The organism is Erysipelatoclostridium sp. DFI.2.3 (assembly GCF_019132535.1).
GTDB classification, from domain to species: Bacteria; Bacillota_I; Bacilli_A; order Erysipelotrichales; family Erysipelotrichaceae; genus Clostridium_AQ; species Clostridium_AQ innocuum.
In genome coordinates this window covers 1-57,671 of record NZ_JAHOOJ010000026.1, presented here as the reverse complement: position 1 = coordinate 57,671, position 57,671 = coordinate 1, and the positions used below count along the sequence as shown (strand labels likewise).

The 57,671-nt window shown below is 42.4% G+C and carries 57 protein-coding genes (1 of these 57 running past the window's edge); 46 read left to right on the top strand and 11 right to left on the bottom strand.

Going from position 1 to position 57,671, the window contains the following annotated elements; translation table 11 throughout:
• The 5 genes from KSZ58_RS19400 to KSZ58_RS19380 form a co-directional block, all read right to left on the bottom strand.
• Positions 1–232: the 5' portion of a YdcP family protein gene (locus KSZ58_RS19400; RefSeq protein ID WP_010776654.1), read on the bottom strand. 152 nt of this gene lie to the left of the window's left edge; only the first 232 of its 384 coding nucleotides appear in the window; the start codon lies at positions 230–232; the stop codon falls past the left edge of the window.
• A 14-nt stretch (positions 233–246) separates the two neighbouring features.
• Positions 247–573, bottom strand: a complete 327-nt coding sequence (locus KSZ58_RS19395) for a YdcP family protein (RefSeq protein ID WP_010776653.1) — start codon at positions 571–573, stop codon at positions 247–249.
• 235 nt (positions 574–808) lie between these two features.
• A complete protein-coding gene (locus tag KSZ58_RS19390; protein WP_217752847.1) occupies positions 809–3,853 on the bottom strand; it encodes an SrtB-anchored collagen-binding adhesin in 3,045 nt (1,014 codons plus the stop codon).
• 255 nt (positions 3,854–4,108) lie between these two features.
• Positions 4,109–4,717 carry a hypothetical protein gene (locus tag KSZ58_RS19385; RefSeq protein WP_217752846.1) on the bottom strand — a complete coding sequence of 203 codons (609 nt, stop codon included), beginning with the start codon at positions 4,715–4,717 and terminating at the stop codon, positions 4,109–4,111.
• A gap of 12 nt (positions 4,718–4,729) precedes the next feature.
• Complete coding sequence (locus tag KSZ58_RS19380) at positions 4,730–6,646, bottom strand: transcription antiterminator (protein WP_002606665.1); 1,917 nt, start codon at positions 6,644–6,646, stop codon at positions 4,730–4,732.
• 300 nt (positions 6,647–6,946) lie between these two features.
• Here KSZ58_RS19380 and KSZ58_RS19375 point away from each other — a divergent pair, with 300 nt between their 5' ends.
• The 17 genes from KSZ58_RS19375 to metK all read left to right on the top strand — a co-directional run bounded on the left by KSZ58_RS19375 (position 6,947) and on the right by metK (position 25,752).
• Positions 6,947–7,990, top strand: a complete 1,044-nt coding sequence (locus KSZ58_RS19375; RefSeq protein WP_044904298.1) for a zinc-binding dehydrogenase — start codon at positions 6,947–6,949, stop codon at positions 7,988–7,990.
• A 13-nt stretch (positions 7,991–8,003) separates the two neighbouring features.
• Entirely contained in the window at positions 8,004–8,849 is an 846-nt protein-coding gene (locus KSZ58_RS19370) for a class II aldolase (protein ID WP_009270068.1), read from the top strand.
• Between the two features lie 15 nt (positions 8,850–8,864).
• Positions 8,865–10,322 (top strand): xylulokinase, encoded by a 1,458-nt coding sequence (locus KSZ58_RS23420; protein WP_009270067.1) that lies wholly within the window; start codon positions 8,865–8,867, stop codon positions 10,320–10,322.
• 191 nt (positions 10,323–10,513) lie between these two features.
• Complete coding sequence (locus tag KSZ58_RS19360; RefSeq protein ID WP_009270066.1) at positions 10,514–10,954, top strand: PTS sugar transporter subunit IIA; 441 nt, start codon at positions 10,514–10,516, stop codon at positions 10,952–10,954.
• On the top strand, positions 10,936–11,415 hold the full coding sequence (locus KSZ58_RS19355) for a PTS sugar transporter subunit IIB (RefSeq protein WP_002606660.1): 480 nt from the start codon (positions 10,936–10,938) through the stop codon (positions 11,413–11,415). Before KSZ58_RS19360 ends, KSZ58_RS19355 begins: the two co-directional genes overlap by 19 nt.
• Before the next feature lie 46 nt (positions 11,416–11,461).
• Positions 11,462–12,247, top strand: a complete 786-nt coding sequence (locus KSZ58_RS19350) for a PTS sugar transporter subunit IIC (RefSeq protein WP_217752845.1) — start codon at positions 11,462–11,464, stop codon at positions 12,245–12,247.
• Between the two features lies 1 nt (position 12,248).
• Positions 12,249–13,088, top strand: coding sequence for a PTS system mannose/fructose/sorbose family transporter subunit IID (locus KSZ58_RS19345; protein ID WP_009589015.1), 840 nt, complete (start codon positions 12,249–12,251; stop codon positions 13,086–13,088).
• Between the two features lie 127 nt (positions 13,089–13,215).
• On the top strand, positions 13,216–14,259 hold the full coding sequence (locus tag KSZ58_RS19340) for a zinc-binding dehydrogenase (RefSeq protein ID WP_009588939.1): 1,044 nt from the start codon (positions 13,216–13,218) through the stop codon (positions 14,257–14,259).
• A 102-nt stretch (positions 14,260–14,361) separates the two neighbouring features.
• Positions 14,362–15,216: a class II fructose-bisphosphate aldolase gene (locus KSZ58_RS19335; protein ID WP_009270064.1), complete on the top strand. Its 855-nt coding sequence runs from the start codon at positions 14,362–14,364 to the stop codon at positions 15,214–15,216.
• Positions 15,217–15,225: 9 nt separating this feature from the next.
• A complete protein-coding gene (locus tag KSZ58_RS19330) occupies positions 15,226–16,587 on the top strand; it encodes a sn-glycerol-1-phosphate dehydrogenase (RefSeq protein WP_009270063.1) in 1,362 nt (453 codons plus the stop codon).
• Positions 16,588–16,603: 16 nt separating this feature from the next.
• A complete protein-coding gene (locus tag KSZ58_RS19325; RefSeq protein ID WP_002606654.1) occupies positions 16,604–17,410 on the top strand; it encodes an HAD-IIA family hydrolase in 807 nt (268 codons plus the stop codon).
• A 379-nt stretch (positions 17,411–17,789) separates the two neighbouring features.
• Complete coding sequence (locus KSZ58_RS19320; protein ID WP_161128924.1) at positions 17,790–19,145, top strand: hypothetical protein; 1,356 nt, start codon at positions 17,790–17,792, stop codon at positions 19,143–19,145.
• Positions 19,146–19,185: 40 nt separating this feature from the next.
• Positions 19,186–19,350: a hypothetical protein gene (locus tag KSZ58_RS19315; protein WP_009270061.1), complete on the top strand. Its 165-nt coding sequence runs from the start codon at positions 19,186–19,188 to the stop codon at positions 19,348–19,350.
• Between the two features lie 195 nt (positions 19,351–19,545).
• Positions 19,546–20,106, top strand: coding sequence for an aminoacyl-tRNA hydrolase (pth, locus tag KSZ58_RS19310; RefSeq protein ID WP_009270060.1), 561 nt, complete (start codon positions 19,546–19,548; stop codon positions 20,104–20,106).
• A gap of 10 nt (positions 20,107–20,116) precedes the next feature.
• Positions 20,117–23,572 (top strand): transcription-repair coupling factor, encoded by a 3,456-nt coding sequence (mfd, locus tag KSZ58_RS19305; RefSeq protein WP_009270059.1) that lies wholly within the window; start codon positions 20,117–20,119, stop codon positions 23,570–23,572.
• Between the two features lie 14 nt (positions 23,573–23,586).
• Positions 23,587–24,288, top strand: coding sequence for a hypothetical protein (locus KSZ58_RS22950; RefSeq protein ID WP_233104424.1), 702 nt, complete (start codon positions 23,587–23,589; stop codon positions 24,286–24,288).
• A gap of 288 nt (positions 24,289–24,576) precedes the next feature.
• Positions 24,577–25,752 carry a methionine adenosyltransferase gene (gene metK, locus KSZ58_RS19295; protein WP_009270056.1) on the top strand — a complete coding sequence of 392 codons (1,176 nt, stop codon included), beginning with the start codon at positions 24,577–24,579 and terminating at the stop codon, positions 25,750–25,752.
• 78 nt (positions 25,753–25,830) lie between these two features.
• Here the strand turns inward: metK and KSZ58_RS19290 are convergent, their stop codons facing one another.
• Positions 25,831–26,073 carry a helix-turn-helix domain-containing protein gene (locus KSZ58_RS19290; protein ID WP_002606647.1) on the bottom strand — a complete coding sequence of 81 codons (243 nt, stop codon included), beginning with the start codon at positions 26,071–26,073 and terminating at the stop codon, positions 25,831–25,833.
• Positions 26,074–26,324: 251 nt separating this feature from the next.
• Here KSZ58_RS19290 and KSZ58_RS19285 point away from each other — a divergent pair, with 251 nt between their 5' ends.
• The 5 genes from KSZ58_RS19285 (at position 26,325) to KSZ58_RS19265 (ending at position 28,266) form a co-directional block, all read left to right on the top strand.
• Complete coding sequence (locus tag KSZ58_RS19285) at positions 26,325–26,819, top strand: AbrB/MazE/SpoVT family DNA-binding domain-containing protein (RefSeq protein ID WP_002606646.1); 495 nt, start codon at positions 26,325–26,327, stop codon at positions 26,817–26,819.
• A gap of 29 nt (positions 26,820–26,848) precedes the next feature.
• Positions 26,849–27,139, top strand: coding sequence for an RNA-binding S4 domain-containing protein (locus KSZ58_RS19280; protein WP_002606645.1), 291 nt, complete (start codon positions 26,849–26,851; stop codon positions 27,137–27,139).
• 89 nt (positions 27,140–27,228) lie between these two features.
• Positions 27,229–27,531, top strand: coding sequence for a sporulation protein YabP (gene yabP, locus KSZ58_RS19275; RefSeq protein WP_008816082.1), 303 nt, complete (start codon positions 27,229–27,231; stop codon positions 27,529–27,531).
• Positions 27,531–27,995: a spore cortex biosynthesis protein YabQ gene (gene yabQ, locus KSZ58_RS23535; protein ID WP_008816083.1), complete on the top strand. Its 465-nt coding sequence runs from the start codon at positions 27,531–27,533 to the stop codon at positions 27,993–27,995. Before yabP ends, yabQ begins: the two co-directional genes overlap by 1 nt.
• On the top strand, positions 27,925–28,266 hold the full coding sequence (locus KSZ58_RS19265; RefSeq protein WP_009270055.1) for a septum formation initiator family protein: 342 nt from the start codon (positions 27,925–27,927) through the stop codon (positions 28,264–28,266). The genes yabQ and KSZ58_RS19265 overlap by 71 nt, the downstream gene beginning before the upstream one ends.
• Positions 28,267–28,345: 79 nt before the next feature.
• Here KSZ58_RS19265 and KSZ58_RS19260 read toward each other — a convergent pair whose 3' ends face one another.
• Positions 28,346–28,816, bottom strand: coding sequence for a glucose PTS transporter subunit IIA (locus KSZ58_RS19260; protein ID WP_044904306.1), 471 nt, complete (start codon positions 28,814–28,816; stop codon positions 28,346–28,348).
• 501 nt (positions 28,817–29,317) lie between these two features.
• On the opposite strand from KSZ58_RS19260, the gene KSZ58_RS19255 reads away from it, so the two are divergent.
• From KSZ58_RS19255 to KSZ58_RS19200, 12 genes are all read left to right on the top strand, one after another.
• Positions 29,318–30,151 (top strand): PRD domain-containing protein, encoded by an 834-nt coding sequence (locus tag KSZ58_RS19255; RefSeq protein ID WP_217752844.1) that lies wholly within the window; start codon positions 29,318–29,320, stop codon positions 30,149–30,151.
• Positions 30,152–30,308: 157 nt separating this feature from the next.
• Positions 30,309–31,883, top strand: a complete 1,575-nt coding sequence (locus KSZ58_RS19250) for a PTS transporter subunit EIIC (RefSeq protein WP_009270053.1) — start codon at positions 30,309–30,311, stop codon at positions 31,881–31,883.
• Complete coding sequence (locus KSZ58_RS19245; protein WP_074747896.1) at positions 31,880–33,055, top strand: MalY/PatB family protein; 1,176 nt, start codon at positions 31,880–31,882, stop codon at positions 33,053–33,055. The genes KSZ58_RS19250 and KSZ58_RS19245 overlap by 4 nt, the downstream gene beginning before the upstream one ends.
• Positions 33,052–33,645, top strand: a complete 594-nt coding sequence (locus KSZ58_RS19240) for an SIS domain-containing protein (RefSeq protein WP_008816087.1) — start codon at positions 33,052–33,054, stop codon at positions 33,643–33,645. The genes KSZ58_RS19245 and KSZ58_RS19240 overlap by 4 nt, the downstream gene beginning before the upstream one ends.
• A 398-nt stretch (positions 33,646–34,043) precedes the next feature.
• Entirely contained in the window at positions 34,044–34,355 is a 312-nt protein-coding gene (locus tag KSZ58_RS19235) for a septum formation initiator family protein (protein WP_074747899.1), read from the top strand.
• A gap of 45 nt (positions 34,356–34,400) precedes the next feature.
• Entirely contained in the window at positions 34,401–35,048 is a 648-nt protein-coding gene (locus KSZ58_RS19230; protein ID WP_002606635.1) for an HAD family phosphatase, read from the top strand.
• Positions 35,049–35,288: 240 nt separating this feature from the next.
• Positions 35,289–35,600 (top strand): PTS lactose/cellobiose transporter subunit IIA, encoded by a 312-nt coding sequence (locus tag KSZ58_RS19225; protein WP_002606633.1) that lies wholly within the window; start codon positions 35,289–35,291, stop codon positions 35,598–35,600.
• 6 nt (positions 35,601–35,606) lie between these two features.
• Positions 35,607–35,909, top strand: a complete 303-nt coding sequence (locus KSZ58_RS19220; protein ID WP_002606632.1) for a PTS sugar transporter subunit IIB — start codon at positions 35,607–35,609, stop codon at positions 35,907–35,909.
• A gap of 2 nt (positions 35,910–35,911) precedes the next feature.
• Complete coding sequence (locus KSZ58_RS19215) at positions 35,912–37,207, top strand: PTS sugar transporter subunit IIC (RefSeq protein WP_009270050.1); 1,296 nt, start codon at positions 35,912–35,914, stop codon at positions 37,205–37,207.
• Between the two features lie 2 nt (positions 37,208–37,209).
• A complete protein-coding gene (locus tag KSZ58_RS19210) occupies positions 37,210–40,371 on the top strand; it encodes an adenine deaminase C-terminal domain-containing protein (RefSeq protein ID WP_074747902.1) in 3,162 nt (1,053 codons plus the stop codon).
• Positions 40,372–40,391: 20 nt separating this feature from the next.
• Positions 40,392–42,233 (top strand): transcription antiterminator, encoded by a 1,842-nt coding sequence (locus tag KSZ58_RS19205; protein WP_074747905.1) that lies wholly within the window; start codon positions 40,392–40,394, stop codon positions 42,231–42,233.
• A gap of 13 nt (positions 42,234–42,246) precedes the next feature.
• Complete coding sequence (locus KSZ58_RS19200; RefSeq protein WP_009270047.1) at positions 42,247–43,680, top strand: glycoside hydrolase family 1 protein; 1,434 nt, start codon at positions 42,247–42,249, stop codon at positions 43,678–43,680.
• 141 nt (positions 43,681–43,821) lie between these two features.
• Here KSZ58_RS19200 and KSZ58_RS19195 read toward each other — a convergent pair whose 3' ends face one another.
• The 4 genes from KSZ58_RS19195 to KSZ58_RS19180 all read right to left on the bottom strand — a co-directional run bounded on the left by KSZ58_RS19195 (position 43,822) and on the right by KSZ58_RS19180 (position 47,663).
• On the bottom strand, positions 43,822–44,850 hold the full coding sequence (locus KSZ58_RS19195; RefSeq protein WP_074747908.1) for a zinc-dependent alcohol dehydrogenase family protein: 1,029 nt from the start codon (positions 44,848–44,850) through the stop codon (positions 43,822–43,824).
• Position 44,851: 1 nt separating this feature from the next.
• Positions 44,852–45,721: a class II fructose-bisphosphate aldolase gene (locus KSZ58_RS19190; protein WP_074747911.1), complete on the bottom strand. Its 870-nt coding sequence runs from the start codon at positions 45,719–45,721 to the stop codon at positions 44,852–44,854.
• A 10-nt stretch (positions 45,722–45,731) separates the two neighbouring features.
• Positions 45,732–46,787, bottom strand: coding sequence for a zinc-binding dehydrogenase (locus tag KSZ58_RS19185; RefSeq protein WP_009589025.1), 1,056 nt, complete (start codon positions 46,785–46,787; stop codon positions 45,732–45,734).
• A gap of 138 nt (positions 46,788–46,925) precedes the next feature.
• Entirely contained in the window at positions 46,926–47,663 is a 738-nt protein-coding gene (locus KSZ58_RS19180) for a MurR/RpiR family transcriptional regulator (RefSeq protein WP_009270043.1), read from the bottom strand.
• A 394-nt stretch (positions 47,664–48,057) separates the two neighbouring features.
• On the opposite strand from KSZ58_RS19180, the gene KSZ58_RS19175 reads away from it, so the two are divergent.
• The 12 genes from KSZ58_RS19175 (at position 48,058) to KSZ58_RS19120 (ending at position 57,199) form a co-directional block, all read left to right on the top strand.
• Positions 48,058–48,804, top strand: coding sequence for a PTS sugar transporter subunit IIC (locus KSZ58_RS19175; RefSeq protein ID WP_009270042.1), 747 nt, complete (start codon positions 48,058–48,060; stop codon positions 48,802–48,804).
• A gap of 2 nt (positions 48,805–48,806) precedes the next feature.
• Entirely contained in the window at positions 48,807–49,643 is an 837-nt protein-coding gene (locus tag KSZ58_RS19170) for a PTS system mannose/fructose/sorbose family transporter subunit IID (RefSeq protein ID WP_009270041.1), read from the top strand.
• 76 nt (positions 49,644–49,719) lie between these two features.
• Positions 49,720–50,385, top strand: a complete 666-nt coding sequence (locus tag KSZ58_RS19165; RefSeq protein WP_009588995.1) for a ribulose-phosphate 3-epimerase — start codon at positions 49,720–49,722, stop codon at positions 50,383–50,385.
• 14 nt (positions 50,386–50,399) lie between these two features.
• A complete protein-coding gene (locus KSZ58_RS19160) occupies positions 50,400–50,798 on the top strand; it encodes a PTS sugar transporter subunit IIA (protein ID WP_009270039.1) in 399 nt (132 codons plus the stop codon).
• A gap of 15 nt (positions 50,799–50,813) precedes the next feature.
• Positions 50,814–51,290 carry a PTS sugar transporter subunit IIB gene (locus KSZ58_RS19155; protein ID WP_009270038.1) on the top strand — a complete coding sequence of 159 codons (477 nt, stop codon included), beginning with the start codon at positions 50,814–50,816 and terminating at the stop codon, positions 51,288–51,290.
• Between the two features lie 33 nt (positions 51,291–51,323).
• Entirely contained in the window at positions 51,324–52,379 is a 1,056-nt protein-coding gene (locus KSZ58_RS19150) for a galactitol-1-phosphate 5-dehydrogenase (protein ID WP_161128928.1), read from the top strand.
• Complete coding sequence (locus KSZ58_RS19145; RefSeq protein ID WP_009270036.1) at positions 52,376–52,681, top strand: hypothetical protein; 306 nt, start codon at positions 52,376–52,378, stop codon at positions 52,679–52,681. Before KSZ58_RS19150 ends, KSZ58_RS19145 begins: the two co-directional genes overlap by 4 nt.
• On the top strand, positions 52,678–53,238 hold the full coding sequence (locus tag KSZ58_RS19140) for a sugar isomerase (protein WP_217752843.1): 561 nt from the start codon (positions 52,678–52,680) through the stop codon (positions 53,236–53,238). The genes KSZ58_RS19145 and KSZ58_RS19140 overlap by 4 nt, the downstream gene beginning before the upstream one ends.
• Positions 53,239–53,249: 11 nt before the next feature.
• Positions 53,250–54,350: a galactitol-1-phosphate 5-dehydrogenase gene (locus KSZ58_RS19135; RefSeq protein WP_217752842.1), complete on the top strand. Its 1,101-nt coding sequence runs from the start codon at positions 53,250–53,252 to the stop codon at positions 54,348–54,350.
• 390 nt (positions 54,351–54,740) lie between these two features.
• Positions 54,741–55,079: a hypothetical protein gene (locus tag KSZ58_RS23415; RefSeq protein ID WP_009270033.1), complete on the top strand. Its 339-nt coding sequence runs from the start codon at positions 54,741–54,743 to the stop codon at positions 55,077–55,079.
• An 89-nt stretch (positions 55,080–55,168) separates the two neighbouring features.
• Entirely contained in the window at positions 55,169–55,765 is a 597-nt protein-coding gene (locus tag KSZ58_RS23410; protein WP_308125185.1) for a hypothetical protein, read from the top strand.
• 681 nt (positions 55,766–56,446) lie between these two features.
• Positions 56,447–57,199, top strand: a complete 753-nt coding sequence (locus KSZ58_RS19120; protein ID WP_009270031.1) for a GNAT family N-acetyltransferase — start codon at positions 56,447–56,449, stop codon at positions 57,197–57,199.
• Positions 57,200–57,671 lie beyond the last annotated feature (472 nt).

The window sequence follows — 57,671 nt, the reverse complement described above, 5'->3', positions numbered from 1 at the left end:
CAAGCTCTACCTCTGCATTATACGGATAGTCCTTGACGGGAATATCAGCAGGAATTGATACTTGTATCATACGTTCCTGCACACTACATTTCAAATCATAGGTTCTTCGTGTGATTTCTTCACTTGTTGAACCGTCGTCATTTTCTGCTCGCACCTCATGTCTGAGGGCAGAGAACTTCAATACACCGAAAGTTTTTTCCTTGTCTAATACAATACCGTTTGCTAATCTCATAATCATTTCCCCCCTTACTTGCTTTCCTCGGCTGGCAACATATCATCAGCCGTTAAGATATAGTTTGTGAACCCTCGTCCTTTGACCGCTTTACCGTCTGCGGTAATCTTTGGATTGATAAGTTTTACTCGCTGTTCTGGTTTGAAATGCTTTTCGCCTGCTTTCGCTGGAATGGTTACGATAATATCATCAGCCCTTTGTACGTCAGAGTACAAGTTGTAGCTTCTTGATACGGGCGTAAAGCGTCCGTTAATGCGTTGCTGTTCAATCTTGTTTTCGCCAGCAAATTCCAAGTTTCCAAAAGTCTGTGCCATGTTCGGCACTACATATTTTAATTCCATAGTGTTTTACCTCGTTTCTTTCTTCTTTTTTAAGTTTGTTGATTGTGCTTTCTTATTCTGGCAATTAGGGAAATACCAGCAATCCCCCAGATAGTAAAGGGTAAATCAATGCTTCACACCCTTGACTATCCGTGTGCTTGCAGGTTGTTGGCAGACAAGCCAGAATAAGTAAACGTCTGCCGTTTGACAGCTTCGGCGGAGAGCGTGATTTTTCTTTTCTCATACCGTTACCGCCTTATGATTTCTTCATTTTACGGCGTTTGTAAAGATATGTTCCAGCCAGTCCACCAGCAGATGTAAGCAACATTACCAGAAATGCCATGACATTTGTGTTGTCGCCCGTTTTAGGACTGTCTGTTGGTCTGCTCGGTTTTTCTGGTGTTGTTGGCGTTTCGGGTTTCTCTGGGACTTCTGGTTTTTCCTTAAAAGTAATCGTCTGTCCCTCGTCCTCAATGTCCTTATGCTCAGTAACTTTTTTCGGCTCGTTTGGATTGCTTAAATCGTACAATTCCTCAAAAGTTACAAGCTGTTTGCCGTCAAGAGAAGTAGCGTCAAAGGTAAAGGTAACTTCCACTTTCATAGTTTCGCTGTCAGCGATAAACGTATAATCACTTTCCACACGTTTTCCATTGATAAGAAGCTCTGCATTTTCTTCTTTCAACATCTGCCAGCCCACAAGTTTATACTTTGTACCAACTTCCAAGCCCTCTAAGGTTACAGTATCAATGATTGTTACGTCTTTTCCTGCTTCAAGCTCTTTGTTACCGTCCTTATCGGTAGCAGTTGTATGTATTTTGATGATACGTTCTGTAATAAGTACCGTCTGCCCGTCGTCCTCAATATCTTTATGCTCCGCAACTTTCACGGGTTCGTCTGGATTGCTTAAGTCGTATAATTCCTCGAATGTTACCAGATTTTTACCGCCAAGCTCGGACGCATTGAATGTATAAGAAATTTCCACTTTCATTTCTTCATCATCAGCAACAAAGGTATAATCGCTTTCTACACGTTTCCCGTCAATGATAATCTCGGCGTTTTCTTCCTTTAACATCTGCCAGCCTTTTAACTGATACTTAGTGCCTTTTGTAAGTCCGTCTAATTTGACAGTATCAACGATTGTTACCTCTTTTCCTGCAAGGATTGTCTTTTCGCCGTCTTTGCTGGTTGCTGTGGTATGGATAGTGATTTCCTTTTCGTATTCATCAGTCAAAGTCCCTAAATCAATCACAAGATTATTTCTTGATACCACGATTTCAAATGGTGGGATAAGTTCCATGCCTTTGTTGCTGTCAGAGCGTAATTCTTCAATAATGTAAGTATCGTAAGGCAACGCACCTTTGCTGTCGTCTGGTTCAGAAGTTCCAAACCATACACCGTCCTCGCTTGTTTTGCCAGCGTTGGTATTGTGCTTGTGCGAAGCCCATTTTGAAGAAGTGGAGAATTTCCCATTATCGTCAGTTACCACAACATGACTTTCGCCCGTTGTCTTGCTTGTGATCCTAAACGGAACATCAGCAAGACGCTTGTGTGTGCCTGCACCGATTTTCACGCCCTCAATATCCCCACGCTTAATCTGATTGTAGATAGAGTGGGCTTCGTCTGTTAAGTCCACGATTTTTCCGTTTTCTGTGATTGTAAAATCAATCGGCTTCGCACCGTCTGTCAAGTAACCGTTTGGAGCTTGTTTCTCAACGATACGGAAATTCCCGTAAGGCAAAAGGTCAGCAGAAGTAGAAGCGATACCCTCAAAATCCGTATGGATTGTTTTTACAACTTCGTTTTTCTTGTATAGCTTGCCCTCAACCAATACCGCATTATCATTTAAGGAAATGATGTCAAAGGCAGTATCTTTCAAAGTGGCACTTCCTTGTGGTTTGGTATCTTTGGTTTCTAAATCTCGTTTCTGAATTTTGACACCGCCACGAATGACTTTATCTGATACGGAAAACTGGTTACTTCCAGTTAATACGGCAAGGTCGCCGTCCTCGGTAATCTGCGTAAGGTATAAGGCTTTTATCTGTTCTTCACTACCATTCGCCTGCATATATGCACCGTCTAATAAGTAGCCCGTTGGCGATTTCGTTTCTTCGACCGTTAGTGTACCAAGAGGTAAAACCGCTTTTCCGTCCTGCATATAGAAGCTATCGCCAGATACCTTGTATGCGTCTGCTAATTTTGTGATGTAATGGGTTGTCCCGTTACTGTCTGTTTCAGCGGTTGTCTTTATAACCCATGTACGAGTAGCTTCGGCAGGAAGATTGTCTTTATTGTAGAAGCCTGCATAATATTTCCATGTAAACTCCGCCCCCTCTAAAGAAGCGTTCCCTTGTGGGTTGCTTTTCTGTGTTTCCATGTCAATTTTAAAAAGCTCAATCAAAGTATCGGTAACTTTTGGCGTATCAGATACTTTCAAAGTCGCTGTCTTTCCAGCTTCGACTTTTAAGGAATACACCGTAGTATCAACTTTATACCCCAATGGTGCAGATAATTCTTTGATATATACGGTAGTAGCTTTGACTTCTGCAACCTCTGTATTTCCGCTGTCGTCAGTCGTAAGGGTAGCAAGCTGTTTTGTGCAGTCCTTATCAGAAAAGACACCGTAAGTCGCACCAGCGATAGAGTAATTCCCGTTACCGTCTGTAATGCTGGTATTATTGGAAGTTTTTTGAAGTTTGGCATTTCCAACATTTAACTTCGCCCAGAATTGCCCTAATTCCTGCCCCTCGCCAGAATAGATATAACCGCCACATTCATAGCGTCCTTTGTTTTCTTTGACAAAGGCTTTTGCACCAGCAAACACTTCATCTTGCGTTGCCTTTGGAATTTCATCATAAGAAGCTCGCACGTTATCACATTGCCAGCCTAAGTGAACACTCAATCTTTGCCAGACAACAAGCTGTCTTAAAAGGTAGGCGTGATTATTGCTTATCCCATTGTGGCTGTCTGTGTACTGTTTCACATATTCAATAGATAAGGCAACGTCGCTTATCTGGTCGATACTCATACGGGAGCTTGCGTCAGCTCTGGTCTTATAGCCGTTCTTAAAATCTGTGTTAATGTCAATACAGTAAGCGTCCTCGCCTTCAACGGTCAAATGCCCCTCGTTAAAGGTAGAACCAATCGAACCGTCATTCATTACCTTTTCAACGATACCAACACGTTCTTCACTTTCCGTCCAGTATTGCTTACTTTCTGCATGAACAAGTGTAGTCGGTAAAGCAGTAACGACAGTCGCAAAGGCAAGTACGCCCGTACACAATCGTTTCAATATCTTTTTCATAATTCTAAATGCTCCTTTCATTTTGGGTAATAAAATAGCCGTTCAATAAGAACGGCTGGAAATAGAAAAGGAACGTCATTTTAGGCGTTCCATAGTCTATGAAATATTCAATTTTTTTCTTGCTTCAATACTGATGTGCCGTACCATATCTTTGCATATCTAGGAAAACTAGCGTATCAAGGCTCATTCATTGGTAGTAAATTAGTAGTAAATTGATGTGTTTGTTTTCTTGAAAATGCTGATAGATACTGTGTTTTAGCGGATAATCAACTTTTTAGTATGTTTTTCATAATAGAGATACGTATACTGCAGACCAAGCAGATATTCAAAAATACCGATACGTACACGCTTTGCATCATTGGTAAAGGCATCCGGCATTTTCTTCATCGGTTCCAGCCGCTCTCTGATTTCCTCTATATACTCACTCTTTTTCAGTGCGAGAATACTGTACATCATTTCCATCGTATGAAGCTCTGCGGTATTTTTATCAGCCTTTCGACAGATATGCAGCATGCTTTCTGCTTTCTTAAACTTCTGATTTTCCATATAGAAATAAAATCCCTGTCTGGCAGCGGCTGCCTTTTGCTGATCCCTCATTTTCATTTTACTGAAAATAGTATCGAGCTGTGCCTCAATTTTCCTTTTATCACCCTGCATGAAATAGGAATTTAACCGCATGTACTCTCGATTGTAGGGCTTGAAGGAAAATGTACAGGCGAATCCGTCCAGCAGCTTTTCAAATCGTTCATAATCTCTTTCTGACAGATATCCTGTCAATTTTTTATATACGACTCGTTTCATTATCTGCGGAATAATCAGCAGTATGATAAGAACAGCAGCGGTAATCAGAAATGTAAATGTCATATGATGCTCCTCCTATAATATATGCGATTTCAGATTTTCTTCACATATCCGTTTGAAATCATCGTAATCCTCAACAGACAGTATTTCCTGTTTGAATTCATTATTGAACAGTAAGGGAGAAAGATAATCCCAGGCACGAAAGGCTTCCAGATTATTTTTCTGAATACATACCAGAAAAATCAGATTCACATGATTCCCTTCAGTATCCCAGACAGCCGGCTTTTTGAGGATGATTTCGCCGATAAAGGAATCATCCGTCAGCAGATGCATGGGATGAAGGATTGCGATTCCATTGCCGAAGTAGGTGGAACCAAATTCCTCCCGCAGTTCGATTTCCTCAGCGAGATTGTCCAGCTTATACAAGTCAGATGCCGCATGGACAAGACACGTTTGAATTTCTTCCTTTTCTGTGAAATCTTTTACAAAAAACAGCTTGGGATCAAACAGCTTCATGATATCCTCAACATTTTTAAAGCCTTCTATACGTACCTTGATTTTCTCCAGCTCATTGGAATCGGGAAAGAATGCAATTTTTGTCGCCAGTCCGGATTCAGTCGCCCTGTTATCCTCGGTTGAGAAGAACAAATCGTATGCATCCAAATCGAGATCATCCAATTCATTCGAGGAAACGAAGGTGATGGATACGATATATTTCTGAAATTTATCATACAGAAACTGCTCCAGAAGGAAATATTCAGAACGCTTCAGATTCGTTATGATACATACTCGTTTGTTGCCCTTTAAGACGGAATACTCATTGATGCTTTTATTGAAGTAGATGGCAAGAAAGGCGGTTTCGCTTTCTTTGATTTTACATGTATAGCGCTCTGATAACAGGTAGGAGAAATATGTGGCAATATCAAATGCATAGGGAAAGCTCTGCTTGATATAATCCAGCATTTCATTCTTGATCTGTACATTGTTGCGTGCTCTGGATATCAGGGGAACACAATGCAAAGCCAGTGAAATACGCAGGTTTACATCATGTGTGAAATCCGTCGGATAGGATTCATGTATTCTCTGCAGCGCATGCAGAATAAATGTATTCAGATCCTCTGATATATAATCAGTATTGCTGAAATTACTGTGATTGTTAATATACATTGCCAGAAAATTGATTTCTGTCTGTGGTACACGGATCAGATATTTTGTTTCAATCCGCTCAAAGATATTCCCTGCGATTTTAATTTCCGTGTCATAGGTACCCTCACCGTCAATATCCTCATCATTCAGATAAAAGAAGTTGGTGATTCTCCGTATGGATATATTCAGCCAGATAATAATATTCTGAAACTCAACATCGGAAATCGGATACTGTTTCTCCAGCAGCTCCTTCATCAAAGTCTTTCTTATGAATTCCACATGAACAGCCTCCGTATCGGATATCAGCTTGCTTGGTATCATGGGATGGTATGCATAGCTGACATCCATCAGACAGATGCGCTTATCCCGTTCCAGCCCGTCTATCCATATATAACCCTTTGTCTGAATCAGACGTAAGGAGAATTTGGACAATGTTTTTTCCAGCTCTTTTAAATCACTGGTCAGTGTGGATTTTGACACATAGATATAATCTGCACATTTTGTCAGGGAAATGCTTTTTCTCTGGCTCAGCAGAAAGTTTAACAGCTTATAAATACGATCATCTCTGTAATTGATATTGTATTCATCCGACTGCATTTTCAGATCATTGAGATAGTGAGCAAAACGCTCTCGGTCCAGAATCTTAATTCTGGTACCGAAGGGTACTCTGGAATCAATTATGAATATATCAGATAAAGAAGCAGTGTCCTCTTTTATTGCCTTGATATCATTTTGGATGGTACGCAGACTGATGTTAAATTTATCCGAAAAATAGTTTGCTTTATAGTATTCACCAACTTTTTCGCAAAGCTCTAAAAAAATACTGGATTGTCTTTTTGTTAGCATTCTTATCACTATGAAACCCAAACTGTCTAAAGGATTTCACTTCTCCTTTCCTTGTGTATTCAAAACAAATTGAAACATAGTCCCCACCCTATGCAAGCAAGTACATCATACCGTATTATCAATTACGAAAAAAATTGTCTTTTGCGTAATTGATACGCAAGAATACCCTGTGGATGACTTCATAATTACTCCGCAATTATCCGAAACCTACGCATTTGAATTTATTTATAATGGAATTGTAAGACAGACGGTAAGGCTTTTTGAATTATAAAAAATGCCTGCCGAGAAAAAGGAGGAAATATGAAAGCTTGTGTGTTAGAGAAACCGTATGATGTTCGTATCAAAGAACTTCCCATTCCTGAACCAAAAGACGATGAAGTGTTACTGAGAGTTACTGTCGCTGGAATTTGTACAAATGATGTCCGGGATTACAAAGGCTCCAGATATACGTATCCGCGTATCGGCGGGCATGAATATGCCGGGGTGATTGAAAAGCTTGGAAAAGATGTTGATAACGGAATATTCCATATTGGTCAAAAAGTGGTGAATTACATTATAGACGAATGCGGTGTCTGCTACAACTGTAAGCATGAACATGAAAATATCTGTGATTCAGCGGAAAGCGGAAAAACCTTTTATAACGAAGGAGGTATTTCCGGGTACTTCGGGTTTGCCGAATACATTGCGGTAAAAGCACGTCATCTGCATATGGTACCAAATGATACGCCGGATGAACTGGCAGCATTTACAGAACCGCTTGCCTGTGTGATCAACAGCATCAATAAAACCGGAATACGCATGGGGGATGATGTTGTGATTATCGGTGGCGGAGTCATGGGACTGCTTCATGTTCTGTGTGCAAAGCGGCAGGGTGCAAGCGTCATTGTCAGCGAGACAAGTGCAGATCGCCGAAAGCTTGCACTTGAACTTGGGGCAGATGCAGTGATTGACCCTGTGGAAAGTGATCCTGTGGAGAAGATAAAGCAGCTGACAAACGGACGCGGTGCAAATGTTGTATACAATACTACGGCGATACCCGCAGTAGCCAAACAGGCAATCGATATGTGTGCCAAGAGCGGTCTTGTTAACATGTTCAGCTCGATTCATCCCAATGAACCGATTCTTGTGGATGCGGGGCGTCTGCATTCTCAGGAAATCCGGATTACCGGTACGGTCAGTCCGACGGTACGCTCCTTTGCACAGGCGGTAGACTGCATTGCCAAAGGAATCATAGATGTAAAACCGCTGATTGAAAAGGTGTATGACTATACTGATATTAAGGAAGCGCTGGAAGCTGCCATGCGTCCGGAAACCTTTAAGGTATTAGTGAAATTTTCAGAATAAGGGAGGAACGAATATGAAAATTGTAAATGGTTTTGATCTGCTAGCATACGCAAAGGAAAAAAAGCTTCTTCTGCCGGCATTCAACACGACGAATCTGGAAATGACAAAGGCGATTATAAAGGGATTGAATGCTGTTCACCTCCCGGGTATGGTACAGATATCCTCCAACAACCTGCATTTATCAAATCCGGAAGTGATTGCTTATATGATGAGAGAGTTTTTAAAGGGGACAGATACACCAGTCGGGCTGCATCTGGATCATGGAAAAAGCTTTGATGATGTTAAGGCATGTGTGGATGCGGGCTTTACCTCCATCATGGTGGATGCCTCCCATCTGAATTTCGAAGAAAATATAAAAGAGGTAAAGAAAACAGTGGAATACTGTCATTTCTATCATGTTCCGGTGGAAGCAGAGCTGGGAGCTATCATGGGAAAAGAGGATGATGATGTAAATGAGGCAGACTGTAAAACGGATCCTGCACTGGTAAAAGAATTTGTGGAGCGCTCCGGGTGTGATATTCTGGCCGTTTCCATCGGAAATGTACATGGTCTTGATGCTGTGGCGAAGATTGATCTTGCACTGCTGAAAAGGATCGCGGAAGTATCACCTGTTCCGCTTGTGCTGCATGGCGGCTCCGGTATTCCGTTTGATCAGGTAAAACAGATGCGGGACTATAACATGATCAAGGTGAATTACGGTTCGGATCTGCGCAGGGCATTCATTCAGACATTTGGAGAGGCTTATGAAAAGAATCATAACGAAGCTAATCTGTATGGTCTCAGTGCAAAGGCAGTGGAGAATGTCAGCAAAACAGCTGCTGATCTCGTTTTGATCATCAACGGACTGAAGGAATCATAGGAAGGGATTGATTCTGTGTATTATATAGGACTTGATATAGGTACATCCGCATTAAAAACTACACTGATGGATGCCCGTCGGTCAATCGTATACGAAAACAGCTATGGTTATACAATCCTGCAGCCGCAGGAGGGCTGGCGGGAAATTGATCCAGACGTATGGATGCAGGCTGTAATGAAGGGACTGCATGATATCTTTGCCAGATGTAATCCGCAGGAGGTTTCCGTAATCGGTGTTACGGGACAGATGCATACGACTGTATTTCTGGATAAAAACGGAGAAGCTGTGCGCAATGCCATCATGTGGACAGATTTACGAACGGCCGGTATGGTTGAGGAACTGCGTACGGAATGCTCACAAAGGGAGGAAACACGCCATATCGCTGAAATATTGTCACCGGGAAGTCCGGCAGTGAATACACTCTGGATCAAAGAGCATGAGCCGCAAAGCTTTGCGCGTATTCATAAAATCATGACACCGTATGCATATATCGTATATAAATTAACAGGGCAGTACAGTATGGATTACTGTGAAGCATCCACAAGCTCATTATATGATATTGCCACAAAGAAATGGTCAGTGTATATGCTGGATAGGCTTGGTATTGAAGAAAGCTGTCTGGGACCGCTGTATGCCAGCTGCGATGTGGTCGGGACACTTCAACAGACACTTTGTGAACAGCTGAAGGTGAATCATGACATCCGTGTCATTGCCGGAACGGGAGATAATCCGGCAAATGCAGTGGCTATGGGGATATTGAACCGGAAGGAACCGGTTATTTCGCTGGGAACATCCGGAGTTGTAATTATGCCGAAAAGGGATATGGACTTCGAAGGAAAAGGTAAGAATGTTCTATTCAATGCGGATCATACACAGTTTGTCAATATCGTACAGGGAACGGTTCGTTCAGCAGGGGGAACTCATAAATGGTGGGTGGAAAATATCGTGAAGACAGATGATATGGCTGTGGATCAGCAGCTTATTTCATCTGATCGCTTCGGAAAGAACAGTGTATTGTTTTTCCCGCACATCACAGGGGATAAACTTATGTATCATGATCTTTGCGTAAGGGGAGCATTTATCGGACTGAGTTTTGAAACAAGACGGGAGGATATGACACAGGCTGTTTTCGAGGGGGTAAGCTACGCTATCCGCGAGGTTCTTGAAAGTATGAAGCTTGCACAATGGCCTTCCCGCATACAAATCAATGGCGGGGGTACAAGAAGTCCTGTCTGGATGCAGATTATGGCGAATATTCTCCATACAGAGCTAAAGGTCGTTACCGAAAGTGCAACCCCGGGATATGGAGCGGCTCTTCTGGCTGCGCTGGCAGACGGTGTATCGGAAAAGGAAGCCTGTATCGGACAGGGGAAGGTGTATGCTGCGGAAAAAGTATTCACTGACGCATACGATCGGCAATATAAAAAATATAAGCGTATGTACAGTGCACTGAAGAATATTATGCAGGAGTGAAGCCGCAGGTGTTAAAAAATTATAAAATTGCATAATCAATATGAACTCCGTAAAAAAATCGGTTACGTAATGATTACGCATAACATAATAAAAAACGTTGCAGGAAATCGTATAGAATATAACCAGATGGTGGAACCGCTTCCAGAACAGTGCTTTCACCTGTTGGAAATGAATAGAGAAAGGAGGGTATTATGAAGGTTATCTTAGTATCTCATGGTTCTTTTTCCAAGGGATTATTTGAGACAATGGAAATGGTATTAGGCGAACAGCAGAATCTGTCATATGTCGGTCTGTATCCTCATCAGGGAGTGGATATCCTGAAAGAAAATATTGAGAAGGAATTTACAAAAGCAGATGAGGGAGAAGAAATTCTGGTGCTTACCGATTTGTTCTACGGAAGTCCGTTCAATGCGGTTGTACAGCTGATGAACTCATATGATGTATACCATTTAACAGGAATCAATGTTCCCCTGCTAATGGAAATCCTACTGATGAGAGGAAATGGAAAAAGCGCTGCGGAAATATGTGACGAGGCTATGAAGCTGGCAGGCAGTACCGTACAGGATGTAAAAAAATACTTAGCAGACATGCTTGATAATGAGGAGGATGAAAAATGCGAAACATCGTTTTAGCACGTGTGGATGATCGTTTGATTCATGGTGAGGTCGTAACAGCCTGGACACCGAGTCTGAGTGCAAACAGAATTGTCATTGTAGACGATACTGTTGCTGCGGATAAATTCAACAAACGGGTACTGATGGCTCTGGCACCACAGGGGACCAAGGTTGCCGTATTATCTGTTGAAGGCGCAACGAAGGCACTTCAGAAGCCGGATCCGGGAAATGAACGCGTTATCGTTCTGACAAAAACACCGATCGTATTTGAACAGCTGCTGGATGGCGGCGTGGAAATCAAAGAGGTATGCCTTGGCGGTATGGGTATCCGCGGAGACCGCAAGCCGTTCATCAACAATGTTTCTGCGAGTCCGGATGAGGTGGATTCCATTCGCCGCATGAAAAACGAGAAGGGTGTAAATGTATATTATCAGTTAGTACCTGAGCAGAAGGTAGTCGATATATCAAACCTGTTATAAGACAGATTCTGCTGGACATAAAAACTAACAGAGAGGAGAGAAATTTATGTCAATAGTACAAGCGATTCTATTGGGGGTCCTGTATTGGATTGGTGAAGCAAACCTGCCGTTTGTCGGATTATGGACGGTACAAAGACCGCTGGTCTGCGGATGGATTGCGGGCATCATCCTTGGGGACGCATTAACGGGAGCTATGGTTGGAGCATCCATCAACCTCGTTTATTTAGGATTCATTTCAGCCGGAGGGTCCATGCCTGCCGATATGGCACTGGCAGGAACACTGGGGGCTGCATTTGCCATAACCGGTAATCTGGATGCCGATACAGCTCTTGCACTGGCTGTTCCAATCGGTCCTCTGGGTACACTGGTATGGTATTGCCGTATGACCTTTGACTCCATCTTCGTTCACATCGGTGACAGATTTGTTGAAAAAGAACAATACAATAAAATCTGGATTGCCAACGTACTGCTGCCGCAGATCATGGCTGCGGTTATCTGTATCGTTCCTTGCTCTCTGGCTGCATATTTCGGAGCCACCTATATTCAGGGCTTCATCACGATGCTTGCCGGAACACCTTTGAAAATTTTCCAGATCATCGGCGGTCTGATGCCTGCCTTGGGTATCGCAATCACACTGCAGTATATCTTTAAAGGGGAAAGCCGTGTATTTCTGTTCATCGGATTTGTTGTCGCTGTTTATTCCGGACTTGCACTGCTGCCGCTTGGTGTATTGTCCTTATTATGCGCATTGGTTTATGTACAGGTTCGCTACAGAGAGGGCAGCGGAAAAGGTAACATCGCTGAAGAATCTGAGTTAGAGGAGGATTTCTAAAATGGCAGAACAAAAAGCAAGACACGTCATCCCGAAGAAACACTTATACCGTGCAGCCTTTAACTGGGAAACCTGGGTTCAGTGCTGCTATAACTATGAACGAATGATGGGTATGGCCTGCGGGCACACCTTTGTACCGGTGATTGATGATTTATATAAGGATGATCCGGACGGAGTCGCAAAACGGAAAGAGGTCATGGAGCGTGAAATGGAATTCTTCAATGTCCATATCGAATTCGGTTCCTGTATTCTGGGGATGGCAATCGCACTGGAGGAACAGAAATCACTGGGAGAACCGATTCCGGGTGAATTTATCACATCCTTAAAAACATCCCTAATGGGACCTCTGGCAGGTATTGGAGATACGATTTATCAGGGGGTACTGATTCCGATCCTTCTGGCAATCTGTATTGATATCACGCTGACAGGTACCGTCTGGGGGGCAATCGTATATCTGATTCTGATGCTTGCCATCAGTTATATCTTCAGCTTCGCAAACTTCTTCTTCGGTTACCAGCAGGGCTCCGAGGCTATCATGGATTTTCTGGAAAAGGGTCTGCTCGACAAGCTGCTGCTGGGAGCACAGGTCATGGGCTGTATGGTTATGGGTGGCCTGATCGCCAATTATGTAAAAGTTTCCTGTGGTCTGGAGCTTGTCACATCGGGGTCAAAATTCAATGTGCAGACGCAGCTGTTTGATGCTGTCATGCCGGGCATTCTGCCATTTGGATTCACGATGTTAGTTTACTGGCTGATGAAGAAAAGATGGACTTCCATCAAGATTATTATTCTGATTGTAATCATCGGTATCATTGGCGGATTAACTGGAATCTTAGCTTAGCAACCAACATGAAAGGGACCAGTTCTTGTTTACTGGTCCCTGCTTTTATAAAAAGCAGACGGGAATTGTTTCTGTGTGCGATATGTAACTTTATAATCGGTAAGCGAAAATAGGAGGACTGACAATTATGAAAGCCTGTGTATTAGAAGGACCTAAAAATTATCAAATCAAGGACATACCGGTACCGGAAATGAAAGAGGATGAGGTACTGGTTCGTGTTTTGACATCCGGAATCTGCGTAAATGATGTCAGAGATTATCAGGGCTGTAAATGGTCATATCCGCGTATTGGCGGACATGAATACAGTGCGGTAATAGAACATATAGGAACAGGTGTGGATCCCAGTCTGTTTCATATAGGTGATAAGGTTATCAACTATATTATTGATGATTGCGGGGTCTGTCCGGACTGTAAGCATCATCATGAAAATATATGCAGTAATTTCACAAAGGGAACTGCTTATTTCAATGAAAACGGCTTTTCGGGCTTTTATGGCTTTTCAGAATATGCAGTGGTAAAGGCACGCCATCTGTATGTGTATCCTAAGGAAACACCGGATGATGAAGCCGCATTCACAGAACCGCTGGCATGTGTTATTAACAGTATCAATCGTTCCCATATCAAAATGGGAGATGATGTTGTCGTTATCGGAGGCGGTGTTATGGGACTGCTGCATGTACTGTGTGCGAAGCGACAGGGGGCACGCGTTATCTTGAGTGAAACGGACGCAAAGCGGCGCGCATTTGGATTGAAGCTGGGTGCTGATAATGTAATTGATCCGCTGGAATTCGATCCTGTTGAGCAGGTTAAAAAGCTGACAAACGGCCGAGGGGCAAATGTTGTTGAGAATACGACAGCAATTCCTTCTGTAGCAGCACAGGCAATTCAGATGACTGCAAAAAGCGGGTTGTGCAATATGTTCAGCTCCATTCATCCCAACGAGCCGATTCTTGTGGATGCGGGACGTCTTCACTCTCAGGAGATTGTGGTAACCGGTACCCAGAATGGAACCATTGAGACCTTTGCACAGGCAATTGACTGTATTTCCAAAGGAATCATTGATGTGAAGCCGTTGATTGAGGCTGTGTACGATTATGAGGATGTTGTGGAAGCAATGGAATGTGCAAGCCGTCCGGATACCTATAAAGTTATGCTGCGTTTCTCAGAATAATAGCGTCAAACACCCTGAGAATATCTCTTTTACAGACCGTAGGAATGCGTATTGTATAAGCTTGATGAAAAAGCAGCTGAATCATAAAGGAGGAGAAAATTTATGTTAGCAAATCTGAATGAGGTATGGAAGCTTGCCGATGAGAAGAAAATCGCCATCGGTGCTTTCAATATCGTGAATTTTGAAAATATACTGGCTGTACTGGATACAGCAGAGAAACTGAATATGCCGGTGATTCTTGCGTTTGCACAGACGCATGAGGAGAATAATGTCATGAATCTGGATACGATCGGACCTGTTATGGTACTGATGGCACAGCGCGCAAAGGTGCCAGTGGTCGTTCATCTGGATCATGGTGTAAATCTGGATTACATTGAAAAATCTCTGAAAATGGGATTCACCTCTGTCATGTTTGACGGTTCCGCACTGACCTATGAAGAGAATATCAGGCAGACAAAGGAAGCTGTTGCCTTAGCTCGTAAATATGGAGTGTCCATAGAGGCTGAAATCGGTAAAATGGCAGGGATTACCTTAAATAATGAAGGTGTTACAGAAAACCGTGCATCAGATCGCAGGAATTACACAGATCCTGCAGAGGCGAAGGATTTTGTCGAGAAGACGGGAGTGGACTGTCTGGCATGTTCATTCGGAACGGTGCACGGCGAATATTTTTCAGAGCCGAAGCTTGACTTTGATCTGGTAAAGGAATTAAAGGAGGCAGCTGGTGTACCCATTGTCATGCATGGAGGAAGTGGTGTAAGTCATGCGGATTACAAGAAGGTTATCGCAAACGGTGTTCGTAAAATCAATTACTTTACGTATATGGACAAAGCAGGAGGAGAAGGCGTAAATGCTGCATCTCCCGTGAAATATTTTCATGATGCCGCCAAAGCAGGACAGGATGCTATGCAGAAGGATATAGAGTCTGCAATGCGCTGTTTTGTGAATATGGATTAGGGTGATCTTATGAAAATGAAGGTAGCAACATTTGAAATCAATGATTACCTTGGTCATGCGTTTACATGTGATTGCGGAAAGCAGCATACCACCCGTCTGGAGCATGTCCGTGTTTGTGATCATGTGAAGGAGGATATCCTGAAGTATTTGCAGGAGCATGCATATCATACAGTCTATATGATTGAGGACGAAAATACCTGCCGTGTATATGGGGAAGAGCTTGAGGCTTATTTAAACGCTAATGGAATCGCCAGCGATCGTGTCATCCTTGAAGCGGATGTTGTTCCGAATGAAGCCTCTGTATTTCGTATTCTGGTGAATATGAAGCGTCAATATGATTACATTTTAGGCGTCGGGTCCGGAACTTTAAACGACTTGTGCAAATTCATTTCCTATAAGCTTTCACTGAACTATGGAATTGCGGCAACCGCTCCGAGTATGGACGGCTTTGCTTCTGTTGGCGCCGCACTGATTACTGATAATCTTAAAACAACCTATGACTGTCATGTGCCGACTGCAATTTTTGGTGATCTGGACGTACTGGCAAATGCACCGCTGGATATGATTAAGGCAGGTCTTGGCGATATTGTAGGAAAGTATAACTGTCTGGTTGACTGGAAAATTGCACATATGATCAACGGGGAATATTACTGTCAGACAATTGTTGATATGGTTTATAAATCTATCAAGGAGGTTGTAGCGCACGCAGATGGAGTAATGACACGCGATAAAGCGGCGGTAAAGGCAATTACAGAGGCATTGATTGAAACCGGTATGGCTATGGGATTCGTCGGCAATTCACGTCCGGCATCCGGCAGTGAGCATCATGTTTCTCATTACTGGGAAATGAAATTTTTATTTGCTCATCATGCACCGGTATTCCATGGAACTAAGGTGGGGCTGGCAACACCGGGAGTAATCGCCATGTGGAAGAAGCTTGCCCGGGACGGTATCGATTTTGCGGCATGTAGGAAGCGTGTAAAGGCATTTGATAAAGCTGCCTGGGAAGCAATGGTGCTTGACCGCTTTGAAGCAGCCGCACCCGGAGTTCTTGCTTTGGAGGAAAAAGCCGGTAAGAATGATATAGAAGCAGCTTTAAAACGTATTGATATCATGGAAGAAAAATGGCCGGATATTCAGGCAGTCATTGAACAGGAGCTGCCGCAGCCGGAAGAGGTGACAGCGATTCTGAAATCAGTAGAGGCACCATATCGTCCAATGCAGGTTGGTATCGATGAAGCAATGACTAGGGATGGTGTGATACTGGCAAAGGAAGTACGTGTGCGTTACGGTCTTTTACAGCTGCTGTGGGACCTTGGGCTGCTGGAAGATTATAGTACCGCATTTGTAGCGTATTATCGGAATAATTAGAGGTAAGGGGAGTTATATGATAACAGATAAAAAAATGATTCAGAAGAAGATGGAAGCAATCCGCGTCTTTATTCTGGATATGGATGGAACGATCTATCTGGGGAAGAATTTATTTCCATACACACATGATTTTCTCAATACGGTGAAGGCTACCGAAAGAGAGTATTATTTCTTTACCAACAATTCCTCCAGAGATTTAGCTGCGTATATAGATAAGCTGCATGGTATGGGAATTGATATCGATAAAAAACAGATGATGGTATCAACCCATGTAATTCTTCGCTGGTTAAAAAAACATCATGACGGCAGGCGTGTGTATGTGGTAGGGACACCTGCATTGCGCAAAGAGTTTGAAGCACACGGCTGGATACTGGATGAAGAAAAACCGGATATCGTGATTCTGGGCTTTGATACAACACTGACCTATGAAAAACTCTCCAAGGCATGCACCTTTATCAGAGAAGGCGCATTGTATTACGGAATCAATCCGGATTTAAACTGTCCAATGGAGCATGATACCTTTATTCCTGATTGCGGAAGTATGGCAAAGCTGATAGAAGCAAGTACCGGAAAATATCCTGAGTTCTTCGGAAAACCAAGTGGGAAGACACTGGACTATATCGTCGAGGAAACCGGATGTTCACCGGATCAGATTGCTATTATCGGTGATCGTCTGTATACGGATATCAAGGTAGCGGATGGCAGCGAGGTTACCAGTATTCTTGTATTGAGTGGAGAAACAAAGGCTGAGGACATTGATACAAGTGATGTAAAGCCGGATATCGTTATTGAACATATCGGAGAGCTGGCAAAGCTGCTGTAGGAATATCTTAAAAAGTAATAAAGAGTAAAGCACAGAAATGTAAAATGAAAAAGGCTTTGCTCTTTTTTATGGTTCTTTCTCACTTTAGGATGTATGCAAAAGGGAGAATTCGATTTTTATTGATAAATATATCAGTGTTGAATTCTCCCTGTTTTAAGTCCCCCGTAATCGAGATAGAACCTTTTTTATAAATATCAGTTTCTTTGATTGATTATCTTTGATATAGAAGTATAATAAAGTCGTGAGAAGCTAACAAAACATCAATACCTTATGAGATAAGTTAGATTTTTTTCAATAAGCACAGGCATAATCCTGAACTATGTCCGGATGAGGTTGAAACACTGTTTGTGACAGAATAAGATAGAAAGAAGATGCCAGTATGATACGATACCAAGGAAACAAAGTAAAAAAGTATTTTTATTTTCTGTTAGTAATTCTTTTTACAGCTAATGTATTCGGTTGTACAAAACAGATAGGCAATGACTCCGTAACGGACAGGAAAATACAGGAAGATGGCAAGGAATCGATTTATAAACGGCTTTATCATATAGGTGAAGCGCTATGTAAATATGTACCAAAGGAATACAGCTATTTTTATAACGGGGAAGGCACAGTTCGCATGCAGACCTTTCAAATGCACAAAAAAATACTGACGGGATTTGATGATTCCGGTTCTGCACATCCAACATATGCGAATGAAACCTATGCATGGGAGTATACAAAGAATAGTCTGAAAACAGCTGCTCTATTTGCAAATTACGACTATGTAACATGTGATGCCAATCAGCTGGTAAAAACGGATGCAAATGGTAAAAGAACTGTGATATATCAGGGAAACGGCTATGGTAACCTTTGGATTGTGAATGAGCGTATGTATCTGTATCGAAATAACAGCAAAGAGAATAAGGAACGGGAACTGTTTTCATTAAATATGCAGGGAAAAGACGAGCACGCCTATGGTGACTACGAAGTACATGCAGTGTATGATAAATATCTTGTTCTCACCAACAGTGAAGAAACTGAAATTCATGTTATGGATACAGAAACTGAGGATATACAGCTGCTGGAGGCGGACGCACAATATTTATATACAGATGATGATACCGTTTATTTCACAGAGCATCCGAAGGATACAGACGAGCATATAGTGCTTGCATCCGTGAAGCTTGATGCTACAGAGCGATGCAGACTGGCAGATGTAAGGAAAGAAGATGTAAACCAGATAATACAGACAAGTGCAAATTTATATATTAACTGTGTACAGGCTGTACAGGATACGGTTTATTTCTCCTGCGGGACATATGGAGGCTCAGCGTCTGTATACCAGGGCGGCGTGCTTGCCAAGGTAAAAAAAGATGGTTCAAATTTCAAGGTCTTGGGGGAAGCTCCCATTAACTTTACGGTATATGAAACCGGGGAAATCATGAAGTATGGAAGGATAAATAAGCCCTTTCAGGATGATAACGGGAATATCTGGATTTATAGAAACAATGCCAGAGAGAAGCTAATCGTCAATGGTGAGGACTATTACAGGCGTTCTACTGTAGATGAATATGTTGATATCCGCAATGTAGATGTGCAAAAAGATGTCGTTTATTTCAGCGTGAATTACAGTGTACCCGATGAATCTGTATCCATAGGGTGGAGAACAGGATACAGGCTGCAGTCCTCTGTTTACTACAGAAAGAATTTAAAAACAGGGATATCAGAAAAGCTGTATGAGCTTCAATTTTAAGGGTGGATTTTGTTGAAGTAGTAAGAGAAAGGAGATTTTCATGGCAGATAAAAAATTAAAGCGGCCGGATTTTATATTACAAAAGGATTTTTTTGTAAAGAATGATGCAAACGAGCAGGAAACAGGTCCAAAAAAACAAAAGCAGAAGAGTTCAAAAAGAAATCAAGAGACGGAAGCAAGCTGTAAGGAAAATAAAAAAATATAAAGCGGAACATCACAGCGCATATATGCTGCATTTTGACTGATCTTTTCAAGCAGGTATATAAAAAAACAGCATTCATACAGACGCACATATCCGAATGAATACAAGCAAAAAGCAAGCCTGTACGAAAACAGGCTTTTTAGGATGTAATTCTCTGCTTTTTTGGTATAATATAGAAAGCGAAACAGAGGTGATTGCATGAAACTGATTGTGGGACTGGGAAATCCCGGTAAGGAATATGAAATGACGCGTCATAACTCCGGCTTCTGCGTACTGGATGCCATTGCAGAGGAATGCCGTGTTGATGTTACACAGAAAAAGTTTAAGGCACTGATTGCAAATACGAGAATCAGTGGTGAGGCGGTTGTTTTAATGAAGCCGCAGACCTTTATGAATTTATCGGGGGAAGCGGTTCGTGCAGCTATGGATTTTTATAAGCTGTCAGCACAGGATTTGCTTGTGATCTATGATGATCTTGATCTGCCGGTAGGAAAAATACGTCTGCGAGCACAGGGAAGTGCCGGCGGACAAAATGGAATGAAAAATATCATCCGCCATATCGGAACACAGGAATTTGACAGAATTCGTGTCGGTATAGGCAAGGATGCACGTATACCGGTAATTGACTGGGTGCTCGGCAAGATACGCAGGGAAGAACTGGAAGATTACAGACAGGCAGTTGAACTGGCCAGAGATGCAGCTATTTACAGCTGTTCTCATTCCTTTATGGATACCATGAGCCACTTCAACAGAAAATAGGGAAATACATATGGAAATTCTATTAAAGGAGCTTCAGCAGAATGAAGCGGTTTTGAGTATTCAGAAAAAAGAGAGTGTTCTGGGTAATCTTTCGTATATGGAGGAGGCTCTTCTACTTGCGGCAGATTACCGCCAAAAACCGCAGAAGCTGTTGATTATCAAGAATAACGCCTATACAGCACAGAAGCTTTACGAGCGCCTGCAGGCCCTCCTTGGGGATGAAGTGCTGCTTTTCTCATTGGAGGAATCACTACGCGTAGAAGCAATCGCAGCTTCACCGGAAAACAAAGCGATACAGATGGAGGCAATGGCAAAGCTGCAGCAGCAGGATGCTTTTGTGGCGGTTTTAAATACAGCTGCAGCCATTCGCTTTCTACCCTCTCCTGAGGTATTCAAAAATCACTGTATTACGTTAAAGCAGGATCAGGAAATTGAATATGAGGATTTGAAGCAGCTTCTCTTTGAAGCAGGCTATACGCATGTCAGCCGTGTTGATCAGCCACTGTGCTATGCGGCACGCGGTGGAATCATTGATGTGTATTCCATGAATTATGACCATCCGCTGCGTATAGAGTTTTTCGATAATATCGTGGAAAGCATCCGCTTCTTTGATATTGCGACACAGCGGACAATTGAAATCGTACAGGAAGCCATGATTATCCCGGCCAGTGATCTGCTGTTTACAGATGCACAGGTTGCCGAACTGGTGGAGCAGGCGAATAAGGCGCTGAAAAATCAGCTGTCCCAGCACGATATCGCTATGCAGAAGCTGCTGCAGGAGCATGTGAATGAAGATCTGGATCTCATCAGCAATCACATGATGGAAAGCCGGTTCTATAAATATTATGCCTTTTTGAAAAACAGAAGCACGGTCTTTGATTATGCCCCGGACGCACAGATCATTCTGTCCAGCGCAGAGGAAGTGCAGGACAGCGTCAAGCATATGCACGAGGAAATGGTTTCCTATCTTCAGGAGCTTTTTCAGGAGGGAATCAGTCTGCACAGCTTTGATGTGTTCACAGATTTGTACAGCTCCATCAAAAAGCACAGCTATATGGAATTTCATCAGTTTGTCGATTATAAAAAACCGATAACCTCACAGATCATGACCATGTCACTGGGAGATATCAATCTAGAGCGTACCATGCAGGAGGTACAGCATCAGGCAAGAGAACGAAGGGTTCTGCTCTGCTTGAACCACAAGGAGCAGGAACAGGTGAAAGGGCTGCTGGAGGAAGCAAATATATCCTGGCGCAATGTAACGTCCACGGATACGCTGGAACCGGGAATCCAGTTTCTGAATGCCAGTCTTCCCGAAGGCTTTACCTGCCTGAAGGAACAAATCTGTGTCTATACCGGAAAGGAACTGTTTCACAGTGTCAAAAAAGCAGCCCGCTACAGCAATAAATTCAAAGAGGCGGAGGTTCTGCATGATTATCAGGAGCTGAATGTCGGAGATTATGTAGTACACAACCAGCATGGTATCGGTAAATATCTGGGAATTGTGAATAAGAAAATAGATGGTGTACATAAGGATTTTCTGCATATCGCCTATAAGGGAGATGATGTTCTGCTTGTACCGCTTGAACAGTTTAAGCTTATCCGGAAATTTGTATCCAAGGAAGGTGCAAGTCCGAAGCTGAATAAGCTGGGCAGCGGAGAATGGGAGAAGACAAAGAAAAAGGTCAGCGCAAAGATTGCAGAGCTGGCGGATCGTCTGGTGAAGCTGTATGCATCCAGAGATGAGAATATCGGACATGCATTCGCAAAGGACACCCCTTTGCAGAAACAGTTTGAAGAGGATTTTGAATATGAGCTGACCCCGGATCAGGCAAGAGCGGTACAGGAAATCAAGCAGGACATGGAATCTGCGAAGCCGATGGATCGTCTGCTATGCGGAGATGTAGGCTTTGGTAAGACAGAGGTTGCGGCCCGTGCAGCATTTAAGGCAGTTGCGGAGGGCCGGCAGGTGGCATTCCTGTGTCCGACGACGATCTTATCCCTTCAGCATTATAAAACCTTTATGAAGAGGTTCCGCAATTTTCCTGTGAATATTGCCGTTGTAAATCGGTTTATCAAGCCCTCGGATCAAAAGCATATCATCCATGATCTGAAGGAAGGAAACGTGGATATCCTGATAGGAACACACCGTCTGCTTTCCAAGGATATCGTATTTAAGGATTTGGGACTGCTTGTCATTGACGAGGAACAGCGCTTTGGTGTGGAGCATAAGGAAAAAATCAAGGAGCTGAAAAACAGTGTGGATGTCTTATCGTTAAGTGCAACCCCGATTCCGCGTACCCTGCAGATGTCGCTGATTGGTATCCGTTCCCTGTCGCAGCTGGAAACCCCGCCGATGAACCGTATGCCGGTACAGACCTATGTTATCGAAAAGAACTTTCAGATGGTGAAGGAAATCATACAGCGTGAGCTTGCCAGAAACGGACAGGTGTTCTATCTGTACAATAATGTAAAGGAAATTTATAATGTGGCCAGAAAGCTTCGGGATGCCATGCCGGAGGTGGAAATCGGTGTTGCGCACGGGCAGATGACACGGGAGGATATCGAGGATGTCATGCTGCAGTTTACAGATAATAAATATCAGGTGCTTGTCTGTACGACCATCATTGAAACCGGTATTGATATTCCCAATGCCAACACGATTTTGATTGAAGATGCTGACCACTTCGGATTGAGTCAGCTGTATCAGATCAAGGGAAGAGTCGGCAGAAGCGATCGTCTTGCCTATGCGTATCTGATGTATTCCCCGCAAAAGCAATTAAGTGAGATTGCCATGAAGCGCTTAAAATCCATCAAGGAATTCACGCAGCTGGGCAGCGGTTATAAAATTGCCATGCGCGATCTGACCATACGTGGTGCCGGAGATATGCTGGGGCCGCAGCAGGCCGGCTTTATTGATACGGTCGGTATTGATATGTATATCGAAATGCTAAACAGTGCCATCATGGAGAAAAAAGGCATCAAGCCGGAGGTGAAACCGGAAATGACGAAGGCGAATGTCAAGGTTGACGCATACATTCCAAGCAGCTTTGCAACCGAGGATTATGAAAAAATCACATTGTACCAGCGTATGGAGGATATTCATACCAAAAAGGAGCTGCTTGCCATGATGGATGAAATCAAGGATAATTACGGAAAGCTGCCGAAGGCTGTACAGCTGTTATTTGAAAAGAAGCGGCTGGATATCTGTATCAATGAGCCGCATGTGGATGCCTTCCGTGAACTGCCAAAGGCGGTTGAGCTGGCGTTTACTAGTGCATGGTCAAACAGCATTGACGGTGTTGCATTATTCGAAATGATGACAACCATATCAAAAAATATAACGATACGATATACGAACGGCAAGATTACCATGAAGCTGCCAAAGCTTAAGGACTGGCTCTATACCGTGATTGAGGTGCTGGAACGCACAGAGCCAATGGGGGAGGAACAAACAGCTTCCTGAAAATAAGGTAGGATATGAACTGTAGAGGAATAGGAATTTTTCTATGTGCTGCCGCTGTCCTTTGCGGCTGCAGTATGCAGAAGGATCATGCAAAGGAAGAAAATATACGATTGGAAATTCTTGCGAAAATTGATATGCTGAAAGATACAAACGGTTTACATATCGAAGATAGCCAAAGGATAAGCAGTACACAGCAATACTTTAAAGATGAAATAATAATGGATGAAAAACGCAATCATGATACAGATACCATACAGATGAATATTGCATTTCATAATAAAGAGCTGAAGCAGTATCAGGTGCGCATCCACCCGGATACCGGTGAATCTGGCAGGATAGATACTGTTTTGCAGTTGAAGAATGACGTGCTGCATGTATATATTGTGAACGTTGACAATACCTATGAGAAAATGCAGGAAACACCTGTGACATCCAAGGATAAAGAAAATTTTCTATCCTCTCTGCTTTTTCAGAAATATAGAAAAGAGGCGAAGGATTACTTCCGCTATCAGAAGCAGGAGCAGGATGCAACCACGGTATATACAGTAGAGCTGACGAATAATGAGAAATTCAGTGAGTATATAAATAAAACAGATAACAAGCGGGGGGATATCCATTTTGAAGAGCTGAAGCTGTCTTATACAATAGATGGATTTGAAAACAGACATGAAACAGCGCTATCGTACATCTCAGGATATTCAGGAGCAGGAATATAACCGGTTATCGACAGAGACAACACTGCATAAAACACGGCGTATAGCTGCATCAAAGCAATCACCTGAATTTCTAAAGCTGAAGTAAATTGCTGAAAGGCTATAAGAAGATATAGAAGGATACCTGCTTCCATATCCCTGCAGACTCTTTCGTGCTACACCTTTAAAAGGGCTGTCATATCAGGCATTGTACAAATGCGAAAAGTAACTTCCCCATGTTGTGCTTGTTTAGCAATAGGGAAAGATGTAAAATAAGAATGATGGTAATTAGTGAAAAGAAAGGAAACGATTATGTTAAATAAACAGTTTTTTACTTCCGAATCTGTGACGGAAGGACATCCTGATAAAATCTGTGATCAGATCAGTGATGCTGTTCTTGATGCGATTCTGGCACAGGATCCGGATGCGAGAGTTGCCTGTGAAACCTGCTGTACAACCGGTATGGTCATGATCATGGGAGAAATTTCTACCAGCTGTTATGTCGATATCCCAAGCATTGCACGAAATGTAGTTCTGGAAATCGGATATGACAGAGCAAAATACGGCTTTGACGGAACCACCTGTTCGGTTCTGACCTCCATTGATGAGCAGTCCAAGGATATTGCACTTGGTGTTGATCACTCGCTGGAAACCAAAGAGGGTGGGGAGGAAAACAATGGTGCAGGAGATCAGGGAATGATGTTTGGCTACGCCTGTGATGAAACACCGGAATATATGCCGATGCCAATATCCCTTGCACACCGTCTTGCACGCCGTTTGACAGAGGTAAGAAAAGACGGCACACTGGACTATCTTCGTCCGGATGGGAAGACACAGGTAACCGTTGAATATGAGAATGACCGTCCAAAGCGTGTCGATACGATTGTTATCTCCACACAGCATTCCGATACGGTTTCTCTGGACACGATTCGCGAGGATTTAAAGAAGCATGTCATTGATGTGATTGTAGATGCGGATATGATGGATGCTGAAACAAAAGTATACATAAATCCGACAGGACGCTTTGTAATCGGCGGGCCGCAGGGAGACAGCGGTCTGACAGGAAGAAAGATAATTGTCGATACATACGGCGGTATGGCCCGTCATGGCGGAGGAGCTTTCTCCGGAAAGGATCCTACCAAGGTTGACCGCAGTGCGGCATATGCGGCACGCTATGTTGCCAAGAATATTGTTGCGGCAGGTCTTGCTCGCAAATGTGAAATACAGCTTGCCTATGCCATCGGTGTGGCACAGCCTGTCAGCGTCCTTGCGGATACCTTTGGAACCGGAGTTCTTCCGGATGAAGAAATCGCAGAAATCGTAAGGAAGGAATTCGATCTGCGTCCTACTGCAATTATCAGGACACTGGAGCTTCGTAAGCCGATTTACAGAAATCTGGCAGCCTATGGTCACTTTGGCCGTGATGATCTGCAGGTGAAGTGGGAAAGCACTGAACCGGCTGAACGCCTGAAGGCATATGTAAAATAAAAACAGGTAAATAAAAAAGCTGTTATGGGATTGCATGAATAGTTCCCATAACAGTTTTTTTTCAGGCTGACAAACAGCTTATTTAATTTCCTGATCCAGGTTTTTGAATACGTCTGTATCAAAAAATTCCACAAGCGTGATATCCAGACCGTCACAGATTTTTTTGATCGTGGAAACGGTTGGATTCTTGCTTCTGCCTGATGTGATGTTGCTCAGCGTTGACTGCGTCATTCCGCACATGATACTGAGTTTGTTCAGAGAAATTTTTCTCTCGTCGCACAGATCATGAATCCGCTCACAACATACTTGTCCCATTGTCATGTCAGATCACTCCTATTTCTATTGACAACTACATTCTAAATGTTTTTATGTATAAAAGGTTAATTTAATATAGTTATATTTGTTATAACAATAGTTTTGTAAAAAAATACCTTCATTTATGATAATTTATATGCAATTTATGTCTGAATTTGAATGAAATTTCAATCAGAGGAAATGTCTTTCCTCTTTGCCGTCAGGTATAAAGCGATTGTCATATGTCCATACTATTGAAAGAAAAGGAGTGTCTATAAATGAAAGCAACAGGAATTGTACGACGTCTTGACGACCTTGGAAGACTGGTTATACCAAAAGAAATTAGAAAGCAGTACCGCATGAAAGAAGGAGATTCCATTGAATTCTTTATCGATAATGACAGAATTGTAATTCAGAAATTTGATGTCATGTCCAAGCATATGGAAGAAATCATGATTATGTGCGATACCCTGCGTGCCATATATCAGAATACTGTATTTTTTGTGAAGGATGAATGTATGGTGAAAACAGATCATAAGATACATGATCATTTTCTTATGATTGCACAAACACATCGTTTGAAGGATTTTGATAATGAGCGTATCTATGAGGACAGTGCACAGCGTTATAAGGGTCTGATTTATCCGGTCACCGCATTTGGAGACTGGTATGGTTCCTTTATTATCGTATTTGATAAGAAGGAGCTGGAAAAGTCTGAGCTTTATGCAGTAGAGGCATTTGTACAACTTTTATCTCGCCAACAGCAGCAATAAATGATAAACTTATTTGTAGAGGTGAGTATATGCGTCTTGATAAATATCTGAAAACAGCGCGTATTCTGAAACGTCGTACCGTATCAAAGGAGCTGGCGGATCAGGAACGTGTCTATGTAAACGGAAAAATTGCAAAGCCTTCTACAGATGTAAAAGTGGGAGATACCATCAAGGTTATTTTCGGATACCGTGAGCTGACTGTTAATGTAACCATGATACAGAAGCAGGCAAATAAAAATGATGCTTCCCTGATGTTTGAGGTTGTGGAAGAAAAGCTGATTAAGAAAGAAGAAGTAAAAGATATTCTGGCAGAAGACTGAGGCCGGGATATTTTTTGTTTTGTGCTGCTGTTCTATTCCCCGCTCTCCAGACATAGATTGTAATGAACTAGAAATAAGGAGGAGTTTGTATGGAAGATAACATTAGCAATCCGCTTCGTTTTGAAACGAACCCATATCATAACGTAATTATTAAGGACCGCAAGGTGATGGAGCTGACCGGCGTCAAACAGATTGACAGCTTTGATTCCAGTGAGTTTTTGCTGGAGACCGCACAGGGATGGATGGTGATTCAGGGAAAGGATCTGACCTTGGGCAAGTTGGATACAGAACGCGGGGATGTTGTAATACGCGGTGTCATTGAAGCTCTATCCTATGTATCCAATAAAAAGGGAAACGGAAAGGAATCAGTGATTTCAAAAATCTTTAAATAATGCTGCTGCCTACACAGATTCAGGCAATACTCTATCATTTTCTGATGGGATGGGTATATGCTTTCGGCTTCAGTTTTTTAATCAGCTTTGTAAAGTATCTCCGTTTTCCGATTTTTAAAGGAATCGTAGAGATCCTGTATCATATTCTGTTTACATCCCTTATGTTTATTGGATTGTATAAGATCAATGGCGGTATAACGAATATCTATCTCATCTGTTTTTTTATTCTAGGTGCTTTTATCTATTTTACATGGTATCTCAGCGTGTTTCTGCAGCTTTTTACAGCGATCCGCAGGCTGCTGCATCCGTTTAAAGTGAAACTTCTCGTTGCCAAATCGAAAATTATTGCTATAATTAGATTACCAGGCAAAATCAGGAAGAGGAGGAAAGCGAATGCAAAACGAAAAAAAAGCAGCCGTAAAAAAAAGAAAAAGAAAAAAGCATCCGATGAAAATCCTGATTAGTCTTCTCGCAATAGGGGTTTCATGTTATCTGATTTATGCAGCAAGCACGGATGTTATTGTCATGCTGAATCTGAAGCAGGAAATCTCGGCAAACAACAGTGAAATCAATAAGCTGTCTTCACAGAAAAAAGAGCTGTCTGCACAGAAGGAAAAGCTGAAGGACCCGGAGTATGTAAAACGTTATGCAAGGGGTAAATTTCTTGTCATAAAAAAGGGTGAACAGGTTTTTAAACTTCCCGGTGGCAGCAGCGAAGATACAAATGGCGAATAACTCTGCTTAATTCTTTCTGAAGAACAAGCAGAGTTTTTTTATGCCAGTAGAAAAGAATCGGTAAAACGATATATGATTATCATTCCATAATGATTACGGGATCAGTTGTATTGACATACCCCTTTGTAATCTCTTTGATTTTCAGATTTGCACAATTTGTAACTATCAGCATCGTTGTCATATCAAGGGTAGCATCATGCAGATAGGAAGAATCAAATGATATCACCGGTGTACCTGCCTTTATGCTTGTACCGACAGACTGTAATGCCTGAAATCCTTTTCCCTGAAGCTTCACGGTATCCAGACCGATATGAATCAGCAGTTCAATTCCTTCTCTGCTTCTCACACCAAAAGCATGAAGCGTATCTGCGACAAGAATTAAATCACCGTCTATCGGTGAACATACGCTCGTTGTCTCTGGAAGGAATGCACAGCCATCCCCCATAAGTCTTTTTGAAAACACTTCATCCCTGACATCATCCAGAGCAATACCGCATCCATTTACAGGAGCGTAAAGCTCCCTTTGTTTTTTTCTTCTAAATGTGAACATTTTCATTTACCTCCTGCTGCTAAAAAAAGACATGAGCTCACGCAGAGACCCATGCCTGATTTAACAGTCACATGTTAAATAATACATATTCATCATAAAAGCAAGCAGCCCTTTTGTCAACTATCTTTTGAAAAAGGTATCTTAAATAGTATATGTGGCACTTGTTTAATCAAGGGATAAGTAACCTTATGCTTGCTATGTAAAAACTTCTTATTCTTCTGTAAGCACTTATAGTCATAATGATACTAAAAATATACTGTAATACACGAAGTAACACTTTATAAATTAAGCTTGTTTTCCTATGCTTTCTGCGTTGCAATAGCAAACTGCTTATTCATATAGTCGAGTATATAGAAAAATATGGAAATAAAAAATACGTATTGACAAATATTGAAAACGCTTTATAATGAAGACAGATACAGGATTGTTACTGCAAAGGCAAGACCATTGATGTCGGGGGACTGACAGGGATGGCCTTTTTTTATCGAAAGGGAGAGTAGTATGAAAATTGCAAAAATTTTTAATAACAACACCGTGGCCACGATTTCCCAGGATAAAACTGAAATGATAGTAACCGGTCCGGGTATCGGATTTCACAAGGCGGTTGGAGATCAGATTGATGAAAGAAAAATCGAAAAGAGGTATCTGATTGAGAATACACAAAGAACAAGATTTTATCAGATGCTGGAAAATATACCGGTTGAATACTTCGAATTTTCTGAAATCATCTTCAAAAAAGCATCTAAGGAATTCAAGGGTGGTTTAAACAATCAGATGGTGCTGTTATTGACGGATCATATAGCATTTGCTATTGAACGTGAAAAACAGGGGATACATCTTCCTAATCTGTTGTTGCCGGAAATCAAAACACTGTATCATAAGGAGTATCAGATCGGTGTGTGGGCATTGAAATATATCGCCTTGAAGACAGGGGTTCACCTTCCTCTCGATGAAGCAGGCTTCATCGCCATGCATATCATCAATTCCAGAAGTCAGGATCACAAAAACAGTGCGGAAGAAATATTGACCTTCAGTAAACAGATTCTACATATTATTGAGGTTACGACGCATATTGACTGGAAGGAGAAGGATTTCGATCAAACACGTCTTGCAATGCATCTGAAGTATCTGGGACAGCGGATTTTTACAGTTGACCGCACGCATATAAAACAGGATTTCAATGATAAAATGTATCGTATGATGCTGGAAATGAATCCTGAAATGAAATCATGTTTAGAAAGAATAAAAAGTTTTGTGAAGCATAATTATGACTATGAGCTGGGCAGACAGGAGCTGTTCTACATCATGGTACATATACTGAAAATATTAAATTAGGATTGTTACGAAAGGCAAGACCTGATCATCTGGACGAGGGTGCAGATATGGGTCTTTTTTTCGTGCAGTAAGCAGGAAGAATAAAGTCCTACTTATGATATAGGCGAATCAGCTGCATGAATTAGAAAAATAGTTATGTATAAAAAGGAGAAAATGTATGGAAAATAAGAAAAAAAGTCTTTGGCAGTTCTTTCAAATGCTGGGAAAAACCTTTATGTTTCCAATTGCTTTACTGAGTGTGTGCGGTATGCTGCTGGGAATCGGATCGGCATTCACAAATTCAAGTCTGATAGAGGCGGTTCCATTGCTGGGTAATCCTGTGCTGCAGAAAATTTTCAGCTTTATGACAACACTGGGCTTGTTTGCCTTTAATAATCTGGGGGTATTGTTTGCGATGGCGATTCCTTTAGGACTACTGAAGGAGGAAAAAGAGTTTGGTGCATTTACCGGTCTAGTTAGTTTTATGGCTATGCATATCGGTACAAACTTCTATCTGACAATTACGGATCAACTGGCTGCTGCAGATAAAATGACAGAAGCAGGGCAGGGGATGATTCTGGGAATTCAGACGTATAATACAAGCGTTCTTGGCGGTATTATTGCTGGACTTATGGTATTCTGGCTATATCCGAAAATATCAAAGGTAAAAATACCGGAGGCGCTAGGTTTTTACAGCGGGCCACGTCTGGCACCGATTGCCATGTTGGTGATCATGGGAATTTTCGGCATGGTAGCGGTACCTTTATTCTGGCAGCCATTTTACAATTTCTTTAAGATAATTGGGGAATGGATATCCACCTCCGGACCGATTGGTTATTTCTCCTATGCGGTAGCTGAACGTGTAACAATTCCGTTTGGTTTGAATCATCTGGTAACGAGTACCTTCCGCTTTACACCAATTGGCGGAACTGCTATTATCAATGGTCAGGAATATATGGGAACGGTTAATATGTTTCTTGCTTATGTAGCTAATAATATGGATATTCCATTAGATTTGGCAGGCAAAATGGAACAAGGCAAGCTGATGATTCAATACGGACTGTGTGGTGCGGCGTTGGCAATGTATCGCTGCGCAAAGCCGCAGAATAGAAAGAAAATCAAAGGTCTGCTGATAACCGGCGCTTTAACTGTCGTGATTGGCGGTATCTCTGAGCCTATTGAATTCTTATTCCTGTTCGCATGTCCTCCGCTATTTTTTGTTCATACTGTATTAAATGGTATTGCCAATATGGTTCTGCCGTATCTTGGCGTGCTCATGGGTTATACCGGTGATTTGATTCAGTTCATTACATTTGGTGTCTTGCGTGGTACCAGAACTGGCTGGCCGATTGCTATTGCGTTTGCGGCATTCTATTTTGCACTGTATTACTTTATATTCAAATGGTCTATCCAGCGATTCGATATCAAAACACCCGGGAGAGAAGAGGTTATGGCTATCAGTGAAGAGGATACAGAGGATATGGATGACTTTGCGGCACTTTCATCCTATAAAGGTATTCAGATGCTGAAAGCACTGGGTGGAAAGGACAATATTGTTTCCATTGATAACTGTGTTACAAGACTGCGTCTGGAATTAAACGATGTTAATCTGATTGATGAAGATGCAATTAAGAATGCAGGCGGTATTGCTGTTGTGCATTTGGATGAGCATACAATTCAGGTGATTGTGGGTACACAGGTTTATGCTTTACGTAAGCAAATAAACAAAGCGATGGAGATGCAGCAGGCATGAGCGGCTCAGAATTTGATACGGTCATAAATCGAAGAGGAACCTTTTGTACACAATGGGATTATATCGAAGATCGTTTCGGAACAGACAATCTTCTCCCGTTCACCATATCGGATATGGATATTGCATGTCCAAAGAGCCTTGTATATACGTTGAAAAAGCGGATTGAGCATCCGATATACGGCTACAGCCGCTGGAAAAATGAGGACTATCTATCCGCAATTGTTCACTGGTATGCGAGCCGCTATGACTGTATGATTAGCAAAGATTGGATTTGTTACAGTCCCAGCGTTATGTATTCCATAGCAAAGCTGCTACAGCTATGCAGTGAGCCTCGGGACGGTGTTTTAGTATTCACACCGGCCTATGATTCCTTCTATAAGGTTATTGAAAATAATCAGCGCAGACTGATTAGCAGTGAACTGCTGGAGAATGCAGGGTATTATCAAATTGATTTTAAGGATGTGGAAGAAAAATGCAAGGAAGCACGCATTCTGTTGCTTTGCAACCCGCATAATCCTGTAGGCAGAGTATGGAAAAAACAGGAACTGCAAAAGCTTTTACAGCTTTGCGAGAAATATGATATTACAGTAATCAGCGATGATATTCATATGGATATCACGTATAAGGAAAAAGGGATTCCTGTACTGAAGCTTGCTTCTGACTGTCGTTGTTTCATTTGTTCCTCTCCATCCAAGACATTCAATATACCTTCCCTGCAAGGTTCCTATGTGATACTTCCGGATTTCAAAATTTATGAGGCATTTGAAACAATGACGAGGTATACGGAGTTTGTTAATTCCCCAGCTATACTGGGGGTGCTTTCTACCATAGAAGCATATCGACACTGTGCGGAATGGGTAGATGATTTATGCTCTTATTTATATGATAATCTTAAGTACACAGAGAGCTATATACAGAAGCATATGCCGAAGCTGAAATTTCAGATACCCGAAGGCTGCTATTTCGCATGGATTGATTTTCATGAACTAGGTATTGCAGATGCTCAAATGCAGCAGTTTCTCATTCATGAAGGGAAAGTCGCTATCATGTCCGGGACTGTCTACGGAGCTAAACAGCATCTTCGATTTCATGTAGGTTGTTCGAGAAGCAAGGTAGAGGATGGTCTGTGTCGTTTGAAAAAGACATATGACGCTATTGAGAGGTTAAAATGAAAAAATATCTTATAGAAGCAATAGAAAAGGAAAAAACAGCACTGGATGCATTATCAGCTATGTCTCTGCAGGAATGTGAAAGAGTAATGGCCGCAATAGAGGAATGTAAGGGAAAGGTGGTATTCTGCGGTGTTGGAAAATCAGCACATATAGGGGCAAAACTTGCCGCAACATTTGCTTCGCTTGGTATACCTTCATTCTTTGTTCATGCTACAGAGAGTGTTCATGGGGATCTTGGAATGATAGAGGAAAAGGATATCGTAATTCTCATATCCAACAGTGGAACTACACAGGAGGTCATACAGGTTTTAACGCCGCTGCACAGCATAGGCTGTATGACAGTGGCCTGCTGTGCGAATAGGGATTCTATACTGGCAAAAGCATGTGACCTTACTCTGATTTATCCAAAGGTGACGGAGGCAGATGCATACAATCTTGCACCAACTTCATCCACAACTCTGGTTTTGGTTCTTGGTGATGCAATTGCCTGCGCCATTTCCAAAAAACGCGGATTCAATCCATCGGATTTCCATAAATTTCATCCCGGCGGAAGTCTTGGAAAACGGCTTGATGACAAATCTTGCATATAAACTATACATATGGATTTCCATCAAGATACCCTGATAAGCAATGGTAAATCAAGACGAGCAGCATCGGAAAAAGAGCTGTCGAAAAAAAAGGAAAGCTGAAGGACCCGGAGTATGTAAAACGTTATGAAAGGGGTAAATTTCTTGTTAAAAATAAGGGTGAACAAATAGATAAGCTTTCCGCATGAAAGGGGTAAATTTCTGCTCATCTAAAGCTTATGCAAAAAATCATGCTGAATAAGGTATGAAAGCCATCTGCTGCAGATAGTATATCTCTAAATGCAGTCTTTATGAAACTTTATATAAAACTATTTAAACCCGGATTATAAAGCAGGAAAAAAGCCTTGTCAAAATACTGTTCTCTGCTTATAATATGGTTACAGCGAATAAGGAGGATGTGCATGGCAAAGGATAAAAAGAAAAAAAATAAGCTTAAGACGTTTTTGAGTCTTGCTGCTATCTTCATTGCATGCTTCCTGATTTATGCCGCAAGCTCCGATTTGATGATGACAATGAAGCTGAAGGATGAAATCACTTCTTCTGAAGAGATGATCAACTCTCTGGAAAATCAAAAGGATGATCTTTCCAAGGAAAAGCAGAATCTGGAAAATCCTGAATATGTGAAGCGGTTTGCCAGAGGTAAGTACATGGTCAGCAAGCCTGGAGAACAGGTGTTTAAGCTGCCGGCTAAAAATAATGACGATGATGATTAAGTCCCTATAGACAGCTATAGGGCTTTTTGATGTGGAGGAAAAGCTATGAGACACTGGAAAGCGATAATTTTTGATATGGATGGTACACTCTTTGATACAGAAACCATTTCCATGAAGGCATGGAAAAGGGTGGGAGAAACCCTTCAGCTTCCTACAAGCGATGAATTTATTTTATCTCTAATTGGAAGAACGAGAAAGGATCAGCAGGTTGTATTTGATTCCTATATGCCCAAGGACTGGCCGCAGGAAGAAGCATGTAGTCTTCATACACAGTTCAAAAAAGAAGAGAAGCTGAAAAATGGTGTACCACTCATGGGGGATGTAAAGGGACTTCTGGATACCGTGAAGGCAAAAGGGTATACGATTGCAATGGCAACCAGTGCTTCAGCGGAGGATGTGGAATTTAATTTGAACAATGCGGATATTCAGCATTATTTTGAAGCTATCATCAGTGATGAAATGATTACACACGGAAAACCGGCTCCTGATGTATATCTAAAGACTGCACAGCAGCTGAATCTTTCACCGCAGGAATGCCTTGTAGTGGAGGACAGCCTAAACGGTGTTCGGGCAGCGTTTGGTGCAGGTACCACAGTGGTTATGATTCCGGATAAAGTACAGCCTACTAAGGAAATAAAGGCAATGTGCAATTATATACTGAAAAGTCTTGACGATTTGAAAGAAATCGTATAAATATAAAGATGTACAGAGAAACGCAATAAAAACGAATACGGACAGGGAAGAAGCAGCGGCAGCCGATATACAGGGGCGGGCTGCTTTTTTGTTTCTTTCTGTGTATTGATTATCAGCATGCAGTCGCAGCCTTCTATGCATAATTATACATAGTTTTACAATATTTCCTCTTGCAGCTGAAGTAAAAGAAAACAAAGAAATTCCGGCGGTGCTATACTGAACATGAAAGGAGGCATAGCAATGGAAGAATTGGAAATTTCCCTGATGCAGATCATTTCCTATAGCGGGGAAGCAAGATCGCTGTGCTTTGAAGCATTGCAAAGCTATCGTGATGGTGATAAAGAAGCTGGCAGAAAGCAGTACAAGGATGCCGAGGAAAATCTCTATACAGCAAAGCGGGCACACAGCAGGATTCTGAAGCAATCTGCAAATGGGGAATTCGATCAGATCAGTCTGTTAATGGTTCATGCGGAGGATCAGATGATGGCGAGTGAAATCATTTATCAGATGACAAGAGAGTTATTTCACTGTATGAGTGAAACGAAAGGATGATACTTCATGTTAAAGATTATTCTGGTTTGTAACAATGGCATGTCCACAGCAATGATGGCAAAAAAAATGAATGAGAAATCCGATGGTTACTGTTATGTTGAGGCATACGGTGATGGCGATTTCATGAACTACCTGGAGGGGTGTGATCTGATTCTGGTTGGACCGCAAATACGTCATGAAATCCCACGAATCAAAAAGTTTGTTGATGCGTCAGTTCCGGTTGTAAGCATGAATCCGTCACATTACGGATTGATGAATGCAAAGGGTGTAATTGATGATGTTAAAAAAATTATGAAAGAGAGAAAATAAAAATGGAAAGTATGAAGGACAGAATAGAGGCGAAAGTACTTGAATTTTCTGGAAAGCTAAGCACACAGATACATTTGCTTGCACTGCGTAATACGTTTATGACAATCCTTCCAATCATGGTGTTCGGCGGCTTGTCAGCTGTTATTTCCGCAGCACCTGTCACAAAAGAGACAACGAACGGTTTTCTGCTCGCATGGGCTGGCTTTGTGGCAGATTACAGCTATGTGTTCTCATGGATTTCAGTTTTAAGTCTTGGTTTTATCACACTGTATGTTGCACTTGGTATTACACATTATCTGTGTAAGAATTATAAAATTGAGGAATTGATTCCAAACTTTATCACTGTATTCGGAGTATTCATGCTGGCAGTGAGAATTGAAAAACTGCAGTATGGGCTATCTCTTACCGATTTGAACTTTCTGGATGGAAAAGGTCTTCTGGTAGGAATCTTTGTTTCCATTGTGACGGTTGAAATTTACAGATTTCTTAAATCAAAAAACTTTGGGCGCATCAAGCTGCCGGACAGTGTTCCTGCATCCCTATCCGAAACCTTTGCCTCCTTATCCATCGCAATCCTGATCATGTCGTTGTATCTGGTAATGTTTATCATCTTCCATAACATGGATACCACCTTTGCCATGTGGCTCAGCTCTGTTATAGCGCCGCAAATCAAAGCGACTGACAGCTTGTGGTTTATTCTCCTTATGACCTTTATTATCAATGCAGCATGGTTCTTTGGAATCCATAATGCAACCTTCTGGGGACTGATGGGACCGATTATGATGATGAACATTTCAGAGAATGCTGCACAGCTTGCGGCAGGAATAGCGCCTACAGCAATATTGACCGAAGCCTTCTGGGTATATTTCATCTGCATTGGAGGTGTCGGTTCCTGTCTCTCGCTTGCTATTATCCTGTGTTTCTCCAAATCGAAGCTTTTAAAAGTCGTTGGTAAGGTGGGAATCATACCGGCATTCTTTGGAATATCTGAGCCAATTACATTTGGTCTTCCGATTATGCTGAATCCTATCTTCTTCATACCATGTTCACTGGTATCTGTTGTTAATGCAGTTATAGCATTCCTTTGTCTGAATACAGGATTGATTGGAAAAACCTATGCGATGCTTTCTTTCAATATGCCAAGTATCTTCGGCGCCTATTTCTCCACCGGGGATTTCAAGGCTGTCATTCTTGTAGCTGTTCTGATTGTCATAGATATGCTGTTATATTTTCCGTTTATGAAAATGTATGAAAAGCAGCAGCTGCTGATTGAACAGCAGGACGAAATGCAGGAATAACCATGCTTGCGTTTCAACCAAAGGATACAAAACGGCTTATTGCAGCGGCTTTGGGAAATGTAGAGAATGATCTGGCTATTGAGGGATGCCGCATCTTCAACGTATTTACAAAAGAATTCCTGGAAGCAACTGTCTACATCTGCGACGGGTTTATATCCCATGTGGAATATAACAAAAAGAATTCGGCACTGCCTTCAAAGCAGCGATTACAGCTGAACGGAATTTTGTGTCCGGGCTTCATTGATGCACATACACATATTGAAAGCTCGCTCCTTGTACCGGAACATTATGCCGCTATGGTTCTGCCGCACGGGACAACGACTGTACTGGAGGATGCCCATGAAATAGCAAATGTAATGGGAGTGGAAGGTATTCAGTATATGCTTGCTGCTTCACAGGATCTCCCTATGCGTATGCTGCTGACACTTCCATCCTGTGTTCCAAGTCTTCCGGGGTTTGAATCTTCTAATGCTGAACTGTTCGCAAAGGATTATACAGCACTCTTTCAGCATCCGCGTGTAGCCGGACTGGGTGAGGTGATGGATTATGAGGGAGTTTTGCAGGGAGAACAGCGTATACATGATTTGCTGCTTGCTGCTAAAAAGCATGCAGGCTATCTGCAGGGACATGCACCTCTTATGGAGGGGAACCGTCTCAGTGCGTATGTAAATGCAGGGCCGCAATCCGATCATGAGGTGAAAACGAAACAGGAGGCTCTTGATAAATACAGAAAGGGTATGTGGATCGATATCAGAGAGGCAAACACACAGGGGCGCATGAAAGAGATTCTGGATGTCTGCAAAGAATTTAATGATTACAGCCGCATATGCTTCTGTACGGATGACCGACGCTGTAATGTCACCGGAAAATACGGACATCTGGATCATGTGGTAAGAAAAGCCGTATCTCTTGGAATGCCTGTGAAGGAAGCCCTGTTATCAGCGAGCTACCGTGTGGCACAGGAAAGCGGATGTAAGCATCTGGGTGCGATTGCTCCGGGATATGCAGCCGATCTGGTGCTGTTGAATAATGTGGAGGATCTGCAGGTGCATGCAGTATTCTTTGAAGGGAAGCTTGTCAGCAAGAAGGAACAGCTGACATCGCCAATTGTTTTATCCTCTTATACCCGCGAGCTGAACAGCAGAAATACTATCCAAATGCAGGCCCTGAAGCAGGAGGATTTCCTTATCAAAGCAAAGGGTCCGTATGCACAGCTGAATATCCTAAGCTTTGCATCTGAATATATAGCTACATCCCATCTGAAAACACGTATATGCCCGATACAGGATGGAAGGGTTTTGCTTCAAAAGGATAAAAAACAAATGTATGCCGCAGTATTCAACCGCTATGGACGCACACAAAGGGCGGTTTGTATCGTCGAGAATTTCGGTATTGACCATGGTGCTGTTGCCAGCAGTATCTCTCATGACAGTCATAATGTATGTGTGGTTTATGATACACCTGAAAACGGGTATCTGGCCGTACAGGAGGTTATGAATATGCATGGAGGCTTCTGTGCAGTTTCACAGGGAAATATTCTTGCATCTCTGGCTCTTCCTGTTGCCGGACTGATGAGCACGGAATGCATGGAAACAGTATCACAAAACGTGGATCTAATGGCAGAGGCCTTTCATAAGCTGGGGAACAGCTATTTGGAAAATCCGGTATCCAGAATCACAATATTGAATTTGCTTGTATGTCCGTACGTGAAGCTTTCTGACCACGGACTTGTTATGACAGAAGAGAAAAAAATAATACCAGTCGTGAAAAAGGAGGGAATCACCATGGATCAGCGTTATGAAAACGTAGTTTTAGATAAAATTCCGTTTCCGAAGGAGGAGACAGGAGAACCGGTACTGCTTAGTGATGAAACCATGCAGGAAAGACGGCAAAAGATTCTTCACCGTATGCAGGAGAAAAAACTGGACTGTATTGCCGTATATGCAGATGTGGAGCATGGTGGCAATTTTGAATACCTTACCGGTTTTATACCGCGTTTTGAAGAAGCCTTACTGATTCTTCATAAAAATGAAGATGCATATCTTCTACTGGGGAATGAGGTCCTTTCATTATCCAAGCATGCAAGAATACCTGCAAAGGGTCTGCATATGTCTTATTTCTCACTGCCTGACCAGCCGCTTCAGGAGGAAGAGGATCTAAAAAGTGTGTTAGCTAAGGCAGGCGTTAAGAACGGTATGCATCTCGGTGTGGTTGGATGGAAAGGCTTCTACCGTTTACAGAAAGAGCTGTTTGACATACCCTATTACATTCTTGAAGCATTGAAAGCTTGTGAAGTGAAGATAAGCAATGCAACGGATATATTCATCTCTCCAAAGGATGGTGCAAGAACGGTCAATAATGCAAATGAAATTGCACATTATGAGTATGGGCAGATCCTTGCAGCAAGAGGTCTTCAGCGGGCGATGCTTGCTCTGAAGCCGGGAAAAACAGAAGCTGAAATCGGAGGATTGCTGGAATCCGAAGGTCAGATACACAATGTTGTGACCATCTGTTCCAGCGGGACACGGTTTGAAAAAGCCAATCTGTATCCTATGAACAAGCCGATACAGACAGGAGAGAGAATATCACTAACCGTCGGGTATAAAGGTGGTCTTGCCAGCAGAGCAGCGTTTGCCGCCTATAAACGAGAAGACCTTGATTCCGCAGTAAGAGATTATGAAGAGAAAATCGCAAAACCATATTTCGCAGCTGTTTGCACATGGCTTGAGCATCTCCATATCGGTATGGAGGGGAAAGAGGTATATGCGTTGGTTGATGATATTCTGCCGAAGGATATTTTCTGCTGGAAGTTGAATCCCGGACACCTCACTGCGGATGAGGAATGGCTAAGCAGCCCGATTTACGAAGGTTCAAGGCTGAAGCTGAAAAGCGGTATGCTTTTGCAGATTGATATCATTCCATCTGTAGAAGGATATCCGGGCTGCTGCTGTGAAAACGGCGTTGTTCTTGCGGATGCGGTATTGAAAGAGGAAATCAAAAAGCAGTATCCAAACAGCTGGGAGCGCATGTTAGAAAGAAGAACATATATACAGGATGTTCTCGGTATTCAGTTGCATGAGGATATCCTGCCGTTATCCAGTATGGTTGCCTATTATACACCATATCTGATGAATCACGATTACGCATTTACCTGGAAACAATAACATGGAAAGGGAGAGATATCATGGAGATCAGTCTGTCAAAACGACAAATGAAGATGGTTGATATACTACTGAAGGAATCCGAATATTGTACTGCAGCGACACTTGCCAATCTTTTAAAGGTCAGTGAGAAAACAATACACGGAGAAATAGCAGAAATCAATAGGAAATCAAAAGCCTGCATGATATCTTCTCTGAAAGGAAAAGGGTATGTAGTGCGTGATAAGGATGCCTGGATCAGGCAGAACTATATCGTTGGTGATGAGGGGAGAAGAGATATAAAAATACTGAAGGAAATTCTATTCAATGAGCATGTGGATTACTATGAGCTTGCGGATAGATTTTATATCAGCCCCTCTACACTGAATAAGGATATACGGATATTGAATGAACGCATACAGAAGGAATTTCGGACACTGAGGATTACAAGAAAACAAAATCATCTCTTTCTGAATTGTGATGATATAGAAAAACGAAGGGTTTTGACTTATTTCCTATTGGAGGAAAGTGAGGATCAGCGCTTTGATGTTGGAATATTGGATCGTTATTTTGAAAATGTGGATGTCTATAGGCTTTCTGAGATACTGATGGAATTTATCCACAGGCAGCAGCTTGCTGTTTCTGATTTTAATCTGTTTTCCATCCTGCTGCATATGCTGATGTATATCAGTAACACCTCTTATATATGCATGGAAGAGGATCGTGCTTCGATATGTGATCAGGGCTGTAGGCCGTTACTTGAAGCGATAAGGGAAAGAATGCGTATTCAATTCACTGCAGAGGGTACACAGCAGATTTGTGCATTGTTCAAAAAACGAAATGCAGGACAGGATGATGTGAGAGTTATGCAGTTTCTGCATGAAGTATTGAGGGAAATTTATGATATTTACAGTATCAATTTTACTGAAAATCAGGATCTTATGGATAATCTGGCATTGCATCTTCAAAATTTGAGAAACCGCTGTAAGCATGGTATGCTGATAAAAAATCCATTATTGTCAGAGCTGAAGCAGAGCTTTGTTCTTATATATGATATCGCAGCATATATAGCGATACGCTTTCAGGAACAAACAGGCTATGTTCTGGATGAAAACGAAATCAGCTTTATCGCCTTGCATATTATGAACGGTATCAAAAGTATAAAGACCTCCATTGTCCGTATCGCATTGATCAATCCGTATGGAAATTCTGTAACACATATCATACAGCAGAGATTACAGGCTTTAACAGATGTCGAGATGATCGGCTGCTTCTCCATGTTTGATTTTAAAACGCTTTATACCGAGAAGCCGGATATTATTGTGACAATGGTCTCAACCAGTGAGCAAATGGGAGTACCTGTCTTTCAGCTTGATAATTATCTTCAGGATGAAGAATATGAGAAAATTGAGCGTATTGTAAAGAGTGTCCGCGTTAAAAAGTCTTATGAAAATATCATGATCCATAATTATTTCATGGAGGATTTGTTTTGTATTCCCTCACAGCTTACTACCAAGGATGAGGTGATTACCTATCTTTGCAGCTTACTCGAGGAACAGGGGTATGTGGACGCCGATTTTCAGGAACAGATTTATGAAAGAGAAGCAATTGCACCTACCTGCTTTGGCGCAAGATATGCAATTCCGCATACAACGAAAAAAACAGCAAAGAAAAACGGCATCGCTGTCGCACTGCTGAGGAAGCCCGTTATATGGGATGGCTTTGAAGTGAACATTGTATTGATGTTTGCTTTGCACAAGAGCTTTGATCAGGTTCCAAAGCTGTATGATCTGATACTGAATGTATTTGATGATCCTATTCGATTTGCACAGGTATTGGAATGTGACAGCTATACAGCATTTATGAAGAAAATACATATTACATGAGAGGAGAGATATAATGAAAAAAGATAAACAATTTCCGGAAGGGTTTTTATGGGGTGGCGCAACCAGTGCCTATCAGTTTGAGGGGGCATGGAATGAGGATGGCAAGGGTGTAAACATTGTGGATATTCTTCCACATGGCAGCAGAGAGGCGGTACCAAAGGATCATAAGATTCTGCCGGATGTATTTTATCCTTCCCATGGCGGTATTGATTTCTATCACACCTATAAGGAGGATATCAGACTGTTTAAGGAGATGGGTATGAAGTGCTTCCGCATGTCGATTGCATGGACAAGAATTTATCCAACCGGAGTGGAGGAGGAGCCCAATGAAAAGGGTCTGCAGTTTTATGACAATGTGATTGATGAGCTTCTGAAAAACGGTATCGAGCCGCTGATCACCATTTCACATGACGAATTTCCACTGCATCTGGTAGAGGCATATGGCGGATGGAGAAATCGTATTCTGATTGATCTTTATGTAAAGTATGCGAAAACACTGTTTGAACGCTATAAAGGAAAAGTAAAATACTGGATCACGTTTAATGAAATCAATTTCTGCAGTGTTATTCCATGGTATGCGGCAGGTCTTGAATTTGAAGAAGGGGAGCATAAGGAACAGATCATGTTTCAGGCAGCACATCATCAGATGGTTGCAAGCGCACTGACAGTAAAGCTGGCACGCAGCATCGATCCGGAAATGAAAATCGGTTGTATGATCAATGCGATTCCAAGCTATGCCAATACATGCAAACCAGAGGATGTTATGGAAAGCATTGAAGCGAACCATGAGATTTTCCTTTATACCGATGTATGTGTACGTGGAGCGTACCCATCCTATGCAAATCGTTTCTTTGAAGAAAAGGGAGTTAAAATAGTTATGGAGGACGGTGATGCTGCAGTACTTGCACAGGGATGCGTTGATTTCTGCTCCTTCAGCTACTATTATTCAAGAGTGACTCCGTTAAATCCGGAAAAGGTCAGTGATCTGACAGAGGATGAGCGCATGCTGGGAGTTCTCCGTAACCCTTATCTGAAAGCCAGCGACTGGGGCTGGGTGATTGATCCGGTTGGCCTGCGTATTATTCTGAATCAGCTTTATGAGCGCTATCAGATTCCACTGATGATTGTAGAAAACGGTCTTGGTGCGCATGATGAGCTGGTTGATGGAAAGATACATGATGATTACCGTATAGAATACTTTAAAAATCATTTGATTCAGGTGCGAGAAGCAATCAAAGACGGTGTGGATGTTATGGGTTACACATCCTGGGGCTGTATTGATATTACAGCCGCCAGCACCGGTCAGATGAGCAAGCGCTATGGCTTTATTTATGTGGATATCAATGATGATGGAAGTGGTAGCAAAAAACGCTATAAAAAAGATTCCTTTGCGTGGTATAAGCGTGTAATGGAATCCAATGGGGAAGAGGGACTTGACGAATCATAAATAAAAGCTTAGGCTAATGAAATAGCTTCAGAAATATGAAGAAGCTATAGAGTATAATAAAGGAAGCCATCCATAAGGGTCTTCATCTGAAGTAGTCAGAAAAAGGCGATTGGATGGCTTTTTATATTCAGAAAATACAAGTTAATCCACGATAGCTTCTGTATGCGGCTGTATACATACAAGTACCTTACCCTTGCGGAACCATTTCCGCGTTTGCAGTTCTTCCACTATTTCCTCCAACTCCAATATTTTGCTTATTATTGCATCGCAGTCGATAGCTCCACAAGCCAGCAGATTGATTGCACGCTGTGTTGTATGTGGATTGACAAAGCTTGTTTTAATAGTAAGTTCTTTCTGAAAAGCACTGTACTGATTAAAAGCAGCAGGCTGCTGCGGGTCACCCAGCCCAAACAGAACAACCGTAGCACATTTACCGGCATACTGGAACGCATTTTCCATCGTTGTCTTTAATCCCACACATTCCATGACCCTGTTGATATGAAGCTGCTGCTTCTGCAGGATACCCTTTACATCATCATCCGGCGATAAAAACATGGTAGCGCCCAAGGCTTCTGCCAGTTCTTTTTTTTCGCTCTGCGGCTCGACTACAACGATTTGAGCAGCTCCGGCAAGACGGCAGAGCTGCACCATCATGGAACCGATTGCCCCCATACCGACAATGAGAACATGATCTCCCAGATGTACATCCAGCAAATCCATGCCATGCAGACAGCAGGATAAAGGCTCTGCAAGCGCTGCATGCTTCAATGAAAGAGTATCCGGTAAAGGGTAGACATTTTCCTGTGGAGGGCATATATACTCTGCAAAGCCCTTTACAACACCGCGGCTGTTTTCACACATATGCGGCATTCCTGCCTGACAGTAGGTACAATGTCCGCAACTCCAGTTCGGATCGACGCATACGCGGTCTCCGATATGAATGCCGCTTACGTTTCTTCCTGTTTCAACAACAATTCCACTTGCTTCATGTCCAAGAACCACGGGAGGTATAACCGGACGTGATCCACCCAATCCATCGTATTTATGTAGATCGGTACCACACAGACCGCAATAGGATACGGCAACCTTTACCCCTGTATCTGTTAAAGGCGGCTCCTGAAAATCAATGATTCTTACATCATGTCGTCCGAAATATACTGCTGCTCTCATATTACTGCTCCTTATGATGCGCAAAAATACGAAGAGCTTCCTCCACATTGCTGCACATAGCTGCTATTGCTGCATTTGCTAAATCATGAAAGTAGACAGGCTCGCTAGCGGCTGCATATTCTCTTGCAGCTTCTCCCCCGCTTTTTGCCATATAGGTATAGTAATTTACCTTGCGTACACCATTTTCGATTACGATATCATAATCTGCTTCACTGACACCGCTTCCCCCATGCATAACGATTGGTACACCAATGGCTGCATCCAGTTCTTTTACCAGCTCATAATCCAGACAGGGCTTTGTCGCATATAGTCCATGCACCGTGCCAAACGCACAAGCCAGACAATCCACACCTGTCTTTTCTACGAAATCCTGTGCAATCAGCGGATCGGTAAACATACTTCTGTCAATCTTACGGTTTTCTGTTATTTTCTGATCATTGAGGGTTACACCAGCCATCTGACCGATTTCCGCCTCCACACTGGCACCATACTCCTTTGCCATACTGACAGCCATTCTCGTATATGCGATATTTTCTCCATAGGGCAGGGAGGAGCCGTCATACATGATAGAGGTGAAGCCCATATCCAGAGCTTTCTTGAGAATATGAAGATCCACGCCATGATCAAGATGGACGGCCACAGGTACGGTTGCCTGATCTGCCATCATGACCATTATGGGACCAATGATATCCAGACTCATAATATGCTCCTCCTCATGAACCTGTGCAAATTGAAGAATGACAGGCTCCTTTTTGCTTTCCGCTGCCTGTAACACCGCCTGCAGGGTTTCCAATCCGGTAATATTAAAGGCACCGATTGCCTTATTCTCTGCGTTTGCGACACAGAGCAGTTCTTTTGTTGTAACCAGCATAATTTCCTCCTTATAGCTCCTCGCTGAATGTAATAATGTTTCGGAATGTGTTTCCCTGACAGGATGATGCCAATGCGCTGGATACCTCTTCAACAGGGTAAACACCGCTGATAAATGGCTTAACATCGATAATCCCCTCTGAAATCATGCATGCAGCACGCATAAAATCGCGGTCATTGGAATTCGCTGTTCCCAGAATCTGAATGCTTCCCTTATGAATCCAGTGTGCATCCATCTGAACTGGTTTATTCGGATAAATACCGCTGTATATCATCAGTTTTCCCATGTTACCGACGTAACGGCATGCTTCTTCTACAACACTTGCCGCCGGTGTTGTATCGAACACCGCCCGTGCTTTCCTTCCGTGTGTTATCTTCATAATTCTTTTCTCAGCATGTTCCTTATGCGGGTTTATCGTGTAATGTGCCCCCATGGATGCCGCCATTTCTAAACGTTCTTCATTCATGTCAACGACAATTACAAAACAGCCTTTTTTTACACAGAGCTGCGTATGCAGAAGTCCCATAATGCCAGCCCCGATAATGACACAGGCATCGCCAAACTGTGGATTTACTGTTTCCACACTATGGATGACACAGGAGACAGGTTCACAGATACAGGCCTCCTGCGGTGTTACATTGGTATAGGGGAACACACTGTAGGGGACTGCCATCATATACTCACTAAATCCTCCGGTACCGGGATATGGCTGACCACTGAGAACCTGTGCGGTGTTGAAATTCTGGCAGCTTTGTTCCTCATGCGTTTTACAGAAATAACAGGAACGACAAGGAAGCGTTACACCTACAATAACTCTCTGTCCAACCTCCCAGTCGCCGTGCACATCCTTTCCGATTGCCTCGATTCGTCCTGCCACCTCATGTCCGCCAATCAGCGGATAATCAGTATTGATACTTCCTGTAAACACGCGTTGTTCCCATGTACAGATTCCACATGCTTCGATTTTAACCAGTAATTTATCATCATCCACTTCAGGAATCGGAAACCGCTGAAGCTCAACTGCTCTTTGTCCTGTGAATACCGCGCAGCGCATTTCTTTTTTCATATGCTACCTCCTTTTATACTTTCAGTATAGTGCCTGATGGTCTGAAATTGTTTTCAGATGTAACAGGAATACCGTATTATCTGAAAAGCTTTTCGAGATGCATGGAAAAGAAAAAAGCGCTGCACCAGATGCAGCGAATTAAAGTGTCAGATATTCCACAATCGTACGAGTGATGATATACAGGGGTATACGTGAGATTACGGTAATGGTCTTGTTACTGGTTATGGTTTCTGCATAACCGATAATGCTTACATCAGAATAACGCTCCAGCGGTGTGCCCTCTTTGCAGCAGCAGGTAACCACCCTTGCCCCTGTTCGCTTTGCCATACGCGCACTTATAGCAAGCTCCGGTGTCGTATTCATAACAGACAGAATGATAACAAGGTCATTGGAATTCACCAGCTTATCGGTTTTTACCATCCAGGTAACATCCTTGACGACAAGCGCGTTATAGCCAAGCAGCTGCAACTGCATGCATAGCTCATCAGCAACCAGAGCGGTAAATCCGCGCGCATAAATGAAAATCTTTTCAGCAGTTTTGATATAGTCAATAATTTTGAGTATATTCGTTACGCAAATATTATCAATCGTTTTCACACATTCCTTATAGGACTTGTTTAACACCTTGTTCACTACATAAGAATCATCTGTGTGCTCTGCACGCTTGCTGATCTTATAACGAAGCTCAGAAATACCGCGAAATCCACATTTCTGAATGGTTCGAGAAACCGTTGCCGGAGAGGTAAACGTTTTCTCAGCTATCGTCGTGATTGACATGAGTGGAATGCTGCTCTCATTTTCATTCAGATAATTGATTACCTGCTGCTCTGAATCCGAAAGACTATCATATACTTCTTTGCTTATTTGTATAATCATTCATATCCCTTTCTTTCTTTTTTACCATTATAGCAACTACGTTTCAGCCTTTCCAGTTAATTTTAGATAAAACGATGCTGTAACAGCACTGAAAATCTTTACAGACAGCGCAGCCCCTTTATTTATCATGTATTTTATGAACACGTAAATCAGATTTTAAGAAGCATCGAAAAATCAGTAAAGCTTTCCAATCCAAATCCATTGCCTTGTGGCAGAAGAGAGGATAAAATCGGAATCGTAAACGTGATGTAAACGTTTTCGTTTCTGGCTGTATGTGTCAGAAGAAGGAAGGCAGGTGAATCTTCGGTACTGACGGGGGCATATGGGTATCGGATGAGAACGACATCCGTCGATTACGATTATACATTCATTTTGAAAAAGGGAGGCATTACAAATGCTAATTAAAGCGATTTTAGTAGCACTGCTGGCAACCGGCAGTCAGTGGTGGTTTTCACACCTTATCACAAGAACCTGGCTATATCCGATCTGGTCCGGTTTCCTTACCGGGGTAATCATGGGAGAGCCTGTTTTGGGTATGCAGGCAGCTGCATACATTCAGCTGACCTATCTTGGCTGGATCACAGCCGGAGGCTCCATGCCGGGCAATCTGATGGTCGCAGGTATTTACGGTACGGCCTTGACTGTTCTGTCTGGTGCGGATCCAAAGCTGGCTGTCAGCTTTGCGGTAACATTATCTCTGCTGGGAATCCTGATCAATCAGGCATATATGACCTTAAACTCTGTCTGGGTACACCGTGCAGATAAATATCTGGAGGAGGGAAATCTGAAGGGTGTACGTCTGATGAACTATGTTCCTTCCGGTATTCTGTCTTTTGTATTGTATGGTATTCCGGTGATGCTGATGATTCTGTATGGAGCACAATGGGCACAGGATACTCTGGCAATGATTCCACAGTGGCTTGTTGATGCATTGAATCTTGTCGGTGCGATCATGCCGGCTCTTGGTATTGCGATGCTGTTAAACTACCTTGGAAAGAAAAAGCTGATTGCGTTCTTCTTCTTTGGCTTCTTTGCAACGGTTTATCTGAAACTGGATACGATGTCACTGTTTATTTTCTCTGCTGTAATCGCAGCTGTCATGTACTTCTTTAGCAGAGATCGTGAAGAAGGAGGAGCATAATCATGAGCAATGCAGTTATGAATAAAAAGGAACTGAGCAAAAAGGATCTGGTCAAGGCGTGGGCACTGGTTTACTCCAGCGAAACCTGCTACAACTATGAGCGTCTGCAGGCACTCGGCAACACGAACATGATGATGAGCGTTGTCAAAAAGCTGTATGACACCAAGGAAGAACAGGTGGAAGCACTGAAAACCTATATGGAGTTCTTTAATACAGAGCCTTCCTGGATCGGTACGGTGATTCACGGTATCACTGTTTCCATGGAGGAACAGAAAGCAAACGGTGCGGATATCAGCGGAGAGGATATCAATGCGCTTCGTACCGGTCTGATGGGTCCGATGGCCGGTATTGGGGACACGGTTTCACAGGCAGTTGTTTATCCGATTCTTGCCGGTATCTGCTGTAGTCTGGCACTGGATGGTAATTTTGCAGGTCCGATTTTATTTGAAGTCGTATATAAGGTTTTGATGATCGGCTGTGGCTATACCTGCTTTATGCTTGGCTACAAACAGGGAAAACAGGCAATCTTCAAGCTGCTGCAAAGCGGTACGCTGAATAAAATCACAGAAGCATTTTCCATCATTGGACTGACTGTTGTCGGGAATATGGCATATTCCAGAATCAATGTGATCTGTCCTGCCAAGTTCAGAGTGGGAGAGGTTAAAATCGTAGTTCAGGATATCTTCAATCAGCTGCTGCCGGGCGCAATTCCGCTGATTATCGCATTGTTTGTATGGTGGATGGTTAAGAAGAAAATGAATCCAACCCTTATCATTGCCGTAATCTTTGTAATCGGAATAGCGGCATCCCTGCTGGGACTGCTGAGTGTAGCAGCTTAAAAAGTTGGATCGTGCAATACACAGGATGACAGTTTCCTGCTGTATTGCACACGTATATGTAGAAAGGAAAACGTTTATGGATATAAAAATATCACCATCTATCATGTGCTGTAAAGTAGAGGAATACAAGCCGTATCTGGAGCTGTTTGAAAAGGTACAGCTGGATTCCGTGCATTTCGATATCATGGATGGAGCCTATGTAAAAAATGTCATGCTGGGAACGCCGATTTATAAAGATATCAAGCGGTTGAGCAAGCTTCCCGTGGATGTACATATCATGTCATATCGTCCGGAGGAGTATATGGAATATTATGATATTCAGCCGGGGGATCGTATCAGCTTCCATCCCGAAACAACAGCACAGCCGTATAAGCTCCTGCAGACAATTCGAGACAAGGGCTGTAAGGCAGGGCTTGTATTGAATCCTGGAACACCGGTATCTTATTTGGAGGAATGTATGGATCTGCTTGATTATGTCACTCTCATGACGGTGAATCCGGGCTTTGCAGGCCAGAAAATGGTACCGGACGCACCGCAGAAAATACGACGTGTGCGGCAGCTTCTGGATGCATATGAAAAAGAAATCGACATCGTTGTAGATGGAAACACAACAATAGAAAACAGCAGGCTCATGAGGGATGCAGGAGCCAATGCATTCGTCGTGGGAACATCGAGTATTATCCGCAGTCTGGATACCTTTGAGGAAATGTACAACGCATATGTTCAGGAATTGGAAAAATAAAGTGAGGGAAAATCATGGTTGGAATAGTTATCGCAAGTCATGGTGTATTTTGTGAAGGCTTGAAAAGCAGTACGGAAATGATTGGCGGGACCATTGCACAATGTACTGCGGTCGCTCTGCAGCCCGGGGAGGATCCCGATGCCTATGGTGAACGTTTGTGCAAAGCGGTTGATCAGATGGATGACGGACATGGTGTGCTCATGCTGATTGACCTTCGCGGCGGAACACCGTTCAATCGTTCTATCATGTTGACCAGAGAGAAGCATATTATGCTTACTGTCGGTGCAAATCTTCCGATGCTGCTGAGCGTAGCTCTGGGCAGACATGAGGATTCCACTTTAGAGGAGCTCGCTGCTCTGGCAGAAAAGGAAGCTAAGGAAAGTATCGGTACCATTTGTTTTAACAGACAATAAAAAAGGAGCTGTATTATGGAAAATTTACTACTGGTTCGCATTGACGACCGATTGATACACGGACAGGTTATGACCGCATGGATGAAAACATTACCGGCAAAGCAGATTATCGTAATCGATGATAAGGTTGCAAAGGATGATTTTATGCTGTTTGTACTGCAGAATGCAGCCCCGAGCGGAATCAAGGTGATTGCGCTCACGGAAGAGGAAGCACTGCATAAGCTGCAGAGCGGATTGGATACGCCAAGCTTTGTATTGGCAAAATCACCGCTCAGTCTGAAAAAGCTGGTAGATGGCGGCATTGAAATCAAGGCGGTTAATATCGGCGGTATGGGTATGAAGGCAGGAAGAACGACGGTATATAAAAACGTATCCGCAACAGATGAGGAACGTCAGTGTATCAAGGATTTTCTGGATCGGGGTATTGATGTAGCGATTCAGATCATTCCAAGTGAAAAACGTTTTGAGCTGAATAACATTCTTGCAAAGTAATAAGGTAGATAGAAAAGGAAAGAGGAATATCGAATGAAAGTAATGAGATTGCATGCAATCAATGATTTCCGGCTGGAGGAAATAGAAACACCGGTTCCAAAAGGAGATGAAATTCTTGTAAGGATTGGTGCGTGCGGAATCTGTGGGTCAGATATACCGAGAGTATATCAGCTGGGTACCAGAGTATATCCGGTTGTAATCGGGCATGAATTCAGCGGAACCGTCTGCGCCGTAGGGAATCCGAAGGATGAAGCGCTGATTGGAAAAAAGGCTGCTATATTTCCATTGATTCCATGTCGGGAATGTGAGCCTTGTGAAATCGGACAGTTCTGTCAGTGTGAGAATTATGATTATCTCGGTTCCCGCAGCAATGGCGGTTTTGCAGAATATTGTCTGCTGCCGTCCCGCTGGCATCTGGTTTTGGCACAAGATGAGAATATCGACCTGGAAGCACTGAGTATGTGTGAGCCTGCCTGTGTTGCTCAGCATGCCCTGCGCAGAGGAAATGTTACTGCCGGACAAACGATAGCGATTCTCGGTGCCGGACCCATTGGCATTATGACAGCCCGCTGGGCATCATTGTTTGGTACTTCGCAAATCATCCTGACAGATATTGATGAAGCCAAGCAGAAATTTGCACAGGAACGCGGCTTTACGGTTATCAATTCCAGAAAGGAAAATCTGAAGGAACGTATTGATGTCATAACAAACGGGCGCGGCGTTGACGTTGTGATTGAAGGAACCGGATGCTCTGCCGGAATCAATGATGCCATACAAATCGTAAGAGTTGGCGGTACCATCGTATGGCTGGGAAATCCCCATGCGGATACAACAATACAGCTGAATGTACATTCCCTGCTTCTTCGTAAGGAGCTGGAAATGCATGGTGTATGGAATTCCTTCTATGCGCAGACACCAATCAATGAATGGGAATATACTGTGCAAATGATTGAAGAAGGAAAGCTGGAGGTTTCCGATTTGATTACACATCGAGCCGGGCTGAAGGACCTCAAGCAGCTGTTTGATGATATACACAATCACAGCGTTACGATTTGCAAGGCGTTGTACAGTGCTGCACTGGATGTATGATGCAGTCACGAAAATCGATTGATTTTGTACAATTCATACAAGATCATGAAGGAGAAATATTCGGAAAGAAACGGAGAATAACCGGACAGAGCTATTGCAGCACATATCGTAAGCAAATCGCAGCACTGGATATGAAATTGAATGAATTTATCAGCAGGGACGATGCCAGAGCAAAAGACATTACCTTCCTGCTTGGACTTTTCGCGTTTTCCATATCCCAGTTCTCTGTTCAGATAAAAACTGATGTGAATCGCTATGAGGCGGCATTTTATGCGCTGTTTGAAGAGGGTGATGTGCAATGAAGTATAGAGAAGCAAGGGATACTGTTCTGCAGGAGCTGCAGACGGTATTTACATATGTAAAGGAAGATGAAGTTGTGGCTTTGGCTGAAGCAATCTGTGAGGCTGTAACCGTGTTTGTTGTCGGGGTTGGACGTGTATTGCTGATGCTGCAGGCATTTGTCAAACGCCTAAACCACCTTGGTATCGAAGCAACCTATGTTGGGGCGATTGATGAACCTGCGATTACAGAGCATGACCTTCTGCTTGTAGGCAGTGGCTCCGGAGAAAGTGCCGTGCCGTTGGCTATTGTAAAAATCGCACAGCGGTATCATGCGAAAATTGCACATATTGGAAGCAATGCATCCAGCTCTATGACACCGTATGAGAATATCTTTATCCGTATTCCCTGCAGTACAAAGCTGCAGCTGGAGGATGAAATTTCATCTTCACAGGTCATGAGTAGCCTCTTTGAACAAAGTCTGCTTTTGCTTGCAGATATGGTCGCATTGCTTATTGTCGATAGAAAGCAGATTTCAGATTTGCATGCGTTATGGAAAAAGCATGCGAATCTTGAGTAGAAAGGAAACATATGGAAGGAAAAATGAAAGCAGCAGTCCTGCATGGAATCAATGATCTTCGGATCGAAGAAGTTGAAATACCGAGACTTGATGAACATGATGTATTGGTCAGGGTTTCCGCCTGTGGTGTCTGTGGCTCCGATTTGCCTAGAATTCTTACACAGGGGACCTATCATTTCCCGACGATTCCCGGTCATGAATTTGGAGGAGAGGTAGTTGCTATAGGCAGCTGTGTCAAACAGAACCTGCTGCATAAAAATGTAGCCGTAATTCCTTTGATTCCCTGCAGAACATGTAAATCGTGCGAGGTTGGAGATTTCGCTCAATGTGAAAACTATGATTTTCTAGGTTCACGCAGCGATGGAGGATTTGCAGAATACGTAAAGGTTCCTGAGGAAAATCTGGTTATTATGCCGGATCAGGTAAAGCCTGAAACTGCAGCATTTCTGGAACCAATCAGTGTTGCACTGCATGTGGTATCAAATACAGGTGTGAATTTTGGGGACGATGTTGTCGTATTCGGTTTGGGGGCAATCGGAATATTTGTAGCACAGTGGGCAAAGGCATTTGGGGCATCTCATGTATTTGCCGTAGATCTGGATCCGAAAAAGGTGGAGATAGCCAGACAGCTTGGCTTAACGGATGCCGTCTGCGGTTCGATAGAGGAAGTACGCGAAATCGTGGAAAAAGTTACCAGCCGCGCAGGCTGTGATGTAGTATTTGAAGCTAGTGGTGCGCCTGTTGTCTTCAACCAGGCAATGCAGCTTTTAAAGCAGAACGGGCGTTTTGGTCCTGTTGGAAGACCAGTGAGGGATTTAACCGTCTCCGTGAAGACATATGAAACGATTCTACGCAGGCAGCTGACCATCAAAGGAACATGGAGCTTTGAATTCAAGCGGTTTCCACATAATGCCTGGGATATTTCTCTGGAGGCATTGCAGAAAGGAATTATACAGACAGACGCTATAATTTCTCACCGTTTCCCGCTAGCAAAGACGAAGGATGCAGTTGATTTGATGGCAGAGAAGAAGGAGTTCTTTTATAAGATACTGATAGTGCCGAATGAAGGAACCTTGAACATAAAGCATATTCACGATAAAAATGCCAGCTGATATGTGTAATTCAGCTGGTTTTTCATATTGCGAGGGTAGGAAAGATTTAAAGATTATACTGTATATTTATAGGTACCTGTGATACACTGATGATACAAAAAAGGAGGGGCTGTTCCATGAGAAAATATCCAAACACTATAATGTTGATGTATGCATCACTATCACAAAAGCCCCGGCCATTCTGCATGTCCGCTTAATGGACCCTTTTTTTCGCGTTCATATAGTATTTTAACACAAGACACCTTTTTCTATATGATGTATGAGTCAGCTGATTATCGGCGGACATTGTAATAAATACGCTATATACCATAAAAATAATAGCAAAAGCAGAGGACCACCGGGTCATATTCTTCTAGGAGATCATGAAATAAGGAAAGAAGGGATATGATTATGCGTGAGACTACAAGAATTGCTTCTGCTATTACAAAAAATGAAAATAAAAAAGTGTACGATGAGTATTATAAAAGGATTTTATCAAATAAGCAGATTCTTGCCTGTGTCATGAAGGGCTGCATACCGGAATATGAGGATACACCACTGGAGGAAATTCCAGCCTATATTGAATTGTCAGCGACAGAAAGTGAAATGATCGATGAGAAAAGCATTGAGGTTGTGGATGAAGCCATACCGGGATCACAGATCAAATACGATATTCAGTTTGAGGCAGCTTTGCTGTGCAAATATAAAGCTGAAGGAAGCGAAGAAAAGAGACCATCGTACAAGGAGTAGCTCTGCCTGATCATCAATCTGGAAAGTCAGGCAAAGGAAATCCAGGGTATTCGCTGATTAAGCGTGCGCTGTATTGCAGCAGTAGAGTGGTGGCAAAGCAGAAAAATGCAGAGCTTGGATTTGCGAATTCAAAGTATGGAGAAATAAAAAAGGTCTATTCCATATGGATATGTATCGGTCATGCGAAGCAAAAGAATGATGTTATAAATTCATATACTATACAGGAAAGCTGTCATACGAAGATATGGCATGCGCCAAGAAATCACTTCGATATCATGACAGCGGTCATGGTATATCCGCAGGTGGAAGCGTTTCAGAATGGAAAGGAAGACAGGGAAGCACAGAATCCTGTGAAGACGTGTGAGCAGAAGCTGCTGGAGCTGTTGAAGGTACTGTTCATAAAAGACTTTTCGGTGGAAAAAAAGAAGGAACGATTAGAAAAAGAGTATGGGATAATGATGAAGAGGGAGACAGAAAGCGAGGTCATGGAAATGTGTAACTTTAGCGATTTTATAGAAGAAAGAGGAATCAAGAAGGGGCTGGAACAGGGAAAAGTGAATACAACAGTTCAGCATGTACAGAATCTGATGCAGTTCAGTAACCTCAGTGCAGATGAAGCCATGAAAATGCTGGGTGTGGAAAAAGAATTACAGTCTGTAATTTTGAACAAGCTGCATCAGGCTTGAATAATAAGTAATTTTAATTCATAGGAGTAAAGAGTATAAGGCGTATGTGTTTTATACTCTTTTTTGTATTGTAGATTGAAAAATCCTGTATACGCAATGCGTATGAAAATGGAGGCTGACTACCATATAATTGAAATAATATGACAAGAAGAGATTTTGCGTAGGTATGGTTTCTGCACAATTGAATATAGATATATGTTATCTAATAGTAAGAGCTAATCTGGAGACAATGGAAAAGCTAATGTAATCATCATCAGCATTTACTATTCCTATGAATCGGATTTACATCTGTTTGTGAAAAAGCGAATAGCAACTCCAATCAAGCTTTCATTTTCAATCTGTATTATAATTGTATTATATAAGCTATGCACATGATACGTAAAACAGTTTTCTGATAAAAGTAAATTCAAGCTATCATATGTATGCAGTGTGCCTATTCAGTGATCAGTTTCATTATGATGGCTGTTATGCATTCAATTACACAAGCAGTTTGAGGCAGAGAAGATTTAACATATAACGGTGAGACCAACAGAATCAGTAAGAGCATCACATACGCATATGACTGCACCATGTTTGACAAACAAAAACTTAATGATGAGAATTTCATAAGGACGCATTTATGTATTGTGGTTGCCATACTCATTCAAAACAAATAAGGTAAACATAAGGAGGAAGATACATATGAAGAATGACTTTATCAATTTAACAGAGGAAAATGTATCAGATGAACATCTATGCTGCATCATACGCAGCAGGAAGCCACATTCCGGGATATCAGCAAAACGAGAATGGCTTTCAGATCGGTTGAAAGAAGGGCATGTGTTTAGAAAATTAAATGTAAAGGGAACCGTTTTTATTGAATATGCACCGCTTGAAACCGCTTGGGTACCTATAGAGGGAAGTCGTTATTATTATATATACTGCTTATGGGCTACCGGAGAGTATAAAGGAAAAGGCTATGGCAAGCAGCTGTTGGAATACTGTATCGCAGACGCCAAAGCAAATGGAAAATCCGGAATTTGTGTTCTCGGGGCAAAAAAGCAGAAAGCCTGGCTTACAGATCAGTCCTTTCTTAAACGGTATGGATTTCAGGTTGTGGATACTACAGAAAGCGGCTATGAGCTGCTGGCACTATCCTTTGATGGGACATTTCCGCAACTTTGTGAAGCTGCGAAAAAAGAGAGAATTACAAATCAGGACCTTACTGTTTTCTATGATATGCAGTGTCCATATATACTGAAAAATGTAGATATCGTAAGGCAGTATTGTGAAAAGCATGATATCCCCGTAGCATTTCATTTGGTTGATACATTAGAAAAAGCAAAAGCTGTGCCCTGTGTTTTTAATAACTGGGCAGTGTTTTACAAAGGAAGCTTTCAGACTGTAAATTTGCTTCTGGATATAGCGGCTCTAAAACGGATCGTAAAGAAATAAGTATGCTAGGCGGTGTGTAAGTGATAGGTCATAGCCATCTTACCTTCCTCATCGGCTTCCTCATCCTGTATATTTACAAAAAAGTCAGGAATCATTATTTATCCTGACGTTCACTCTTGGAAATAACAGTTTGTTCTTTCCTATGATAATATTTTTTTCAATTCACGTTGTCCATTATATTTTATGGTAAGCAGGATGTTATACTTCCTGCTTTTGAAAGCTATGCTAATTCATGACAGGGTAGGTTACATCCTCACGGGGAAAAATCAACAAGAACACCGGGAATTTGCGCTTCTTATATCATATTGTTTCCTGATGAACACCCTGCAGGGGTTAAGAATTAGAGGGAATATAGCAAAAGATGTGTAAATAGTAAAAAGCGGGTAAGAATGTAGATACGAAACATACTTACAGGAGGAAAAATACTATGAACACATCTTTTATTTCGACAAAGCAGATCAAGGACCTTGTG

Coding starts and splice junctions, on each gene's coding strand:
- KSZ58_RS19395 (WP_010776653.1), bottom strand. CDS start 573: ATGGAATTAAAATATGTAGTGCCGAACATGGCACAGACTTTTGGAAAC.
- KSZ58_RS19390 (WP_217752847.1), bottom strand. CDS start 3,853: ATGAAAAAGATATTGAAACGATTGTGTACGGGCGTACTTGCCTTTGCG.
- KSZ58_RS19385 (WP_217752846.1), bottom strand. CDS start 4,717: ATGACATTTACATTTCTGATTACCGCTGCTGTTCTTATCATACTGCTG.
- KSZ58_RS19380 (WP_002606665.1), bottom strand. CDS start 6,646: ATGCTAACAAAAAGACAATCCAGTATTTTTTTAGAGCTTTGCGAAAAA.
- KSZ58_RS19375 (WP_044904298.1), top strand. CDS start 6,947: ATGAAAGCTTGTGTGTTAGAGAAACCGTATGATGTTCGTATCAAAGAA.
- KSZ58_RS19370 (WP_009270068.1), top strand. CDS start 8,004: ATGAAAATTGTAAATGGTTTTGATCTGCTAGCATACGCAAAGGAAAAA.
- KSZ58_RS19360 (WP_009270066.1), top strand. CDS start 10,514: ATGAAGGTTATCTTAGTATCTCATGGTTCTTTTTCCAAGGGATTATTT.
- KSZ58_RS19355 (WP_002606660.1), top strand. CDS start 10,936: ATGCGAAACATCGTTTTAGCACGTGTGGATGATCGTTTGATTCATGGT.
- KSZ58_RS19350 (WP_217752845.1), top strand. CDS start 11,462: ATGTCAATAGTACAAGCGATTCTATTGGGGGTCCTGTATTGGATTGGT.
- KSZ58_RS19345 (WP_009589015.1), top strand. CDS start 12,249: ATGGCAGAACAAAAAGCAAGACACGTCATCCCGAAGAAACACTTATAC.
- KSZ58_RS19340 (WP_009588939.1), top strand. CDS start 13,216: ATGAAAGCCTGTGTATTAGAAGGACCTAAAAATTATCAAATCAAGGAC.
- KSZ58_RS19335 (WP_009270064.1), top strand. CDS start 14,362: ATGTTAGCAAATCTGAATGAGGTATGGAAGCTTGCCGATGAGAAGAAA.
- KSZ58_RS19330 (WP_009270063.1), top strand. CDS start 15,226: ATGAAAATGAAGGTAGCAACATTTGAAATCAATGATTACCTTGGTCAT.
- KSZ58_RS19325 (WP_002606654.1), top strand. CDS start 16,604: ATGATAACAGATAAAAAAATGATTCAGAAGAAGATGGAAGCAATCCGC.
- KSZ58_RS19320 (WP_161128924.1), top strand. CDS start 17,790: ATGATACGATACCAAGGAAACAAAGTAAAAAAGTATTTTTATTTTCTG.
- KSZ58_RS19315 (WP_009270061.1), top strand. CDS start 19,186: ATGGCAGATAAAAAATTAAAGCGGCCGGATTTTATATTACAAAAGGAT.
- pth (WP_009270060.1), top strand. CDS start 19,546: ATGAAACTGATTGTGGGACTGGGAAATCCCGGTAAGGAATATGAAATG.
- mfd (WP_009270059.1), top strand. CDS start 20,117: ATGGAAATTCTATTAAAGGAGCTTCAGCAGAATGAAGCGGTTTTGAGT.
- KSZ58_RS22950 (WP_233104424.1), top strand. CDS start 23,587: ATGAACTGTAGAGGAATAGGAATTTTTCTATGTGCTGCCGCTGTCCTT.
- metK (WP_009270056.1), top strand. CDS start 24,577: ATGTTAAATAAACAGTTTTTTACTTCCGAATCTGTGACGGAAGGACAT.
- KSZ58_RS19290 (WP_002606647.1), bottom strand. CDS start 26,073: ATGACAATGGGACAAGTATGTTGTGAGCGGATTCATGATCTGTGCGAC.
- KSZ58_RS19285 (WP_002606646.1), top strand. CDS start 26,325: ATGAAAGCAACAGGAATTGTACGACGTCTTGACGACCTTGGAAGACTG.
- KSZ58_RS19280 (WP_002606645.1), top strand. CDS start 26,849: ATGCGTCTTGATAAATATCTGAAAACAGCGCGTATTCTGAAACGTCGT.
- yabP (WP_008816082.1), top strand. CDS start 27,229: ATGGAAGATAACATTAGCAATCCGCTTCGTTTTGAAACGAACCCATAT.
- yabQ (WP_008816083.1), top strand. CDS start 27,531: ATGCTGCTGCCTACACAGATTCAGGCAATACTCTATCATTTTCTGATG.
- KSZ58_RS19265 (WP_009270055.1), top strand. CDS start 27,925: ATGCAAAACGAAAAAAAAGCAGCCGTAAAAAAAAGAAAAAGAAAAAAG.
- KSZ58_RS19260 (WP_044904306.1), bottom strand. CDS start 28,816: ATGTTCACATTTAGAAGAAAAAAACAAAGGGAGCTTTACGCTCCTGTA.
- KSZ58_RS19255 (WP_217752844.1), top strand. CDS start 29,318: ATGAAAATTGCAAAAATTTTTAATAACAACACCGTGGCCACGATTTCC.
- KSZ58_RS19250 (WP_009270053.1), top strand. CDS start 30,309: ATGGAAAATAAGAAAAAAAGTCTTTGGCAGTTCTTTCAAATGCTGGGA.
- KSZ58_RS19245 (WP_074747896.1), top strand. CDS start 31,880: ATGAGCGGCTCAGAATTTGATACGGTCATAAATCGAAGAGGAACCTTT.
- KSZ58_RS19240 (WP_008816087.1), top strand. CDS start 33,052: ATGAAAAAATATCTTATAGAAGCAATAGAAAAGGAAAAAACAGCACTG.
- KSZ58_RS19235 (WP_074747899.1), top strand. CDS start 34,044: ATGGCAAAGGATAAAAAGAAAAAAAATAAGCTTAAGACGTTTTTGAGT.
- KSZ58_RS19230 (WP_002606635.1), top strand. CDS start 34,401: ATGAGACACTGGAAAGCGATAATTTTTGATATGGATGGTACACTCTTT.
- KSZ58_RS19225 (WP_002606633.1), top strand. CDS start 35,289: ATGGAAGAATTGGAAATTTCCCTGATGCAGATCATTTCCTATAGCGGG.
- KSZ58_RS19220 (WP_002606632.1), top strand. CDS start 35,607: ATGTTAAAGATTATTCTGGTTTGTAACAATGGCATGTCCACAGCAATG.
- KSZ58_RS19215 (WP_009270050.1), top strand. CDS start 35,912: ATGGAAAGTATGAAGGACAGAATAGAGGCGAAAGTACTTGAATTTTCT.
- KSZ58_RS19210 (WP_074747902.1), top strand. CDS start 37,210: ATGCTTGCGTTTCAACCAAAGGATACAAAACGGCTTATTGCAGCGGCT.
- KSZ58_RS19205 (WP_074747905.1), top strand. CDS start 40,392: ATGGAGATCAGTCTGTCAAAACGACAAATGAAGATGGTTGATATACTA.
- KSZ58_RS19200 (WP_009270047.1), top strand. CDS start 42,247: ATGAAAAAAGATAAACAATTTCCGGAAGGGTTTTTATGGGGTGGCGCA.
- KSZ58_RS19195 (WP_074747908.1), bottom strand. CDS start 44,850: ATGAGAGCAGCAGTATATTTCGGACGACATGATGTAAGAATCATTGAT.
- KSZ58_RS19190 (WP_074747911.1), bottom strand. CDS start 45,721: ATGCTGGTTACAACAAAAGAACTGCTCTGTGTCGCAAACGCAGAGAAT.
- KSZ58_RS19185 (WP_009589025.1), bottom strand. CDS start 46,787: ATGAAAAAAGAAATGCGCTGCGCGGTATTCACAGGACAAAGAGCAGTT.
- KSZ58_RS19180 (WP_009270043.1), bottom strand. CDS start 47,663: ATGATTATACAAATAAGCAAAGAAGTATATGATAGTCTTTCGGATTCA.
- KSZ58_RS19175 (WP_009270042.1), top strand. CDS start 48,058: ATGCTAATTAAAGCGATTTTAGTAGCACTGCTGGCAACCGGCAGTCAG.
- KSZ58_RS19170 (WP_009270041.1), top strand. CDS start 48,807: ATGAGCAATGCAGTTATGAATAAAAAGGAACTGAGCAAAAAGGATCTG.
- KSZ58_RS19165 (WP_009588995.1), top strand. CDS start 49,720: ATGGATATAAAAATATCACCATCTATCATGTGCTGTAAAGTAGAGGAA.
- KSZ58_RS19160 (WP_009270039.1), top strand. CDS start 50,400: ATGGTTGGAATAGTTATCGCAAGTCATGGTGTATTTTGTGAAGGCTTG.
- KSZ58_RS19155 (WP_009270038.1), top strand. CDS start 50,814: ATGGAAAATTTACTACTGGTTCGCATTGACGACCGATTGATACACGGA.
- KSZ58_RS19150 (WP_161128928.1), top strand. CDS start 51,324: ATGAAAGTAATGAGATTGCATGCAATCAATGATTTCCGGCTGGAGGAA.
- KSZ58_RS19145 (WP_009270036.1), top strand. CDS start 52,376: ATGATGCAGTCACGAAAATCGATTGATTTTGTACAATTCATACAAGAT.
- KSZ58_RS19140 (WP_217752843.1), top strand. CDS start 52,678: ATGAAGTATAGAGAAGCAAGGGATACTGTTCTGCAGGAGCTGCAGACG.
- KSZ58_RS19135 (WP_217752842.1), top strand. CDS start 53,250: ATGGAAGGAAAAATGAAAGCAGCAGTCCTGCATGGAATCAATGATCTT.
- KSZ58_RS23415 (WP_009270033.1), top strand. CDS start 54,741: ATGCGTGAGACTACAAGAATTGCTTCTGCTATTACAAAAAATGAAAAT.
- KSZ58_RS19120 (WP_009270031.1), top strand. CDS start 56,447: ATGAAGAATGACTTTATCAATTTAACAGAGGAAAATGTATCAGATGAA.